This is a genomic window from Geodermatophilus sp. SYSU D00879, from assembly GCF_054050375.1.
In genome coordinates this window covers 167,623-223,898 of the sequence record NZ_JBJGZF010000004.1, presented here as the reverse complement: position 1 = coordinate 223,898, position 56,276 = coordinate 167,623, and the positions used below count along the sequence as shown (strand labels likewise).

Annotated in this window: 54 protein-coding genes (2 of these 54 only partly in view); 30 read left to right on the top strand and 24 right to left on the bottom strand. The window is 75.5% G+C overall.

What is annotated here, in order from left to right:
* Window positions 1–156: the 5' portion of an alpha/beta hydrolase family protein gene (locus tag ACI79B_RS08320; protein ID WP_456927572.1), read on the bottom strand. Its footprint begins 642 nt before the window's first position; only the first 156 of its 798 coding nucleotides appear in the window; the start codon lies at window positions 154–156; the stop codon falls past the left edge of the window.
* 99 nt (window positions 157–255) lie between these two features.
* On the opposite strand from ACI79B_RS08320, the gene ACI79B_RS08315 reads away from it, so the two are divergent.
* The 6 genes from ACI79B_RS08315 to pstB all read left to right on the top strand — a co-directional run bounded on the left by ACI79B_RS08315 (window position 256) and on the right by pstB (window position 6,273).
* Window positions 256–1,026, top strand: a complete 771-nt coding sequence (locus ACI79B_RS08315; protein ID WP_456927571.1) for a winged helix-turn-helix transcriptional regulator — start codon at window positions 256–258, stop codon at window positions 1,024–1,026.
* Window positions 1,023–1,961, top strand: a complete 939-nt coding sequence (gene mshD, locus ACI79B_RS08310; RefSeq protein WP_456927596.1) for a mycothiol synthase — start codon at window positions 1,023–1,025, stop codon at window positions 1,959–1,961. The genes ACI79B_RS08315 and mshD overlap by 4 nt, the downstream gene beginning before the upstream one ends.
* Window positions 1,962–2,204: 243 nt before the next feature.
* Window positions 2,205–3,329, top strand: a complete 1,125-nt coding sequence (pstS, locus tag ACI79B_RS08305) for a phosphate ABC transporter substrate-binding protein PstS (protein ID WP_456927570.1) — start codon at window positions 2,205–2,207, stop codon at window positions 3,327–3,329.
* 103 nt (window positions 3,330–3,432) lie between these two features.
* The gene (pstC, locus tag ACI79B_RS08300; RefSeq protein WP_456927569.1) at window positions 3,433–4,386 is read left to right on the top strand and encodes a phosphate ABC transporter permease subunit PstC; all 954 of its coding nucleotides are present in this window, start codon (window positions 3,433–3,435) and stop codon (window positions 4,384–4,386) included.
* A complete protein-coding gene (gene pstA, locus ACI79B_RS08295) occupies window positions 4,386–5,465 on the top strand; it encodes a phosphate ABC transporter permease PstA (protein ID WP_456927568.1) in 1,080 nt (359 codons plus the stop codon). Before pstC ends, pstA begins: the two co-directional genes overlap by 1 nt.
* A gap of 28 nt (window positions 5,466–5,493) precedes the next feature.
* Window positions 5,494–6,273 (top strand): phosphate ABC transporter ATP-binding protein PstB, encoded by a 780-nt coding sequence (pstB, locus tag ACI79B_RS08290; protein WP_456927567.1) that lies wholly within the window; start codon window positions 5,494–5,496, stop codon window positions 6,271–6,273.
* Between the two features lie 211 nt (window positions 6,274–6,484).
* Here the strand turns inward: pstB and ACI79B_RS08285 are convergent, their stop codons facing one another.
* Window positions 6,485–8,599, bottom strand: a complete 2,115-nt coding sequence (locus ACI79B_RS08285; protein ID WP_456927566.1) for an LCP family protein — start codon at window positions 8,597–8,599, stop codon at window positions 6,485–6,487.
* 183 nt (window positions 8,600–8,782) lie between these two features.
* Here ACI79B_RS08285 and ACI79B_RS08280 point away from each other — a divergent pair, with 183 nt between their 5' ends.
* The gene (locus ACI79B_RS08280) at window positions 8,783–9,742 is read left to right on the top strand and encodes a hypothetical protein (protein ID WP_456927565.1); all 960 of its coding nucleotides are present in this window, start codon (window positions 8,783–8,785) and stop codon (window positions 9,740–9,742) included.
* Between the two features lie 29 nt (window positions 9,743–9,771).
* Here the strand turns inward: ACI79B_RS08280 and ACI79B_RS08275 are convergent, their stop codons facing one another.
* Window positions 9,772–10,194, bottom strand: coding sequence for a DUF2795 domain-containing protein (locus tag ACI79B_RS08275; protein WP_456927595.1), 423 nt, complete (start codon window positions 10,192–10,194; stop codon window positions 9,772–9,774).
* 31 nt (window positions 10,195–10,225) lie between these two features.
* Window positions 10,226–10,435, bottom strand: a complete 210-nt coding sequence (locus ACI79B_RS08270; RefSeq protein WP_456927564.1) for a DUF2945 domain-containing protein — start codon at window positions 10,433–10,435, stop codon at window positions 10,226–10,228.
* 311 nt (window positions 10,436–10,746) lie between these two features.
* On the opposite strand from ACI79B_RS08270, the gene ACI79B_RS08265 reads away from it, so the two are divergent.
* The 6 genes from ACI79B_RS08265 to cysD all read left to right on the top strand — a co-directional run bounded on the left by ACI79B_RS08265 (window position 10,747) and on the right by cysD (window position 16,432).
* On the top strand, window positions 10,747–11,562 hold the full coding sequence (locus ACI79B_RS08265; protein WP_456927563.1) for a siderophore-interacting protein: 816 nt from the start codon (window positions 10,747–10,749) through the stop codon (window positions 11,560–11,562).
* Window positions 11,563–11,668: 106 nt separating this feature from the next.
* Window positions 11,669–12,397: a response regulator transcription factor gene (locus tag ACI79B_RS08260; protein ID WP_456927562.1), complete on the top strand. Its 729-nt coding sequence runs from the start codon at window positions 11,669–11,671 to the stop codon at window positions 12,395–12,397.
* 59 nt (window positions 12,398–12,456) lie between these two features.
* Complete coding sequence (locus ACI79B_RS08255; RefSeq protein WP_456927561.1) at window positions 12,457–14,043, top strand: sensor histidine kinase; 1,587 nt, start codon at window positions 12,457–12,459, stop codon at window positions 14,041–14,043.
* The gene (locus ACI79B_RS08250) at window positions 14,033–14,746 is read left to right on the top strand and encodes a PaaI family thioesterase (protein WP_456927560.1); all 714 of its coding nucleotides are present in this window, start codon (window positions 14,033–14,035) and stop codon (window positions 14,744–14,746) included. Before ACI79B_RS08255 ends, ACI79B_RS08250 begins: the two co-directional genes overlap by 11 nt.
* Entirely contained in the window at window positions 14,743–15,468 is a 726-nt protein-coding gene (locus ACI79B_RS08245; RefSeq protein WP_456927559.1) for an inositol monophosphatase family protein, read from the top strand. Before ACI79B_RS08250 ends, ACI79B_RS08245 begins: the two co-directional genes overlap by 4 nt.
* Before the next feature lie 55 nt (window positions 15,469–15,523).
* Window positions 15,524–16,432: a sulfate adenylyltransferase subunit CysD gene (gene cysD, locus ACI79B_RS08240; protein WP_456927558.1), complete on the top strand. Its 909-nt coding sequence runs from the start codon at window positions 15,524–15,526 to the stop codon at window positions 16,430–16,432.
* Here the strand turns inward: cysD and ACI79B_RS08235 are convergent.
* Window positions 16,386–16,613, bottom strand: a complete 228-nt coding sequence (locus tag ACI79B_RS08235) for a hypothetical protein (protein ID WP_456927557.1) — start codon at window positions 16,611–16,613, stop codon at window positions 16,386–16,388. The genes cysD and ACI79B_RS08235 overlap by 47 nt on opposite strands.
* Before the next feature lie 91 nt (window positions 16,614–16,704).
* Here ACI79B_RS08235 and ACI79B_RS08230 point away from each other — a divergent pair, with 91 nt between their 5' ends.
* A complete protein-coding gene (locus ACI79B_RS08230; RefSeq protein ID WP_456927556.1) occupies window positions 16,705–18,018 on the top strand; it encodes a sulfate adenylyltransferase subunit 1 in 1,314 nt (437 codons plus the stop codon).
* A gap of 10 nt (window positions 18,019–18,028) precedes the next feature.
* Here the strand turns inward: ACI79B_RS08230 and ACI79B_RS08225 are convergent, their stop codons facing one another.
* Complete coding sequence (locus tag ACI79B_RS08225; RefSeq protein ID WP_456927555.1) at window positions 18,029–19,393, bottom strand: cytochrome P450; 1,365 nt, start codon at window positions 19,391–19,393, stop codon at window positions 18,029–18,031.
* A 45-nt stretch (window positions 19,394–19,438) separates the two neighbouring features.
* Window positions 19,439–19,612: a hypothetical protein gene (locus tag ACI79B_RS08220; RefSeq protein ID WP_456927554.1), complete on the bottom strand. Its 174-nt coding sequence runs from the start codon at window positions 19,610–19,612 to the stop codon at window positions 19,439–19,441.
* 204 nt (window positions 19,613–19,816) lie between these two features.
* Between ACI79B_RS08220 and ACI79B_RS08215 the strand changes: the two genes are divergently transcribed.
* Entirely contained in the window at window positions 19,817–20,215 is a 399-nt protein-coding gene (locus tag ACI79B_RS08215; RefSeq protein ID WP_456927553.1) for a hypothetical protein, read from the top strand.
* Here the strand turns inward: ACI79B_RS08215 and hrpA are convergent.
* Window positions 20,212–24,159 carry an ATP-dependent RNA helicase HrpA gene (hrpA, locus tag ACI79B_RS08210; protein ID WP_456927552.1) on the bottom strand — a complete coding sequence of 1,316 codons (3,948 nt, stop codon included), beginning with the start codon at window positions 24,157–24,159 and terminating at the stop codon, window positions 20,212–20,214. The two genes, ACI79B_RS08215 and hrpA, sit on opposite strands and share 4 nt — an antisense overlap.
* 295 nt (window positions 24,160–24,454) lie before the next feature.
* Between hrpA and ACI79B_RS08205 the strand changes: the two genes are divergently transcribed.
* The 3 genes from ACI79B_RS08205 (at window position 24,455) to ACI79B_RS08195 (ending at window position 28,843) form a co-directional block, all read left to right on the top strand.
* Window positions 24,455–24,991 carry a MarR family winged helix-turn-helix transcriptional regulator gene (locus tag ACI79B_RS08205; RefSeq protein ID WP_456927551.1) on the top strand — a complete coding sequence of 179 codons (537 nt, stop codon included), beginning with the start codon at window positions 24,455–24,457 and terminating at the stop codon, window positions 24,989–24,991.
* Entirely contained in the window at window positions 24,988–26,772 is a 1,785-nt protein-coding gene (locus tag ACI79B_RS08200; RefSeq protein ID WP_456927550.1) for an MDR family MFS transporter, read from the top strand. Before ACI79B_RS08205 ends, ACI79B_RS08200 begins: the two co-directional genes overlap by 4 nt.
* Before the next feature lie 277 nt (window positions 26,773–27,049).
* On the top strand, window positions 27,050–28,843 hold the full coding sequence (locus ACI79B_RS08195; RefSeq protein WP_456927549.1) for an acyl-CoA dehydrogenase: 1,794 nt from the start codon (window positions 27,050–27,052) through the stop codon (window positions 28,841–28,843).
* A gap of 114 nt (window positions 28,844–28,957) precedes the next feature.
* Here the strand turns inward: ACI79B_RS08195 and ACI79B_RS08190 are convergent, their stop codons facing one another.
* Window positions 28,958–29,134, bottom strand: coding sequence for a hypothetical protein (locus ACI79B_RS08190; RefSeq protein WP_456927548.1), 177 nt, complete (start codon window positions 29,132–29,134; stop codon window positions 28,958–28,960).
* Window positions 29,135–29,334: 200 nt separating this feature from the next.
* Here ACI79B_RS08190 and ACI79B_RS08185 point away from each other — a divergent pair, with 200 nt between their 5' ends.
* Complete coding sequence (locus ACI79B_RS08185; RefSeq protein WP_456927547.1) at window positions 29,335–30,852, top strand: MFS transporter; 1,518 nt, start codon at window positions 29,335–29,337, stop codon at window positions 30,850–30,852.
* 99 nt (window positions 30,853–30,951) lie between these two features.
* Window positions 30,952–31,998, top strand: a complete 1,047-nt coding sequence (locus ACI79B_RS08180; protein WP_456927546.1) for a YihY/virulence factor BrkB family protein — start codon at window positions 30,952–30,954, stop codon at window positions 31,996–31,998.
* Between the two features lie 76 nt (window positions 31,999–32,074).
* Here ACI79B_RS08180 and ACI79B_RS08175 read toward each other — a convergent pair whose 3' ends face one another.
* Window positions 32,075–32,782 (bottom strand): hemerythrin domain-containing protein, encoded by a 708-nt coding sequence (locus ACI79B_RS08175; protein ID WP_456927545.1) that lies wholly within the window; start codon window positions 32,780–32,782, stop codon window positions 32,075–32,077.
* Between the two features lie 151 nt (window positions 32,783–32,933).
* Between ACI79B_RS08175 and ACI79B_RS08170 the strand changes: the two genes are divergently transcribed.
* Window positions 32,934–34,115, top strand: a complete 1,182-nt coding sequence (locus tag ACI79B_RS08170) for an acyl-CoA dehydrogenase family protein (protein ID WP_456927544.1) — start codon at window positions 32,934–32,936, stop codon at window positions 34,113–34,115.
* A 16-nt stretch (window positions 34,116–34,131) separates the two neighbouring features.
* Here the strand turns inward: ACI79B_RS08170 and ACI79B_RS08165 are convergent, their stop codons facing one another.
* Complete coding sequence (locus tag ACI79B_RS08165) at window positions 34,132–35,031, bottom strand: ABC transporter substrate-binding protein (RefSeq protein WP_456927543.1); 900 nt, start codon at window positions 35,029–35,031, stop codon at window positions 34,132–34,134.
* A gap of 125 nt (window positions 35,032–35,156) precedes the next feature.
* Between ACI79B_RS08165 and ACI79B_RS08160 the strand changes: the two genes are divergently transcribed.
* The 6 genes from ACI79B_RS08160 to phaZ all read left to right on the top strand — a co-directional run bounded on the left by ACI79B_RS08160 (window position 35,157) and on the right by phaZ (window position 41,929).
* Complete coding sequence (locus tag ACI79B_RS08160) at window positions 35,157–36,935, top strand: phosphatase PAP2 family protein (RefSeq protein ID WP_456927542.1); 1,779 nt, start codon at window positions 35,157–35,159, stop codon at window positions 36,933–36,935.
* Window positions 36,932–37,555 carry a hypothetical protein gene (locus ACI79B_RS08155; protein WP_456927541.1) on the top strand — a complete coding sequence of 208 codons (624 nt, stop codon included), beginning with the start codon at window positions 36,932–36,934 and terminating at the stop codon, window positions 37,553–37,555. The genes ACI79B_RS08160 and ACI79B_RS08155 overlap by 4 nt, the downstream gene beginning before the upstream one ends.
* Window positions 37,552–38,658 (top strand): lysylphosphatidylglycerol synthase transmembrane domain-containing protein, encoded by a 1,107-nt coding sequence (locus tag ACI79B_RS08150; protein ID WP_456927540.1) that lies wholly within the window; start codon window positions 37,552–37,554, stop codon window positions 38,656–38,658. The genes ACI79B_RS08155 and ACI79B_RS08150 overlap by 4 nt, the downstream gene beginning before the upstream one ends.
* Window positions 38,655–39,281 (top strand): phosphatase PAP2 family protein, encoded by a 627-nt coding sequence (locus ACI79B_RS08145; RefSeq protein ID WP_456927539.1) that lies wholly within the window; start codon window positions 38,655–38,657, stop codon window positions 39,279–39,281. The genes ACI79B_RS08150 and ACI79B_RS08145 overlap by 4 nt, the downstream gene beginning before the upstream one ends.
* A gap of 73 nt (window positions 39,282–39,354) precedes the next feature.
* Entirely contained in the window at window positions 39,355–41,112 is a 1,758-nt protein-coding gene (locus ACI79B_RS08140; RefSeq protein WP_456927538.1) for a PHA/PHB synthase family protein, read from the top strand.
* Entirely contained in the window at window positions 41,096–41,929 is an 834-nt protein-coding gene (phaZ, locus tag ACI79B_RS08135; protein WP_456927537.1) for a poly(3-hydroxyalkanoate) depolymerase, read from the top strand. Before ACI79B_RS08140 ends, phaZ begins: the two co-directional genes overlap by 17 nt.
* On the opposite strand, the gene ACI79B_RS08130 is transcribed toward phaZ, so the two are convergent.
* The 6 genes from ACI79B_RS08130 to ACI79B_RS08105 form a co-directional block, all read right to left on the bottom strand.
* Window positions 41,926–43,317 carry a neutral zinc metallopeptidase gene (locus ACI79B_RS08130; protein ID WP_456927536.1) on the bottom strand — a complete coding sequence of 464 codons (1,392 nt, stop codon included), beginning with the start codon at window positions 43,315–43,317 and terminating at the stop codon, window positions 41,926–41,928. The genes phaZ and ACI79B_RS08130 overlap by 4 nt on opposite strands.
* A gap of 56 nt (window positions 43,318–43,373) precedes the next feature.
* Window positions 43,374–46,076, bottom strand: coding sequence for a putative bifunctional diguanylate cyclase/phosphodiesterase (locus ACI79B_RS08125; RefSeq protein WP_456927535.1), 2,703 nt, complete (start codon window positions 46,074–46,076; stop codon window positions 43,374–43,376).
* 50 nt (window positions 46,077–46,126) lie between these two features.
* On the bottom strand, window positions 46,127–47,059 hold the full coding sequence (locus ACI79B_RS08120) for a hypothetical protein (protein WP_456927534.1): 933 nt from the start codon (window positions 47,057–47,059) through the stop codon (window positions 46,127–46,129).
* Window positions 47,056–47,307, bottom strand: coding sequence for a hypothetical protein (locus tag ACI79B_RS08115; protein ID WP_456927533.1), 252 nt, complete (start codon window positions 47,305–47,307; stop codon window positions 47,056–47,058). The genes ACI79B_RS08120 and ACI79B_RS08115 overlap by 4 nt, the downstream gene beginning before the upstream one ends.
* A gap of 250 nt (window positions 47,308–47,557) precedes the next feature.
* The gene (locus ACI79B_RS08110) at window positions 47,558–47,785 is read right to left on the bottom strand and encodes a hypothetical protein (protein WP_456927532.1); all 228 of its coding nucleotides are present in this window, start codon (window positions 47,783–47,785) and stop codon (window positions 47,558–47,560) included.
* Between the two features lie 140 nt (window positions 47,786–47,925).
* Entirely contained in the window at window positions 47,926–48,537 is a 612-nt protein-coding gene (locus tag ACI79B_RS08105; RefSeq protein WP_456927531.1) for a hypothetical protein, read from the bottom strand.
* A gap of 242 nt (window positions 48,538–48,779) precedes the next feature.
* On the opposite strand from ACI79B_RS08105, the gene ACI79B_RS08100 reads away from it, so the two are divergent.
* Window positions 48,780–49,277, top strand: coding sequence for a GNAT family N-acetyltransferase (locus ACI79B_RS08100; RefSeq protein ID WP_456927594.1), 498 nt, complete (start codon window positions 48,780–48,782; stop codon window positions 49,275–49,277).
* Window positions 49,278–49,285: 8 nt separating this feature from the next.
* Window positions 49,286–49,786: a VOC family protein gene (locus ACI79B_RS08095; protein ID WP_456927530.1), complete on the top strand. Its 501-nt coding sequence runs from the start codon at window positions 49,286–49,288 to the stop codon at window positions 49,784–49,786.
* 12 nt (window positions 49,787–49,798) lie between these two features.
* Here the strand turns inward: ACI79B_RS08095 and ACI79B_RS08090 are convergent, their stop codons facing one another.
* From ACI79B_RS08090 to ACI79B_RS08060, 7 genes are all read right to left on the bottom strand, one after another.
* Complete coding sequence (locus tag ACI79B_RS08090; protein WP_456927529.1) at window positions 49,799–51,259, bottom strand: serine/threonine protein kinase; 1,461 nt, start codon at window positions 51,257–51,259, stop codon at window positions 49,799–49,801.
* Window positions 51,260–51,330: 71 nt separating this feature from the next.
* Window positions 51,331–52,467: an FAD-dependent oxidoreductase gene (locus tag ACI79B_RS08085; protein WP_456927528.1), complete on the bottom strand. Its 1,137-nt coding sequence runs from the start codon at window positions 52,465–52,467 to the stop codon at window positions 51,331–51,333.
* A 49-nt stretch (window positions 52,468–52,516) separates the two neighbouring features.
* A complete protein-coding gene (locus ACI79B_RS08080) occupies window positions 52,517–52,762 on the bottom strand; it encodes a helix-turn-helix domain-containing protein (protein ID WP_456927527.1) in 246 nt (81 codons plus the stop codon).
* Window positions 52,762–53,256, bottom strand: coding sequence for a DUF2975 domain-containing protein (locus ACI79B_RS08075; RefSeq protein ID WP_456927526.1), 495 nt, complete (start codon window positions 53,254–53,256; stop codon window positions 52,762–52,764). The genes ACI79B_RS08080 and ACI79B_RS08075 overlap by 1 nt, the downstream gene beginning before the upstream one ends.
* A gap of 173 nt (window positions 53,257–53,429) precedes the next feature.
* On the bottom strand, window positions 53,430–53,861 hold the full coding sequence (locus ACI79B_RS08070; protein ID WP_456927525.1) for a heavy metal-responsive transcriptional regulator: 432 nt from the start codon (window positions 53,859–53,861) through the stop codon (window positions 53,430–53,432).
* A gap of 35 nt (window positions 53,862–53,896) precedes the next feature.
* Entirely contained in the window at window positions 53,897–54,238 is a 342-nt protein-coding gene (locus tag ACI79B_RS08065; protein WP_456927524.1) for a 2-oxo acid dehydrogenase subunit E2, read from the bottom strand.
* 40 nt (window positions 54,239–54,278) lie between these two features.
* A complete protein-coding gene (locus ACI79B_RS08060) occupies window positions 54,279–55,304 on the bottom strand; it encodes a response regulator transcription factor (RefSeq protein WP_456927523.1) in 1,026 nt (341 codons plus the stop codon).
* 928 nt (window positions 55,305–56,232) lie between these two features.
* On the opposite strand from ACI79B_RS08060, the gene ACI79B_RS08055 reads away from it, so the two are divergent.
* Window positions 56,233–56,276, top strand: the start of a protein-coding gene (locus tag ACI79B_RS08055) for a DUF2332 domain-containing protein (RefSeq protein ID WP_456927522.1). Its footprint extends 1,051 nt past the window's final position; the window shows 44 of its 1,095 coding nt (coding positions 1–44); its start codon is at window positions 56,233–56,235; the stop codon falls past the right edge of the window.

Below are 56,276 nucleotides of genomic sequence, written 5' to 3'. Positions count from 1 at the left end.
GAACCGGGACAGCCAGCCGGCCATCCGCCGGAACGGCGGGTAGGCGGTCGAGTTGGTGAACCCGTGCGCCACGACGAAGACGAGGCGCGTGGCCGGCGTCGAGGCCGGGACGACGACGCCCGCGAGCCGCACGCCGTCCTCGGTGCGGACCGTCACCGGACGCGCTCGGGTGACCTCGGAGGGAACGGGACGCACGTCGGCTATCCTGCGGTCTCGGTTCGACAGCGCCGTCGATGCCCTCCCCGAGGAGACGACATGCGACTCGTGCTCATGACCGCGGCGCGTCAGGCGACCACCGAGGTGCTGCCCGCCCTGGGGCTGCTCGGCCACCAGGTCCGCGTGGTGGCCCCCGAGCTGTCGAGCCTGCTCGACGGCGACTCCGGCGACGTCGTGCTCGTCGACGCCCGCCACGACCTCATCCAGGCCCGCACGCTGTGCAGCCTGCTGTCCTCGACCGGGGTGGCCTCCGCCCTGGTCGCGGTCCTCTCCGAGGGCGGGCTGGTCGCGCTGTCGGCCGACTGGGGCGTCGACGACGTCCTGCTCGACACCGCCGGCCCGGCCGAGGTCGACGCCCGGCTCAAGTGGGCCACCGCCCGCCGGCTCGCCGCGACCACGCCCGCCGACGGCGCCGACGGCGGCGTCACCCAGGCCGGCGAGCTGGTCATCGACGAGCACAGCTACTCGGCGAAGCTGCGCGGCCGCCCGCTCGACCTCACCTACAAGGAGTTCGAGCTCCTCAAGTACCTCGCCCAGCACCCGGGCCGGGTGTTCTCCCGCGCCCAGCTGCTGCAGGAGATCTGGGGCTACGACTACTTCGGCGGCACCCGCACCGTCGACGTCCACGTGCGGCGGCTGCGCGCCAAGCTCGGCACCGAGCACGAGGCGCTGATCGGCACCGTCCGCAACGTCGGCTACAAGCTCGACCAGCAGGTGGCCGACGCGACCGCCGCGGCCGCCCGCGCCGAGGCCGAGCGGTCGGCCAACACGGTGGCCGACGCCTCCCCCACCACCGCCCCGCTGCTCTGAGCGCCGCCGCCGTCTCCGACTCCGCCGGGCTCGACCCCGCGCGGACCGCTGCCGTCCTCGCGCTGCTGCGGGCGGCCGCGGCGGCCGACGGCGTGCGGCCGCTGTCGGAGGAGGCCGAGCTGCGGCTGCAGCACGGCGGACCGCCCGGCGGCCGCGACGTCGTCGTCACCGACGACGACGGCGGGCTGACCGGCTACGCCCGGCTCGAGCTCGGCGACGGCACCGGGGACGCCGAGGCCGAGCTGGTCGTCGCACCCGCGGCCCGGGAGCGCGGGGTGGGCGGCGCGCTGCTGACCCGGCTCGAGGGGCTCGCCGCCGGCCGGCCGCTGCGGGTCTGGGCGCACGGCGACCTGGCGGCCGCCACCGCGCTGGCCGGCGCCCGCGGCTACACCCGGGCGCGCGTGCTGCTGCAGATGCGCCGCCCGCTCACCGACGCCGACCTCGACGCGCCCGCCCCGCTGCCGCCGCACGTGTCCGTGGCCGCCTTCCGCCCCGGCCGGGACGAGGCCGCCTGGCTGCGGCTCAACGCGCGGGCTTTCGCCGCCCACCCCGAGCAGGGCGCCTGGACGCCGGAGGACCTGCGGCTGCGCGAGGCCGAGCCCTGGTTCGACCCGGCCGGCTTCCTGCTGGCCTGGCGCGGCGACCCCGACGCCGGCGGCACGCTGCTCGGCGCGCACTGGACGAAGGTGCACCCGCCCGGCGACGCCGGCCCGGACGCCGTCGGTGAGGTGTACGTGCTGGGCATCGACCCCGACGCCCAGGGGCTCGGGCTCGGCCGGGCGCTGACCGGGCGCGGCCTGGCGCACCTGCGCGCCCGCGGCCTGGACGAGGTGCTCCTCTACACCGAGGAGGACAACACCGCGGCGGTCACCCTCTACGAGCGGACCGGCTTCACGCGGTACGCCGTCGACGTCTCCTGGCGCCGCGTCCCCTGACTCCGGATCCCCGGCACAAACGCCCATTTCTGCCGCACCGGGACGGCCCGCCGCCACCTGAAACGCGCGGGTTCACCTGCCGGACGTGATGCTGTTCTCACCCGGTCGACAAAGGCTCGGTTCGCGTTCACCGGGCGTTCATCGAGCGACCCGGGACCGGCCACCTGGGCTGCCTACCGTCCCCTTCCGTTGGTCCTCCCCTGCCCGGCATCGAGGTCCGGGCACCTCCGGAAAGGCACTGGCTTGAAGCTCAGCACCCGGTCGCGCGCCGTCGTCCTCAGCACGGCACTGGCCAGCACCCTCACGCTCGCCGCGTGTGGCGCCGCGAACGAGTCCGAAGGCTCCTCGGGCGGCAGCGGCGGCGGTAGCGGCGCGGGCGCCGCCGAGCTCAGCGGCGACCTGGTCGGCGCCGGCGCCAGCAGCCAGCAGGCGGCCATGGAGGCCTGGCAGGCGGGCTTCGAGGGCGAGTACCCCGACGTCCAGTTCAGCTACGACCCGGCCGGCTCCGGCGCGGGCCGCGAGCAGTTCATCGAGGGCCGGGCCGACTTCGCCGGCTCCGACGCCGCGCTGGACGACGAGGAGCTCGCCTCCGCGCAGGAGCGCTGCGGTGGCGGCGAGGTCTTCGAGCTGCCGAACTACATCTCGCCGATCGCGGTGGTCTTCAACCTCGAGGACGTCGACTCCCTCGACCTCACGCCCGACGTGATCGCCCGCATCTTCACCGGCCAGATCACCACCTGGAACGACCCGGCGATCGCCGAGGCCAACCCGGACGCCCAGTTGCCCGACACGGCGATCACCCCCGTGCACCGCGCCGACGACTCCGGCACCACGGACAACTTCACCGACTACCTGTTCCAGACCGCCGGTGACGTGTGGACCTCGGAGCCCGACGGCGTGTGGCCGCTGCCCGGTGGCGAGGCCGCCAACGGCACCTCCGGCGTCGTGGGCGTCGTCGAGAGCACGGCCGGTGCCGTGACCTACGCCGACGCCAGCCGCGCCGGTGACCTCGGTGTCGCCAACGTGGGCGTAGGCGAGGACTTCGTCGCCCCGTCGGCCGAGGCCGCCGCGGCCGTCGTCGAGAACTCCCCCGCGGTCGAGGGCCGTGGCCAGTACGACTTCGCCATCGAGGTCAACCGGCAGACCGAGGGATCGGGCGAGTACCCGATCGTCCTGGTCAGCTACCACATCGGCTGTGTCGAGTACGAGGAGCAGGCGACCGCCGACAACGTCAAGGCCTTCATGTCCTACGTGATCAGCGAGGACGGCCAGCAGGCCGCCGCCGACAACGCCGGCAGCGCGCCGATCTCCGACACCCTGCGCGAGCAGGCCCAGCCCGCGGTCGACGCCATCGTGGCCGCCGGCTGACACAGCACCCACACCCGGTGGCCCGGGGGGTCGACCGACGCCCCGGGCCGCCGCCCCGCCCGGAGACGGGCTCCCCGCACCACCGATCGACCCCGGAGCAACGGTGACCGCCACGAAGGCCCCGACCCCACCCCCGTCGCAGCAGCGCGCCGTGCGCCGGGCGGGGGACCGCATCTTCGCCGGCAGCGCCAAGGGCTCCGGCATCTTCATCCTGCTGGTGCTCGCGGGCGTGGCCGCCTTCCTCATCAGCGAGGCCGTCCCCGCTCTCACGGCGCCGGCGGAGGACATCCCCGGCGGCGAGGGGCTGGGCAGCTACATCGCCCCGCTGGTCCTGGGCACGCTCCTCGGCGCCGTCCTCGCCCTGGTCGTGGCCACGCCGCTCGCGGTGGGCATCGCGCTCTTCGTCACCTACTACGCGCCCCGCCGCATCGCGGCCGGCCTCGGCTACGTGATCGACCTGCTCGCGGCCATCCCGAGCGTCGTCTACGGCTTCTGGGGGCTCGCGGTCCTCGCGCCGGCGCTGGTCCCGTTCCACGTCTGGGCCGCCGACAACCTGGGCTGGATCCCCCTGTTCGCGGGTCCCGCCTCCACCAGCGGCCGCACGATGCTCACCGTCGGCCTGGTGCTCGCGGTCATGATCCTGCCGATCATCTCGGCCATCTCCCGCGAGGTCTTCAGCCAGGCCCCGGCGCTGCACCGCGAGGCCGCGCTCGCCCTCGGCGCGACGCGCTGGGAGATGATCAAGATGGCGGTGCTGCCCTACGGCAAGTCCGGCGTCATCGCCGGCGCGATGCTGGGCCTGGGCCGCGCGCTCGGCGAGACGATGGCGGTGGCCATCGTGCTGTCGGGCGGCGCCGCAGCCACGCTCAACCTGATCAGCAGCTCGAACCCCTCGACGATCGCGTCGAACATCGCCCTGCGCTTCCCCGAGGCCACCGGGCTGGGGATCAACACCCTGATCGCCAGCGGCCTGGTGCTGTTCGTCATCACCCTCGCGGTCAACATGCTCGCCCGCTGGATCGTCAACCGGCGCGCCGACTTCTCCGGAGCCAACTGATGAGCACCTCCACGCAGTCGACGCTGCAGGTCGCCCCCGACCCGTCCGGCCCGGTCCCCCGCCGCTCCCGCCTCCCCCGGTTCGCCCCGCTGGGGCTCTACGCCGCCGGCATCGCCGTCGGGGCGCTCCTGTCGGCGCTCACCGGCTTCAGCGTGGCGCTGACGGTGATCTACGGCGCCGTCCTGGGCACCCTGGCCGTGTACGTCGGGTCCCGGGTCGTCGAGGGGTCGCGCAAGGCCGCCGACCGCCTGGTCACCGCGCTGGTGACCACCGCCTTCGCGATCGCGATGATCCCGCTGGTGTCGCTGGTCTACACGGTGCTCGAGAAGGGCCTGGCCCGCTTCGACGCCGTGTTCTTCACCAACTCGATGTTCCGGGTCGTGGGTGAGGGCGGCGGCGCCTACCACGCGATCCTCGGCACGCTGATCATCACCGCGGTGACCGCGGTGATCTCGGTGCCGATCGGCCTGCTGACCGCGATCTACCTCGTCGAGTACGGCACCGGCCGGCTGAAGAAGGCGATCACCTTCTTCGTCGACGTCATGACCGGCATCCCGTCGATCGTCGCCGGCCTGTTCGCCTTCGCGCTGTTCACGCTGCTGTTCGGCAACGACGTCCGGCTCGGCCTCATGGGGTCCGCGGCCCTCTCGGTGCTCATGATCCCGGTCGTCGTCCGCTCCTGCGAGGAGGTCCTCAAGCTCGTCCCCAACGAGCTGCGCGAGGCGAGCTACGCCCTGGGCGTGCCCAAGTGGCGGACGATCGTCAAGGTCGTCCTGCCGACCGCCGTCGCCGGCCTCGGCACCGGCATCACCCTCGCCGTGGCCCGCGTCGTCGGCGAGACCGCGCCCCTGCTCATCACCGTCGGCCTGATCACCGGCACGAACCTCAACCCGTTCGACGGACGGATGGCGACGCTCCCGGTGTTCGCCTACTACCAGCTCACGCAGCCGGGTACCGACACCCAGGCGTTCCTCGACCGGGCCTGGACGGCGGCACTCGTCCTCATCATCCTGGTGATGGTCCTCAACGTCGTGGCCCGCCTGATCAGCCGTTTCTTCGCCCCCAAGACCGGTCGCTGACCGACCCCCCGACCCGGAGGATCCCCCCGTGGCCAAGCGCATCGAGGTCTCCGACCTCAACATCTACTACGGCAACTTCCTCGCCGTGGAGGGCGTGAACGTCTCCATCGAGCCGCGCAGCATCACCGCGCTGATCGGGCCGTCGGGCTGCGGGAAGTCGACCTTCCTGCGCTCGCTCAACCGCATGCACGAGGTCATCCCCGGCGCCCGCGTCGAGGGCAAGGTCGTCATGGACGGCCAGGACCTCTACGGCGCCGACACCGACCCGGTCGACGTCCGCCGGCAGATCGGCATGGTCTTCCAGCGGCCCAACCCGTTCCCGACGATGTCGATCTACGACAACGTCATCGCCGGCAACCGGCTCAACAACAAGCGGATGAAGAAGTCCGAGACCGACGAGCTGGTCGAGCGCTCGCTGCGCGGCGCCAACCTGTGGGACGAGGTCAAGGACCGGCTGGGCCGCCCCGGCTCGGGCCTGTCGGGCGGTCAGCAGCAGCGACTGTGCATCGCCCGCGCGATCGCCGTCGAGCCCGACGTGCTGCTCATGGACGAGCCCTGCTCGGCCCTGGACCCGATCTCCACGCTGGCCATCGAGGACCTGATGACCGAGCTCAAGGAGCGGTTCACCATCGTCATCGTCACGCACAACATGCAGCAGGCGGCGCGGGTGAGCCAGTCCACCGGGTTCTTCAACCTCAACGGCGTGGGCCAGCCCGGCCGGCTCATCGAGTTCAACCCGACCGAGAAGATCTTCAGCAACCCCGACCAGAAGGCGACCGAGGACTACATCTCCGGCCGCTTCGGGTGAGGGAAGGACCCCCTCGCCACCCGCCGCACGCGAGCTCGCGGCGGGACCCTGCGAGGGGGCCTCGACCGTCCGCGGGCCCGGTCGGCTGCTGCTGACCGGGCCCGCGTCCGTCCGGCGTCCGGATCCGGCCCTGCGCCCGCTCGTGCGCTGCCCCCGATGCGGACCAGAGCACGAGCGGCTGCACGGAGCCCCACCCGGCGGGGCACCCCGGTCAGCAGCTGACGGGCGCGGCGGGGGCGGGCGTCGTGGAAGGCGCCGCCGGGGTCTCGGGAGCCGGAGGCGCGGCGGCCACGGCCGGGGCGGGGGGCACCTGCACCGGGACGACGCCGGTGTAGCCGGGGCCGAGGACCAGCTGGACGGTGTCGCCGATGGCGTCGCTGGGCTGCAGGACGGCGCCGGGGACGGCGGCGGCCACGGTGCGCGCCTGCTCGACCACCCCCGGGCCGTGCCGGACGACGGTCTGGTTGACCGTGCCGCGCTCGTTGCCGACCTCGCCCACGGTGAAGCCCTGCTGGCGCAGCAGGTCGCCGACGGTCGAGGCCAGCCCGGTGGTGGCGGTGCCGTTGAGGACGTCGACGGTGACGGCGGCCGGCGCCACGGTGAGCGGCTGGGCGGCCGGGCTGGCGGGCGGCTGCTCGGGCGCGGTGGCGGCGGGGTCGGCTGCCGGGGTCTCCACCGGGGTCCCCGCCGCGGCTGGGTCCGCCGGTGCGGTGGCCGCCGCGGCGACCGGGGTGGCCAGCTCGGCGGGCACGGTGCTGTCCTCGATGACGTCGTCGAACAGCGTGCGGGTGGCCGGGCCGTCGAGCAGCACGTACGCCTGGTCGCTGCCGGCCGGCACGTAGCCGACCTGCGCCACCGGCAGGCTCGCCCGCTGCACCGCGTCGCCCTCGAGGTCGCCGAGCGCCGAGGCCAGCGTGCGGAGATCGCCGAGCGTCGTCTGCTCGTCGACGGTGAGCGCGTCGGCGGACCGCGTGAGGAAGCGGGTGAGGTCGTAGGTGTTGGCCAGCGTCCCGACGGTCAGCGCCGAGCGCAGCGTGGCCGACAGCAGCAGCTGGGTGCGCTCGGCGGCGGCGACCCCGGTGACGTCGGAGCCGGCGTCGCCGGGCGCGAGGTAGCGGCCGACCTGCGCCCCGGTCAGCTCCGACGTGCCGGCCGGCAGCGGCGCGGCCGAGGCGGCGTCGGCGGGACCGGCGGTGGGCAGGCAGACGCTGACCCCGCCGACGGCGTCGACCATCGCCGGGAGGCGGCCGAGGTCGACGGCGAGGTAGTGGTCGACGCGCAGCCCGGACAGCTGCTGCACCGCGCGGACCATGCACGAGGGCCCGCCGACCAGCAGCGACGCGGCGAACGCCTCGGAGACGGGCTCGCGCGCGGCGCCGTCGTCGGTCCGGCAGGCGGGGGTGTCGACCCACGCCGTCGGCGGGACGCTGACCAGGACGGCGCGCTCCTCGTCCGCGGCGACGTGCACGAGCAGCGTGGTGACCGAGGCCGGCCCGTCGGTGCCGGGGAGGTCGGTGCCGACGACGAGGTAGGTGGTCGACCCGTCCTGCAGCTGCGGGGCGATCACCTCCGGCCCCTCGGGGGCGAGGGCGGCGACGCGGGCGATGCTGCGGTCGACGTAGGCGTACAGGCCGGCGTGGTAGCCGACCACGAGGCCGAACAGCACGCCGAGGACCACGGCGGCGCGGACCAGCCGGCGGCGGCCGGGGCTGCGCGGCGGGCGGGGGGCCACGGGCCGGCGGCTGCTGCCGGCGCCGGACATCGCCGGGCCGTCGAGGCCGGGGATCGGCGGGTGCGCGGGGCGGCCGGGCAGCGGCGGGACCGGGCGGGAGTACTGGACGACCACGGGGGGCGTGCCGGGCAGCGGCGGGACCGGGCGGGAGTGCTGCACGCCGGCCGGCGGCGGGACCGCGACGGGGCGGGGGACGCCCGCCGGTGGCGTGCCGGGCAGCGGCGGGACCGCGACGGGGCGCGGGACGCCCGCCGGTGGCGTGCCGGGCAGCGGCGGAACCGGGCGGGAGTGCTGCACGCCGGCCGGCGCGGCGGGGACCGGCGGCAGCCCGCGGCGGGGCTCCTCGGCGGCCGGGGACGCGGCGGCCGGTGGCGCGGCGGCAGTGCCGGGCACGGGCGGCTTCGGCCCGCGGTGCGGGGGCAGCGACTCGCCGGGCTCCAGCGGGATGGGCACCTCACCGGTGCGGCGCGCGGCGCGGCGGCCGGTGGCGCCGCCCTGGCGGGCGAGCAACTGCTCGACGGTCACCGGACCGGGCGCGTCGCCGCCCTCGGCCCGGTCGTCCCCCCGCTCGTCCCGCACCGCTGTCGATCCCATCGTCGTGGTCCGTGCCGTTGCACACCGCACGCGCGGCAGTACTCAACGATACGGGCGGAGAGCACCCGCGACCGGTTGCGCGCGATGTGACCCGCCGGGCGGGTCGCGTATCCGCAGGCCACGGACGAGGGAGGGGACCTCGACAGACGAGCGGGGTCCGGCGCGCGGACGTAGCGTCGGCGCGTGCGGCTGCCCTCGATCCCCGGTCCCTCCGACGTCTTCACCGCCGTCGAGAGCCTGCGCGACGGCGTCGCCGAGGCGCTCGCGCTCGTGCCCCGGGTCGCCGCGGCGGTCGGGCGGCTCGAGGGGCTGCTGGACCGCGTCGACGCCGTCGTGGACCGCGCGGAGGGCCTGGTCGACCGGGCCGACGGCGCGGTGACCGCCCTGGACTCGACGCGGCAGCGCGCCGACGAGCTGGTCGCCGGCGCCGGGTCGACGCTGCAGGCCGCCGACGCCGCGATCACCGCGGTCGGCGGGACGCAGCAGAAGGCCGACGCCGCCATCAGCGCCGTCGAGGGCACCCAGCGCCGCGCGGACGCCGCGATCGGCGCGGTCGAGCAGACCCAGTCCCGGGCCGACGTCGCGATCGGCGCCGTCGAGGGCACGCAGTCCCGGGCCGACCGCGCGATCGAGGCCGTCGAGGGCACCCAGAGGCGGGCCGACGACGCCATCGCGGCGGTGGGCAGCACCATCGAGCGGGCGCAGGGCGCCGTCGGGCGGGCCGAGGGCGCGGTCGACCGGGCCGAGGGCACGCTGGGGCGGGCGGACGGCGCGGTCACCGCCGCCGAGGGGCTGGTCGGGCGGATCGACCCGCTGCTGGCCGGCTACGAGGAGCCGCTGACGCAGCTGGCGCCGTCGGTGCGGCGGCTGGCCGAGACGCTCGACCCGCACGAGGTGGAGGCGCTGGTCCGGCTGGTCGACCGGCTGCCGGACCTGGTCACGCACCTCGACGAGACGATGCTGCCGGTGCTGGAGTCGCTGGGTGACGTCGGCACCGACGTCCACGACCTCGTCGACACCATGCAGGACATCCGCGAGGTGGTGAAGGGCTTCCCCGGCTCCCGGCTGTTCCGCCGGCGCGGCCGCGACGAGATCGCCGAGGACGAGAGCGCCGAAGGGGCCCAGGAGCGCACCGGCTCCTGAGCCCCCTCGGGTCCCGCTCGTCCCGCCGGTCAGGTCTCGGTCGGGTACCCCAGCGCGCGGGCGACGTCGCCGATCCGCTCGTAGGTCTCACCCTCGGGCAGCCGGCGCAGCTCGTCGACCACCGCGTCGGTCGCCCGGTGGTCGAGCGCGGCCTCGACCAGTCCCGGGCCGTCGTTCGGGAAGTCGGCCCGCACGAGCCAGCGCGCCAGCTCCGCACGGGCGACCACGGCGTCCTCGGTCATCCCGACGGGGACGCCGCCGACCAGGGTGCCCGCGGGGTCCGCGGCGATGTCCGGCTCGCCCTCGGCGACCGGCTCGACCTCCCGGAACTCCTCGGCCCGGGTGGCCCGCTCGGCCTTCAGCATCCCCTGGATCTCGTGCTCGAGCTCCTCGTCGAGCCGCGGGTTGTGCTTGTTGCTGCGCGACGACACACCAGCGAACCCGTCGTCCATCTCGCTCACGATCGTCTCCCTGTCCCTGTGACTACTTCTCGTCGAGCGCGGAGGGCCTGTGCACCGCCGTCTTGCCGCTCTTGTCGCTCTCCACCTCGTACTGGGGGTCGTCCGAGCTGGCCTTCACCTCCCGGCCGCCGGCCTCCGTCTCGTCCGTGATCTTCCGGGTGACGGTCCCCTCGACCGTGCTGCCGTGGCTGTTCCAGGTGACGTGGTCACCCTTCTCGAAGTCGTCGGTCATCGTCGGACCTCCACGTCGTCGGGTCGTCCCTCCCCCGTGCCCGGCGTCCGGAGCGCACACACATCGACACCGGCAGCGACGCAGATCACCCTCCGGAGCGCCGGCGTCACCCGCTCGTGCGGTGGCAGGACCGCCGCGCTCACGTAGCGTGTCCGGTGACGGGGACCGGACGAGCGAACCTCCTGCTGAGAGTCGAGCAGCGGTGACGCTCGGTGAGGCGCCCCGTCCTCGATCGCCGGCCCGGTCGACCCCATTCCCCCGGGGTCGGCCGGGTCGGCCCCGTTCCGGGGCCGGTCCCTACGCTCGCCGGCGTGACCGATCCCGCCGGCCCGCCCGCTCCCGCTGACGGGGACCACCTGCCGGGCAGCCCCCGCCCCGTCGACGTCCTCAGCGTCGTCTCCGTCACCGACGTCACCCCGTCGGTGCGCCGGGTCGTGCTCTCGGGGACCCCGGACGCCGTCGCCGCGGCCGGGCCCACGGTCAACCTGCTGGTGCCCCGCGTGGGGGACCCGGAGCCGCGGTGGCCGGCGGTCGCGCGGGACGGCCGGGTCGTGTGGCCGGCCGGGGCGCACGGCATCAGCCTGCGCAGCTACACCGCCCGCCGCCAGGACACCGCCCGTGGCGAGGTGGAGATCGACTTCGTGCTGCACGGTGACGGCCCGGCCGCCGCCTGGGCCGGCGCGGCGGCCCCCGGCGCCCTGCTGGGCGTGGCCGGCAGCGGCCCGCTGGGCGACCGGCCGGCCGGCACGCTGCTCCTCGCCGGCGACGAGACGGCGCTGCCGGCCATCAGCCGCATCCTGGGCGCGGCCGGCCCGGACACCGTCGGGACGGCGCTGCTCGAGGTCGCCGGGCCGGAGGAGGAGCAGCCGCTCGCCGCGCCGGCCGGCGTCGAGGTCCGCTGGCTGCACCGCGGCGGCACGCCGCCCGGGGAGAGCACCCTGCTCGCCGACGCCGTGGCCGCGACGGAGCGCCCGGCCGGCGACGACGTCTTCGCGTGGGTGGCCGCCGAGTCGGCCGCCGTCCGGGCGGTGCGCGCCGACCTGCGCGGCCGGTGGGGGCTCACCCGCGCCCAGCACCACGCGATCGGCTACTGGCGGCGCGGCCGCGCGATGGCGCCCGCCGGCTAGCGGGGTCACCCCCAGGGAACTCACAGGTAGCGTCCAGGGGGACGGCAGTTCCGCGGCACAGCCTCGGGGCATGACGACAGCAGCCAGGCGTCCGACGGGAGTTGTCGTGACGGGAGCCCGCACCGCTCGACCCGCCGCCCCGGAGGCGCGCCTCCTGGTGGTCGACGACGAGCCCAACATCCGCGAGCTGCTCTCGGCCAGCCTGCGCTACGCCGGGTTCGAGGTGGCGACGGCGTCCGACGGCCAGCAGGCGCTCGCCCTGGCCTCGACGTTCCGCCCCGACCTGCTGGTCCTCGACGTGATGATGCCCGGCCTGGACGGCTTCGGCGTCGTCCGCCGGCTGCGGGAGACCGGGCGGCACACGCCGGTGCTGTTCCTCACCGCGCGGGACGCGGCCGAGGACAAGGTCTCCGGGCTGACCCTCGGCGGCGACGACTACGTGACCAAGCCGTTCAGCCTCGACGAGGTGCTCGCCCGCATCCGGGCGGTGCTGCGCCGCAGCACCGGCCAGCAGCGCGCCGTCGAGACCGGCCGGCTCACCTTCGCCGACATCGAGCTCGACGAGGAGTCGCACGAGGTCGTCAAGGCCGGCCAGGTGGTGAGCCTCTCGCCCACCGAGTTCAAGCTGCTGCGCTACCTCATGGCCAACGCCGGGCGGGTGCTGTCGAAGGCGCAGATCCTGGACCACGTGTGGAACTACGACTTCAACGGCGAGGCCAACGTCGTCGAGTCCTACATCTCGTACCTGCGGCGCAAGGTGGACACCACCGAGCCGCGCCTGCTGCACACCATCCGCGGGGTGGGCTACACCCTGCGCCTGCCCCGCGGCGCGTGAGCACCCCCCCGGGTCCTCCTCCCGGAGCGGCGCTCCGCAGCGGCCCCCGCCTCCCGCGGGTGCCGCTGCGGATCACGCTCGTCGCCATGCTGCTGGTCCTGGTGACCCTCGCGCTGGTCGCCACCGGGGTGGCGGCGACGTCGCTGCTCAAGCGCTACCTGGTCGACCAGCTGGACCAGCAGCTGGAGAGCACGCTGCGCGAGACGGCCGGCTCGCAGGACTACCTCACCGACTGCCTGTTCGGCAGCCGCCAGCGCTACCTGGCCCCGGGCAACTACCTGGGGTGCGTGGTGCCCGGGGACGAGGAGCCGGTGGTGCTCTCCGGCCCGGACGACGAGGACGACCTGCCCGCCCTCGACTCCGACGACGTCGCCGCGATCGCGGCCCGGGCCGCGGCACCCGGCGGACCGCCCCAGGACGGCGGCCCGGGCCGGTCGCTGGCGGAGACGGTGGCCTCCGGCGACGGCGACACCTACTGGCGGGTCACGGCCGCGGAGCTGCCCGGCGGGCTGGTGCTCGTCGTCGGCGGGGACCTCGACCGCGACGACCGGGTGATCGCGCGGCTGGTGGCCATCGAGGTCGTCGTCGGCCTGGTGGTGCTGGGCGCCCTGGGCGTGGCCGGGTACTGGCTGGTGCGCAGCAGCCTGCGCCCGCTCGCCGAGGTGGAGCGCACCGCGCAGGCGATCGCCGCCGGGGACCTCTCGCAGCGGGTGGCGCCGGGCGACAGCCGCACCGAAGTCGGCCGGCTGTCCCAGGCGCTCAACGGCATGCTCGCGCGGATCGAGGACTCGTTCCGCGCCCAGCGGGCCTCCGAGGAGCAGGCCCGGGCGTCGGAGGAGCGGATGCGCCGGTTCGTCGCCGACGCCAGCCACGAGCTGCGGACGCCGCTGACCTCCATCCGCGGCTTCGCCGAGCTCTACCGGCAGGGCGCCGTCACCGACCCGGAGGAGACCGCCCGGCTGATGCAGCGCATCGAGAGCGAGGGCGGCCGGATGGGCGTCCTGGTCGAGGACCTGCTGCAGCTGGCCCGGCTGGACATGCAGCGGCCGCTGTCGATCGCGCCGGTCGACCTGGCCGAGGTCGCCGGCGACGCCGTGCACGACGCGCGGGTCCTGCAGCCGGACCGGCCGGTCAGCCTGCTCCTGGACGACTCCCTCACCGAGGTGCCGGTGGTCCTCGGCGACGAGGCGCGGCTGCGCCAGGTGGTCGGGAACCTGGTGACCAACGCGCTGGTGCACACGCCGGAGACCGCCCGGGTGACCGTCTCGATCGGCGAGGACACCAGCGGCGGCGGGGACGTGGTGGTGCTGCGGGTGGCCGACGAGGGCCCGGGCATGGCGCCCGAGGACGCCGCCCGCGTGTTCGAGCGCTTCTACCGGGCCGACGCCTCGCGCAGCCGCGCCGCCGGCGGCACGGGGCTCGGCCTGTCGATCGTGGCCTCGCTGGTCGCCGCGCACGGCGGGGAGGTCTCCCTGGACAGCGCCCCCGGCCGTGGCGCGGCCTTCACCGTGCGGCTCCCCCGCTCCGGCCCCGAGGTGCCCGGCGTCCCGGGCGGCGCTCCCGGCGCGGCGCCCGGGCCCGCGCCCACCGGTCCCCCCGGGCAGCCCGCCGAGCCCGCGGGGCTACCGTCCGCCGGTGACCACTGACAGCGGAGGAGCTCCCTACGACGCCGCGCTGATGGCCGCGGTCGCCGACCTGGGCGACGCCCTGCGCGGCCTGGTCGACGCCTCGGTGCGCACCGCCGTCCCCGCCGCGGACCTGCAGGAGGTCGCCGCGGGGGTGCGGGCCGCCACCGGCCGGCTCACCGCCGCGGTCCGCCCGCCGGGGCAGCTGCCGGCGCTGGACGACCCGGTGCGGTTCCGGCGCGTCTACAACCCGGTGGCCGGGGTCGGCAGCGCCTTCGCCCCGCCGCTGCGGCTGCGCGAGGAGCCCGGCGGCGTCGTCGGCGAGGTGTCCTTCGGCCTGGCCTACGAGGGGCCGCCCGGCTTCCTGCACGGCGGGATGAGCGGCCTGGTGATGGACCAGGTGCTGGGCGCGGCCACGATCCGCGCGGGCCTGTGGGGCATGACCGCCCGGCTGGAGCTGGACTACCGGCGGCCGGTGCCGCTGGACACGCCCGTCGTCTGCCGCGGCCGGGTGACCGAGGCCGGCGGCCGCAAGTCGGTCGTCACCGGCACGATCGCGCTCGCCGAGGCACCCGACCGGCCGCTGGTCGAGGCGCGGGCGGTGTTCGTGCTGCCGCGCGAGGACCTGCGCGCCGAGTACTTCGCGCGGGTCACCGACGCCTCCGGCCGGCACGCCCCGCCCTCGCGCCCCACCGACGCCACCGCCCCCGGAGGTGCCGAGTGAGGGACGTCGAGGTCGCCGCGGCCGCCGCGCGGGCGGCCGCGGAGGCGCTGACCGGCCTGCGCGCCGGCGGGCTGAGCGGCCGGGCCCTCGGCGACGCCGGCGACGCCGCGGCCCAGCGGGCGATCACCGCCGTTCTCGCCGCCGAGCGCCCCGACGACGTCGTCTTCAGCGAGGAGGCGGCCGACGACCGCAGCCGGCTGGAGGCCGGGCGGGTGTGGATCGTCGACCCGCTGGACGGCACCCGCGAGTACGGCGAGACGGAACGGTCCGACTTCGCCGTCCACGTGGCGCTGTGGGTCCGGGGGACGCTGGCCGCCGGCGCCGTCGCGCTGCCCGCCGTCGGGGAGGTGCTGGTGACCGACCCGGCGCCGGCCCTGCCGCCGCCGGTGGCCCGCCCGCCGCGGATCGCGGTGAGCCGGACCCGGCCGCCGGCGCAGGCCGACGCGGCCGCCGCGGCCGTCGGCGGCGAGCTGGTGCCGCTGGGCTCGGCGGGGTTCAAGGTGTCCTCGGTGGTCCGCGGCGAGGTCGACGCCTACGTGCACGCCGGTGGGATGTACCAGTGGGACTCGGCGGCGCCGGTCGCCGTCGCGCTGGCCGCGGGGCTGACCGCGGTCCGGCTGGACGGGTCGCCGCTGCGCTACAACCAGCCCGACCCCTCGCTGCCCGACCTGCTGGTGTGCCGCCCCGAGCTGGCCGCGGACCTCCTGGCCGCCGTGCGCTGAGCGCCGGGCGAGGGGCCGGCCCGGGTGGCTCGACCCGGTGACGGACACTGGTGGGGTGACGACCCCCGACTACCGGCTCACACAGCTGGAGACGCTCGAGGCCGAGTCGATCCACGTCATCCGGGAGGTGGCCGCCGAGCTCGAGCGGCCGGTGCTGCTGTTCTCCGGCGGCAAGGACTCCATCGTCATGCTGGAGCTGGCCCGCAAGGCGTTCGCGCCGGCGCGCATCCCGTTCCCCGTGATGCACGTCGACACCGGCCTGAACTTCCCCGACGTCCTCGAGTTCCGGGACAAGCGGGTGGCCGAGCTGGGCGTGGAGCTCGTCGTCGCCTCGGTGCCCGACGCGATGGCCCGCGGCCTGGTCCGCGAGGAGCCCAACGGCTCGCGCAACCGGATCCAGACGCCGGTGCTGCTCGAGGCGGTGGAGGAGCACGGCTTCACCGCGCTGTTCGGCGGCGCCCGGCGCGACGAGGACAAGGCGCGGGCCAAGGAGCGGGTGTTCTCCTTCCGCGACGAGTTCGGCCAGTGGGACCCGAAGAACCAGCGGCCGGAGCTGTGGGACCTCTACAACGGGCGCATCCACCTGGGCGAGTCGATCCGGGTGTTCCCGCTGTCGAACTGGACCGAGCTCGACATCTGGCAGTACATCGCCCGCGAGGGCATCGAGATCCCGCCGCTGTACCTCGCGCAGGAGCGGGAGGTCGTCGAGCGGCAGGGGATGCTCTACGCGGTCAACGAGTTCGTCCGCCCGCGCGAGGGCGAGCCGGTGTCCCGCGAGACGGTGCGCTACCGGACCGTCGGCGACGCCAACCTGACCGCGGCGGTGCGCTCGGAGGCGCGCACGGTGGAGGAGGTCATCGCCGAGATCGCGGTGACCCGCATGACCGAGCGCGGCGCCACCCGCGGCGACGACAAGGTCAGCGACGCGGCGATGGAGGACCGGAAGAAGGAGGGCTACTTCTAGCGCGACGCCGGCGGCGGTAGCGGAGCAGGGCGGCGGCGGTGACGGCGAGCAGCAGCAGACCCGCCGGCCAGGCCACCGCCTCGGGCGCCGCGACCCCCAGCGCCTCGGCGACGACGTAGCCGAGCGCGTACCCCGCGACGACGACCAGCAGCACCGGGACGAGGAACACGAAGCCGCCCACGCGACGCACCTCCCCGCGGGCCCGGGTGGTCCCGCTCACACCAGCGTCCCCGATCGCGGGCCCCGGTGCCGCGGCTGGGACGATGGGGGTCATGTCCGAGCAGTCCGCGGTCGACGTCCACTCCCCCGCCGCCGAGCAGGCGGCCGAGATCGCGACGGCGCGCAAGGACATCCTCCGCATCGCCACCGCCGGCTCGGTCGACGACGGCAAGAGCACCCTGATCGGCCGGCTGCTCTACGACAGCAAGGCCGTGTTCGAGGACCAGTACGCGGCGATCGAGCGGGCCAGCAAGGGCGACTACGTCGACCTCGCGCTGCTCACCGACGGCCTGCGCGCCGAGCGCGAGCAGGGCATCACCATCGACGTCGCCTACCGGTACTTCGCCACCCCGCGGCGGACGTTCATCCTGGCCGACACCCCCGGGCACGTGCAGTACACGCGGAACATGGTCACCGGCGCCTCGACGGCGGACCTGGCGATCGTGCTGGTCGACGCGCGCAAGGGCCTGGTCGAGCAGAGCCGCCGCCACGCCTTCCTCGCCTCGCTGCTGCGGGTGCCGCACCTGGTCGTCGCGGTCAACAAGATGGACCTCGTCGACTGGTCCGAGGACGTCTACGAGGGCATCCGCGACGAGTTCACCGCGTTCGCGACGAAGCTGTCGATCCACGACCTCACCGTCGTCCCGATCTCGGCGCTGCACGGCGACAACGTGGTGACCCGGTCGGAGAACACGCCCTGGTACGGCGGGCCCTCGCTGCTGCACCACCTCGAGCACGTGCACGTCGCCGGCGACCGCAACCTCGTCGACACCCGCTTCCCGGTGCAGTACGTCGTCCGGCCGCAGTCCGACGCCTTCCACGACTACCGCGGCTACGCCGGCACCGTGGCCAGCGGCGTGCTCCGTCCCGGCGACGAGGTGCAGGTGCTGCCCAGCGGCCTGTCCACCACGATCGCGGGCATCGACGGCCCGCGCGGACCGGTCGCCGAGGCCTTCCCGCCCATGGCGGTGACCGTGCGCCTGACCGACGACGTCGACGTCTCCCGCGGCGACCTGATCTGCCGGCCGGGCAACGTGCCGCAGGTGACGCAGGACCTCGACGCGCTGGTGTGCTGGATGGCCGAGGAGCCGCTGCGGCCGCGGCAGCGGCTGGCGGTCAAGCACACGACCCGCTCGGTGCGCGCGGTGGTCAAGGAGCTGACCTACCGGCTCGACGTCAACACGCTGCACCGCGACCTCGAGGCCACCGAGCTCGGCCTCAACGACATCGGCCGGGTCAAGCTGCGCACCACCCAGCCGCTGTTCGTCGACGACTACAACAGCAACCGGGTCACCGGCCGGTTCATCCTGGTCGACGAGGCCACCAACGCCACCGTCGGCGCCGGGATGCTCCCGCCGCACCGCTGACGGCGGGTCCTCACCCCAGGCGGACGGGGAGGACCTCGAAGCCGCGCAGCGTCTGCAGGTCGCGGCGGACGGGGCGGCCGGCCACCCGCAGCCGCGGGAAGCGCTCGGTGAGCGTCCGCAGCCCGACGACGCCCTCCAGCCGGGCCAGGCCCGCGCCCAGGCAGTAGTGGACGCCGCCGGAGAAGGCCAGGTGCTCGCGGGCGTTGGGCCGGGTGACGTCGAAGCGCGCGGGGTCGGCGAACACCGCCGGGTCCCGGTTGGCCGCGCCGAGCAGCAGAGTCACCCGCGTGCCGGCCGGCAGGGGCACCCCGGCGACCTCGGTGTCGCGGACGACACTGCGGCCGGTGAGCTGGACCGGGCTGTCGTGGCGCAGCACCTCCTCCACCGCGCCGTCCCAGCCCGCCGGGTCCTCCCGGAGGGCGTCCCACTGGTCGCGGTGGGCGTCGAGCAGCACGACGGCGTTGCCGAGCAGGTTGACCGTGGTCTCGAACCCGGCGCCGAGCAGCAGCATCACCGTGGCGTGCAGCTCCCGCTCGGAGAGCGCCTCGTCGTCGGGGAGGGTGACCAGCCGGCTGACCAGGTCCTCGCCCGGGTGGGCCCGGAGCCGCGCGAAGTGCCCGCGGAGGAAGGCGTGCATGGCGCGCAGCGCGCGCTCGGCGGCCAGGTAGCGGCGCAGCGGCAGGCCGGGGTCGAGGGTGGCGGCCGCGGCGGCGCCCCAGCGCAGGAAGTCCTCGCGGTGGTCGGCGGGGACGGCGAGCAGGTCGGCGATGACCAGCACCGGCAGCTGCGCGGCGTAGGCGTCGACCAGGTCGACGACGTCGTGGCGGCCGGCCAGCCGGTCCAGCAGCGCCTCGGCGGTGCGCCGCACCATCGGCTCGGAGGCCAGCGTGGCGCGCGGGGTGAAGGCGCGGCTGACCAGCCGGCGGAAGCGGGTGTGGTCGGGCGGGTCGGTGACCAGCATGGACGGCGGCTCGGCCACGCCGGTGGCGTCGAGCTCGTCGCCGAAGCGCAGCGCCCACCGGACGAGGGCCGGCGCCCGGGACCGGTCCCAGCCCACGCCGGCGGCGTCCGAGCGCAGCACCGCGGTGGTGACGGCGTGCGAGGCGGTGACCGGGCCCAGCGCGCCGCCGGACAGCGGGCCGCGGGCGCGCAGCTGGTCGTAGAGGGCGTAGGGGTCCTCGCGGGCCGCCGGGTCGCGCAGCAGCCGGCCGACCGGGTCGCCCCGGCGGGCGGCGCGCGCGAGGTACAGGGCCGGGAGGCCGTGGCCCAGCGCGTAGCGGGTGGCCGTGCGGGCCGGGCGCAGCAGGCGCGCCGTCGCGGGCGGGGTCGCGGGGTCGGCGGCGGTCCGGTCCGGCCGCGGGGACGTCGTCGTCACAGCACCTCCCGCCCGGCGGGCGCCGGGCGGGAGGAGTGTGTCAGCTCAGGACTCGGTGTCCGGGGGCGCGGGCGCCTGGCTGGCGTCGCCGTCCCAGTCCTTGCCGGCCTTGTAGGCGTGCCCCGAGGCGCTGTCGGTCTGGTCGGCGACGGTCTGCGCCATCTCCTCGTCGGACAGGCCCTCGCCCGCGGCCTCGGTGTGGCTGGTGGGCTCGCTCATGCCATCTCCTCCGTCGAACGGCTTCGGTCCCTCCAGCCCTCCCCGGCGCGCCCCGTGGTCAAACTCGGGCCAAGGTCACCCGCCGAGACGGACCGGACGCGCCTGCCGCCGTCGGAGCGCGACTGCCCGTGCGTGCAACGCCCGTTCCCTACGATCGGGCACGACCGGTCGCGGGCGTGGCCCGCCGGACTGCGAGGAGGCCCCGTGGCCACAGGACCGTCGGTGAGCGCCCCGCCGGCACCCGGGGACGACGCGGTCGCGGCCCTGGAGCAGCTGGTGCGGGAGATCGACCGGTGCGCGGCCCAGCTGCAGGACGCCCGGACCTGCGCCGAGCAGCTGCTGTCCCAGCGCCGCTCGGGGGACAGCTGGCTCGACATCGTCACCGAGGAGTCCCGCCCGCTGGTCGTCGAGCGGATCACCACCGTCCTCGGCGCCCTGGCCGGCGCCGGGTCGACGTGGCGCCGCGCCCAGGCCCGCGCGCTGCAGGCCGAGCAGGTGAGCATCAACCGGATCGCCGCGATGTTCGGCGTCACCCGCCAGCGCATCTCGGCCCTGCTGCGGGACCAGCCCGGCCCCGCCGACCGGGACGGCGCGACGGCCTAGGCGCTCAGGGCGTCGATGGCCTTGTAGACGCGCTGCTCGGAGATCGGCCGGGGCGTGCCGAGCTGCTGGGCGAACAGGCCCACGCGCAGCTCCTCGACCATCCACCGGATGCGGGTGACCGGGTCGTCGGGGGCGCCGGTGGGCGGCACCTCGCGGCGCAGCTGCTCGTACTCGGCGGTGACCGCGGCGACCTGTTCCGTCCAGAGCGCGTCGCGCACCGCGTTGGCCGGGAGCTTCTCCAGCCGCAGCGCCATGCCCTTGAGGTAGCGGACCAGGTCGGGCAGCCGCCGCCGGCCGGCGTCGGCCACGAAGCCGCGGTGCAGCAGCCCGGTCATCTGCCGGCGCAGGTCGGCGACCGCGGCCTCGGGCACCCGGCGCCCCGGCGCCGCGCCGATCGCGACGGCGACCTCGCGGGCCTGGGTCAGCACCGCCTCGACCCGCCGCACGGCATCCTGGGTGAGCGGCAGCAGCTGCTGCCTCGCCGTCGTCACCAGGGCGGCGAAGGCGGCCTCGTCGCGGGGTGGCCCGCCGGCGGCGGCGACCAGCTCGTCGGCCGCGGCGTCCACGCAGTCGTCGACGAGCGCGGGGATCTCGCCGTCGGGGTTGAACTGCAGCGCCAGCCGGCTCTTCGGGGAGAGCCCCCTGACCACCTGCCGGGCGGGCGAGCCGGCCACGAGCACGAGCAGCCGCCGGGCGCCGCGCCAGGTCAGCCGCGTCGCCTCGGCCTCGGTGGCCACCACTCGGACGCCGACCGTCGTCCCCTCGTCGACCAGCGCCGGGTACGCGGTGACCACGTGCCCGCCGCGGCGGACCTCGACGGTGCGCGGCAGCTCGCCGAGCGTCCAGGCGGTCAGCCCGGTGCGCTCCAGGTCCGAGGCGGCGCGGGCCAGGCTCGCCCGGCTGGCCGGGGCCACCTCGCGGCGCAGCGCCTGCAGGTCCTTGCCGGTCGCCAGCGGCCGCTGCCTGTCGTCGAGCACGCGGAAGGTGGCGCGCAGGTGCGCCGGCACCTCGGCCGGGCGCCAGGCGTCCGGCGGAACGACGACGGCCGCGGCCCGGCGCAGCTCGCGCTCCAGGGCCGGCAGCAGCGGCTCGGTGGGACCGATGTGCGGCAGCACCTCGCGGACCCGGTCGGGGATCGGCACCAGCGCCCGGCGCAGCTGCTTGGGCAACGTCCGCAGCAGCGCCGTCACCAGCTCCTCGCGCAGGCCGGGCACGGTGAAGGCCAGCGACTCCCCCGACGTCCGCTCGGCGACGGTGTCGAGCACCGCGAGCGGCACGTCGACGGTGACGCCGTCCTCCGGTGCGCCGGGGGCGAAGGCGTAGGACAGCGGCAGGGTCAGCCCCTGCGTCAGCGGCACCTCGTCGGGGAAGTCCGCGGGGTCCACCTGCCCGGCCGCGGCCGCGTCGGTGAGCATCTCCGGCGTGAGGGTGAGCAGGTCCGGGGTGTCGCGGCGGGCCTGCTTCCACCAGCGGTCGAAGTGCCGGGTGGAGACGACGTCGGCGGGGATGCGGGCGTCGTAGAGCTCGAACAGCGTCTCGTCGTCGACCCGGATGTCCCGGCGGCGGGCCCGCTCCTCCAGCTCGGCGACCCGCTCGATCGCGCGCTGGTTGTCGGCCCAGAAGCGGTGGTGCGTCGTCCACTCGCCCTGGACGAGGGCGTGCCGGATGAACAGCTCGCGGGAGACGACCGGGTCGATCGAGCCGTACTGCACCCGCCGGCCGACGACGAGCGGGATGCCGTGGAGGGTGACCCGCTCGGTGGCGACGACGGAGCCGCGCCTGGCGTCCCACCGGGGCTCGGAGTACTCGCGCCGGACCAGGTGGCCGGCCAGCCGCTCGACGTCGTCGGGGTCGACGCGGGCCACGGTGCGGGCGAACAGCCGGCTGGTCTCCACCAGCTCGGCGGCCACGACCCAGCGCGGCGGCTTCTTCGCCAGCGGGGTGCCGGGGGCGATGACGAACCGGGCGCCGCGGGCGCCGAGGTACTCCCGGCCGCCGCGGCGCCGGTCGCCGTCCTTCCTGCGGGTGTCCTCGACCTGGAGCCCGACCTGCGACAGCAGGCCGGCGAGCAGGGAGGTGGTGATGCCGCGCTCGTCGGGCTCGGCGGCGAGCGCGCCGGGGGTCATGCCGAGGCGGCGGGCGGTGCTGCGCAGCTGGCCGTGCAGGTCCTGCCACTCGCGGATGCGCAGGTAGTGGAGGAACTCGCGCTTGACCGTGCGGCGGAACGCGCTGCCCGACAGCGCCTCCTGCTGCTCGGTCAGGTGGCGCCAGAGGTTGAGCAGGGTGAGGAAGTCGGAGTGCTCGTCGGCGAACCGGGCGTGCATCTGGTCGGCGGCCTGCTGGTGCTCGGTGGGCCGCTCCCGTGGGTCCTGGATGGTCAGGCCCGCGGCGACGACGAGCACCTCCTCGAGCACGCCGCGCCGGTCGGCCTCGACCACCATGCGGCCCAGCCGCGGGTCCAGCGGGAGCTGGGCGAGCGCCCGCCCGGTGTCGGTGAGCCGGCCGGCGTCGTCGAGGGCGCCGAGCTCCTCGAGCAGCGCCCGGCCGTCGGCGACGGCGCGCCGGTCCGGCGGGTCGACGAACGGGAAGTCCTCGACGGCGCCGAGGTCGAGCGCGGCCATCTGCAGCAGCACCGAGGCGAGGCTGGTGCGGAGGATCTCCGGGTCGGTGTACTCCGGCCGGGCGTCGAAGTCGTCCTCGGTGTAGAGCCGGATCGCGACGCCCTCGGCGACGCGGCCGCAGCGGCCCGAGCGCTGCCGCGCCGAGGCCTGGCTGATCGGCTCGATCGGCAGCCGCTGGACCTTGGTGCGCGCGCTGTAGCGGGAGATGCGCGCGGTGCCGGGGTCGACGACGTACCGGATGCCGGGCACGGTCAGCGACGTCTCGGCGACGTTGGTGGCCAGCACGACCCGGCGGCCGGTGTGCGGCTGGAAGACCCGGTGCTGGTCGGCGGCCGACAGCCGGGAGTAGAGCGGCAGCACCTCCACGCCGGGGAAGCGCTCGGTCAGGGCGTCGGCGGTGTCGCGGATCTCGCGCTCACCGGCGAGGAAGACGAGGACGTCGCCCGGGCCCTCGTGCGCCAGCTCCTCGACCGCGTCGCCGATGGCGGTGACCTGGTCGCGGTCGGGATCGGCGTCCGGGTCGTCGGGGTCCACCACCGGCCGGTAGCGGACCTCCACCGGGTACGTGCGGCCGCTGACCTCGACGACGGGGACCTCGGCGCCGTCGACGGAGAAGTGCTTCGCGATCCGGTCGACGTCGATGGTCGCCGAGGTGATGACGACCTTGAGGTCGGGCCGGCGCGGCAGCAGCTGGGCGAGGTAGCCCAGCAGGAAGTCGATGTTGAGGCTCCGCTCGTGCGCCTCGTCGACGATGATCGTGTCGTACTGGCGCAGCAGCCGGTCGTGCGCGATCTCGGCCAGCAGCACGCCGTCGGTCATGAGCTTGACCAGCGTGCCGTCGCCGACCTGGTCGGTGAACCGCACCTTCCAGCCGACCGCCCCGCCCAGCGGCGTGCCGAGCTCCTCGGCGATCCGCTCGGCCACCGTGCGCGCGGCGATCCGCCGCGGCTGGGTGTGCCCGATCCGCCCGCGCACGCCCCGGCCGAGCTCGAGGGCGATCTTGGGCAGCTGGGTGGTCTTGCCCGAGCCGGTCTCCCCGGCGACGACGACCACCTGGTGCTCGCGCAGCGCGGCGGCGATGTCCTCGCGGCGGGCGCTGACCGGCAGCTGCTCGGGATAGGTGATCGCGGGGACGGCGGCCCGGCGGCGGGCGATGCGCTCCTCCGCGGCGGCGACGTCGGCGGCGATCTTCCCGAGAGCCCGCTCGCGCGCGGCCTCGTCGCGGGTGCGGCGCAGGCCCTCGAGCCGGCGGCCGAGCCGGTGCTCGTCGTCGAGGGTCAGCGCGGCCAGCCGGGACCGGAGGTCCGCGAGGGTCGCGGTCACGGGCGCGCTCGACTCCCTTCCGGGGTGGGGGACGGGTGGCGACCGGGGCCACCGCCCCCAGGATCGCAGGTCCGGCCCGCGCCGCCGGACGTCCGGAGCTGCTGGGCCAGGGGGTGCAACGCGCGGGGGCGCCGGACCCTTCCCGCGAGAGGTGCACCCAGCGGCACCCGCGGGTACCGGAGGTGGACCCGTTGTCGCTCACGTCACGATGCGTGCACGGTGCAACTGGTTGCGTGTACCGCGCATGGACTTGTACCGTGCACTCATCAACTCCCCACCGCCTCCGGAGTCCCCGATGTCCCCGTCCGGATCCCGCGACGCCGGCCCTCCGGCCGCGCCGTCGCCGCAGCGGGTGGCGGAGGTCCGCCGGCTCTCCGAGCAGATGCCGCGCTTCATGCGGCTGGTGCACGCGTTCAAGAGCCTCCCGTCCACCACCGACGGCCGGGAGCGCGCGGCCCTGGTGCTGCTCTTCCCGCTGACCCGGCTCGGGCCGCTGCGGCAGAGCGCGCTGGCCGAGCTGGTGCACGCCGACCCGTCGACGGTCAGCCGGCACGTGGCCTGGCTGGTCGAGCGCGACCTGGTGCAGCGCGTGGCCGACGAGACCGACGGCCGCGCCACGCGGCTCGTCGTCACCGACGCCGGCCGGGCCGCCGTCGAGCGGCTGGCCGCGGAGCGCACCACCCAGCTCGCCGCGATGCTCACCGGCTGGTCCGACGCCGACCTCGCCACGCTCACCGGGCTCTTCGGGCGCCTGCTCGACGACCTGACGGCAGCGCTGCCGTCCGACCCCCGGTCCCCCTCTGCCCTCCCCGTCCCGAGAGAGAAGCCATGACCCAGACCACCCGCGCCGGCGCGAACGGCCGACGGGACGCCCGTGCGGCGGCCGCCGCGCCCGACGCCAGCGGCGTGTTCACCCACCGGCAGATCATCACGATCCTGTCCGGCCTCATGCTCGGCATGTTCCTGGCCGCGCTCGACCAGACGGTCGTCTCGACCGCCATCCGCACCATCGCCGACGACCTGCAGGGCTACGACCTGCAGGCGTGGGCGACCACGGCCTTCCTGATCACCTCGACGATCGCCACGCCGCTCTACGGCAAGCTCTCCGACATCTACGGCCGGCGGCCGTTCTACCTGTTCGCCATCGCGGTCTTCGCGATCGGCTCGGCGCTGTGCGGCATCGCCGACTCGATGTACGAGCTGGCCGCCTTCCGCGCCGTCCAGGGCATCGGCGCCGGTGGCCTCATGTCGCTGGCCCTGGCCATCATCGCCGACGTCGTCCCGCCCCGGGAGCGCTCGAAGTACCAGGGGTACTTCATGGCCGTCTGGGGCACGTCCAGTGTGCTCGGCCCGGTCATCGGCGGCTTCCTCGCCGGTCAGGCGTCGATCCTCGGCCTCGACGGGTGGCGGTGGATCTTCTGGATCAACGTGCCGCTGGCCGTCTTCGCCTTCGCCGTCGTGGTGCGGGTGCTGCACCTGCCCCACGAGCGGCGCGACCACCGCATCGACTGGCCCGGCGCGCTCGCGCTCGTCGTGGCCCTCGTCCCGCTGCTGATCGTCGCCGAGCAGGGCCGCACCTGGGGCTGGGGCTCGGGCCGGGCACTGGCCTGCTACGCCATCGGCGCCGTCGGGCTGATCGGCTTCGTGCTGGCCGAGCGGGCCTACCGGGACGACGCGATCCTGCCGCTGCGGATGTTCGCCAACCGGACCTTCTCGGTGAGCAGCGTCTCCAGCATCGTGCTCGGGGCCGGCATGTTCGGCGGCATCCTGCTGCTGCCGCAGTACCTGCAGGTCGTCCACGGGTCCAGCCCGACGATCGCCGGTCTGCAGATGCTGCCGCTGGTCCTCGGCATCATGACCGGTGCGATGACCTCGGGTCAGACGATCGCGCGGACGGGCAAGTACAAGGTGTTCCCGCTCGTGGGCGTCGTCCTCATGGTCGTGGCGCTCGCCTCGCTGTCCCTGGTGGTCGAGGCCGACACCTCGGTCTGGACGCTGGTGCCCTTCATGCTCCTGCTGGGTCTGGGCCTGGGCTTCAACATGCAGCCGGTCATCCTCGCGGTGCAGAACGCCGTGTCGCCGCGGGAGATCGGCGTCGCCACCTCCTCGGTGACGTTCTTCCGGCAGATGGGCGGCACGATCGGCACGGCGGCGTTCCTGTCGATCATGTTCTCGCGGCTGGGCACCGAGGTGCCGGAGCAGATCCGCCAGGCCGCGCAGTCCAGCCCGGAGGCCGCGCAGCAGGCCGGTGCGCTCCTGCAGGCGGGGCCGGAGAGCGTCCTGTCCGACACCAGCGCGATCGAGCAGTACCCGGCGCTGGTCCTGCCGTTCCGGACCGGTTTCTCCAACACCCTCGACCTGGTGTTCCTGGTGGCGGCGCTCGTCGTCGCGGTCGGCTTCTTCGTCCTGTGGTTCCTGCCGCAGCTCGAGCTGCGCAACCAGTCGGGCATCCAGGCGCAGCAGGCCGCGGCCGGCCAGACGGCCGGTGCCGCACCGGCCGCCGGGACCGCCGAGGACGCCGCCCAGGCGGCCGGTGCCGCGGCGCCGACGTCGACGGCTCCCCCGGCCGGGCGCCCCGGCGACGCCGAGCCGGCACCGCGCCTGACGCACTGAGCCTGACGCACTGAGCCGAGAGGCCCCTCCCCGCACCGCGCGGGGAGGGGCCTCCCGTCGTGGTGCGACAGGAATGGCCGTCTCCGCCGCTCAGCGGATGATCATCGGCCGCGTGCACGGCGCGGCGGCGCGTCGTCCCGTGTCGCGTGCACGCAGCCGATGATCGCCACGAGCGGGCCGGGCCGCGGCGCCCGCTGGCCCGGCGCGGACCCGGCCTATCGTGGGCCGGTCGGGCCGCGCGCCCGGCTCTCCCGCCGCCGTCGTCCGTGGAGGCCCCGTGTCCCCCAACCTCATCCTGTCGCCACGCGACCTGGACTTCCTGCTCCACGAGTGGCTCGAGGTCGAGACCCTCACCAAGCGGCCCCGGTTCGCCGAGCACTCGCGCGAGACGTTCGACGCGGTGATGGAGCTGGCGCAGCAGATCGCCACGGAGCACTTCGCGCCGCACAACCGGAAGGCCGACGAGAACGAGCCGCGGTTCGTCGACGGCCGGGTGGAGATGATCCCCGAGGTCGCGAAGGCCCTCGCGGTCTTCCGCGAGTCCGGGATCATGGCCGGGACCTTCGACGAGGAGTACGGCGGCATGCAGCTGCCGCAGACCGTCGGGCAGGCCGCGTTCGCCTGGTTCAAGGCGGCCAACGTCGGGACCTCGAGCTACCCGTTCCTGACCATGGGCAACGCCCGGCTGCTGCTCGCGCACGGCTCGCAGGAGCAGAAGGACCGCTTCGTCCGGCCGATGCTCGAGGGCCGCTGGTTCGGCACGATGGCGCTGTCCGAGCCGCAGGCCGGGTCCTCGCTGGCCGACATCACCACCCGCGCCGAGCCCCAGGACGACGGCACCTACCGGCTCACCGGCAACAAGATGTGGATCTCGGCCGGCGACCACGAGCTGACCGAGAACATCGTCCACCTGGTGCTGGCCAAGATCCCTGGCGGCCCGGCGGGCGTGAAGGGCATCTCGCTGTTCATCGTGCCGAAGGTGCTCGTCGCCGACGACGGGTCGCTCGGCGAGCGCAACGACGTCGTCCTGGCCGGCCTCAACCACAAGATGGGCTACCGCGGGACGACGAACACGCTGCTCAACTTCGGCGAGGGCGTGCACACCCCCGGCGGGCGGGCCGGCGCGGTCGGGTACCTCGTGGGCGAGCCGCACAAGGGGCTCTCCTACATGTTCCACATGATGAACGAGGCGCGGATCGGCGTCGGGATGGGCGCGACCGTCCTCGGCTACACCGGCTACCTGCACGCGCTGGAGTACGCCCGCACCCGCACCCAGGGCCGCTCCGCCAGCAGCAAGGACCCGTCGTCGCCGATGGTCCGGCTGGTCGACCACCCCGACGTCCGCCGGATGCTGCTGGCCGCCAAGAGCTACGCGCAGGGCGGCCTGGCGCTCGGCCTGTACTGCGCCCGCCTGGTCGACGAGGAGCGGACCGGCGAGACCGAGGACGACCGCGGCCGCGCCCACCTGCTGCTCGACACCCTGACGCCGATCGCCAAGGCGTGGCCCTCGCAGTGGGGGCCGGTCGCCGACGACCTGGCCATCCAGGTGCACGGCGGCTACGGCTACACCCGCGACTACCCGGTCGAGCAGTTCTACCGGGACAACCGGCTCAACCCGATCCACGAGGGCACCAACGGCATCCAGGCCCTGGACCTGCTCGGCCGCAAGGTCACCGTGCACGGCGGCGCCGGGCTGCGGCTGCTGGCCGAGACGATCGCGGCGACGACGGCGCGGGCGGCCGGGACGCCGTTCGCCGACCTGGCCGCGGACGTCGACGCCGCCGTCGCCCGGCTGGTCGCGGTGACCGGCACGCTGTGGGGCACCGGCGACCCGGCACTGGCCCTGGCCAACGCCAGCGCCTACCTCGACGCGGCCGGGCACACCGTCGTCGGTTGGCTGTGGCTGGAGCAGGCGCTGGCCACGCGCGACGAGACCAGCGACTTCCACGAGGGCAAGCGCGCCGCGGCGCGGTACTTCCAGCACTGGGAGCTGCCCCGGGTGCACACCTGGCTGGACCTGCTGGAGTCCCTGGACCGGACGGTGCTCGACACCCCCGACGCCCACCTCTGAACGCACTCGCGCCCCGCGGCTCCGGGAGGAGCGGCGGGGCGCGGGTCGTCCCGGGCGGCCCCCTGGGGTCCCGCCGCGAGCTCGCGAGCGGCGGGGGGCGAGGGGGTCCTCCTCCTACGCCGCCCGGGCCATCCCGACCGCCTCGACGGCGGCACCGGCCGGGGCGGTCTCGCGGCGGGCGGCCGCCCGCTGCTCGCGCTCGTACCGCGCCGTGGTCGACGTGCCCATCGCGATCACCAGGGCGGTCAGGACCAGGAACCCGACCAGGGTGACTGCAGGCCACAGAAGCATCTCGAACGTCCCCTTGCTCGTCTCGTGACGCCGGCCGGGCGGCGGGCCCGGCGGCTCGTCTCTGGAGACTGTGTCCCCAGCGAACCGCCCTCTCAATCGTCGCTGCGCAGTGTTCACCTGACAGGCTGTGACCGACTTCACCCGTCGGGGCCGTCGGAGGCCGGTGCGCCGCCGGGTCCGGCGCGTGGTGTCATCGAGGCGTGTCCGCAGGTGCCGAGGTCTTCCCCGCCGGCACCGGCACCCCGCCCGCCCGCACCCGGCCGGCGCTGCTGGTCCTGACCCTCTCACTCGGCGTCACCACCCTGTCGCTGCTGCAGAGCCTCGTGGTCCCGGTGCTCGGGCCGATCGGCGAGCAGCTCGGCGTCTCGCCGGCCGCGGCCGGCTGGGTGCTCACCGCCAACCTGCTGGCCGCCGCGGTGTTCACCCCGGTGCTCGGCCGGCTCGGGGACACCCGCGGCGAGCGGCCGGTGATCCTCGGCATCCTGGTCGCGGTCGCGCTCGGCACGCTGCTGGCGATCGTCACCCGCTCGCTGCCGCTGCTGCTGGTCGCGCGGGTCCTGCAGGGCTCCTCCTACGGGCTGTTCCCGCTGTCGATCAGCGTGCTGCGCCGCGAGCTCCCGCCGGAGCGCCTCAGCGTGGCGATGTCGGTCGTCAGCAGCACCCTCGGCGTCGGCGGCGTCGTCGGCCTGGTCGCCGCGGGCCTGCTCACCGGCGACGGCGGGGACTACCACCGGCCGTTCTGGATCGGGCTCGGCGTCACGCTGCTGTCCCTGGTGCTCGCCGCGGTCCTGCTGCCCCGCCGCACCGCGACGGCGAGCGGGCGGGTCGACTGGCTGGGCGCCGTCGTCCTCGGTGTCGGCCTGGTGCTGCTGCTCCTGCCGGTGTCGCAGGGCAACACCTGGGGGTGGACCTCCCCGCTGACGCTCGGCTGCGCGGCCGGCGCGCTGGCCGTCCTCACCGGCTGGGTGCTGCTGCAGCGCCGCCGCGCCCAGCCGCTGGTGCGCCCGGCGCTGCTCACCGACCCGCGGATGCTCGTGCCCAACATCGCCGGCTTCACCACCGGCATCGGGCTGTTCGTGTCCTTCCTCGCCGTCATGCAGTACGTGCAGACGCCGCCCGAGGTGGCCGGCTACGGGTTCGGCGCGCCGGTGCTCGAGGCCGCCGTCGTCTACCTGCTGCCCGGCGGCGTGGTCGGCATCCTGCTGGCGCCGCTGGCCGGCGAGGTCGTCGACCGCATCGGCGCGCTGCCCACGCTGCTCACCGGCGCGGTCGCCGGCGTCGCCGGGTTCGTCGTGTTCGCGCTGGGCCGGTCCGAGCCGGCGCTGGTGGTCGTCGCGGGGCTGCTGTCGCAGGCCTGGGTGACCGTGGCCTACGCGGCGCTGCCGACCCTCGTGGTGCAGGCGGTGCGGCGCAGCGAGACCGGTGTCGCCAACGCGGTCAACTCGATCGCCCGCGCGGTGGGCCAGGCGGTGGGCAGCACGCTCACCGTGGCGCTGCTCGGCGCCACCCTCGACCCGGCCACCGGCCTGCCGCGGGCCTCCGGGTTCACCGCGGTGGCCCTGCTCGGCGCGGGTGCCGCGGGCGCGGTGGCGCTGGTCAGCCTGGTCGGGATGGTGCAGGCGCGGCGCAGCGGGCCGGCCGGCCCCGACGACCTGCACGACGTCGAGCGGGCCACCGCCGGCGCCGGCGAGTGGTCCCCGGTGTCCGGCATCCGCTGACGCCCGCGACGCGCCGGGATGATCACCGGGCGCATGGAAGCGGTCCGTCCGGGGAACCCAGGGTCCGATCGACCCGCCCCCAGACCCGGAGGACGACCCATGGCCCGCCCGCACGGCTCCCGCGCCGCGAGCACCGACACGGCGAAGCCGGCACGCTTCTCCGGCAACACCGCCGGGGACCCCGCGCCGCACGACGACAAGGTCAACTCCACCCGCTTCGACAACGCGCCGCGCGGCGCGGACACCACGCCGACCTTCTTCGGCACGGTCAAGCGGACCGTCAAGGAGTTCCAGGAGGACAACCTCACCGACTGGGCGGCGTCGCTGACCTACTACGGCGTCCTCGCGCTCTTCCCGGCGCTGATCGCGCTGACGTCGATCGTCGGCCTGCTGACGACCCCCCAGCAGCTCACCGACGCGCTGACCACCGTCGTCCCCGCCAGCGCCGCGAGCACGATGGGCCCGGTCATCGAGCAGGTCGCCGGCAACCAGAGCACCGCCGGCGTCGGGCTCGTCATCGGTCTCGCCCTCGCCATCTGGTCGGCGTCGGGCTACGTCGGCGCCTTCACCCGCGCGTCCAACGTCGTCTACGAGACGCCCGAGGGCCGCAAGATCTGGAAGCTCAAGCCGCTGCAGCTGCTGATCACCCTGGTCGGCATCCTGTTCGCCGCCGTCATCGTGGCGATGCTGGTCCTCAGCGGCCCGGTCGTCGAGGCCGTCGGCTCGGCCATCGGCCTGGGCGAGACCGCGCTCACCGTGTGGAACGTCGTCAAGTGGCCCGTGATCCTGGTGGTCCTGGCCCTGATGATCGCCGTCCTCTACTACTCCACGCCGAACGTCAAGCTGCGCGGCTTCCGGTTCATCAGCCCCGGTGCCGGCGTGGCCATCCTCGTCGCGGTCGTGGCCTCGGCCGCCTTCGCCTTCTACGTGGCCAACTTCGGCAGCTACAACAAGACCTACGGCGCGCTGGCCGGCGTCATCGTCTTCCTGATCTGGTTCTGGCTGATCAACCTGGCCCTGCTGTTCGGCATCGAGTTCGACGCCGAGAAGGAGCGGACGACCGAGCTCAAGGAGGGCGTCCCGGGGGCGGAGAAGGAGATCCAGCTCGACGCCCGCGCCGAGCCCAAGCCCCGCCACACCCACTGACAGGACCTCCCTGCTGCCCCCGCAGGGAGGCGTACGAGGGCCCCTCCCGGGATCGGGAGGGGCCCTCGCCGTGTGCTCAGCGGGCGGTGGGCGGGCCGTCGCCGCGGCGGGCCGGCGGGGTGCGCTCGATGACGGCGGCCACCGCGGCCAGCCCCCGGCTGACCGCCTGACCGGCCGGGGCCAGTGGGGCGGGCGCCCGCCGGACGAGGGTGTCGACGACGTCGCGGCTGCGGTCCAGCAGCGACAGCGGCAGGCCCGAGAGCGCGTTGCCCGGCGGGCGGCGGGACACCGTGGGGTGCGCGCGGGTGGGCGAGATCCGCCGCATCAGCTCCCACCGGCGGCCCAGCCGGCGCAGCTCGGCGGGGTCGAGCCGCTCCTGCAGCCGCGGGAAGAGCAGGTCCTCCTCGTCCCGGACGTCCTCGCGCAGCACCTCGACCAGCCGGCCCAGCCGGGCGGGCCGCGCCGGGTCGTCGGGGCCGCTCTCCTCCAGCGCCGCGACCAGCTCGTTGACCTCCTGGTGCTCGGTCTCGATCCGCCGGGTCAGCGCGTCGCCGTCGGGCAGCACCCGGCGGATCACCGGCCAGAGCACGGTCTCCTCGGCGAACGCGTGGCTGAACACCAGCCGGTCGATGCGCGTCAGCACCTCCTCCTGCGCGCGGCCGGTGGTGCCGTCGAGCTCGTGCAGCAGCCGGTCGAGCTCGACGTGGTCCTCCCGCTGGCGGACCAGGACGCTGCCGGGACCTCCCAGCTCGTCGTCGGTCTGGTCGGCGATGGAACGGGGCACGGGGCCCTCCTCGGAACAGGTGCGGTCGGACCTGCCCGTCCGTGCCCCGATCGCCCCGCCCCCATGCCGCCGGCACGGGTTGCCGCCCCGGGGCGGGGGTAGGCCGGACCCACGGGACAGCGGGGTCCCGGCACCCGGAGGAGGCAGTGCCATGGCCGACCGGCCCACCGTCACGTCGGACTTCTACGAGCTCGAGGCCCTCCTCGACGAGGAGGACCGGGCGACGCTGATGCGCGTCCGGGCGTTCATGGACGAGCAGGTCGAGCCGGTGATCAACCAGTACTGGACCCGGGCCCAGTTCCCCCGCGAGCTCATCCCGGGCCTGGCCGAGCTCGGCATCGCGGGGGCGCAGTACTCCGGCCACGGCTCCCCCGGCCGCTCGTCGCTGTTCGACGGCATGGTCTCGATGGAGCTCGGCCGCGGGGACCCGTCGGTGGCCACCTTCATGGGCGTCCACGGCGGGCTGGCCATGGGCACCCTGCACCTGTGCGCCTCCGAGGAGCAGAAGGAGCGCTGGCTGCCGGGGATGGCGCGGATGGAGACCATCGGCGCCTTCGGCCTGACCGAGCCCGAGCACGGCTCCGACGTCGCCCGCGGCATCCAGACCACCGCCCGCCGGGACGGCGACGAGTGGGTCCTCGACGGGCAGAAGAAGTGGATCGGCAACGGCAGCTTCGCCGACCTGGTCGTCATCTGGGCGCGCGACGTCGAGACCGACCGGGTGCTCGGCTTCGTCGTCGAGACGCCGACGCCGGGCTTCAGCGCCGTCGACCTCGAGGACAAGATCGCGCTGCGGGCGGTGCAGAACGCGCACATCACCCTCGACGGCGTCCGCGTGCCGGAGGAGAACCGGCTGCAGAACGCGAACTCCTTCCGCGACACCGCGAACGTCCTGCGGGCCACCCGGGTGAGCGTGGCGTGGTCGGCGGTCGGGTGCTCGCGCGGCGCGTACGAGCACGCGCTGCGCTACGCGCTGGGCCGCGAGCAGTTCGGCCGGCCGATCACCTCGTTCCAGCTGGTGCAGGACCTGCTGTTCCGGATGCTCGGCAACATCACCGCCTCGGCGGCGCTGTGCGCGCGGGCGTCCCAGCTGCAGGACTGCGGGATGCTGCGCGACGAGCACGCCTCCATGGCCAAGGGCTACAGCACCATGCGCATGCGGGAGACCGTCGGCTGGGCGCGGGAGCTCATGGGCGGCAACGGGATCCTGCTGGAGAACCACGTCGGCCGGTTCGTGGCCGACGCCGAGGCGATCTACTCCTACGAGGGCACCCGCGAGGTCAACAGCCTCATCGTCGGCCGCGCGATCACCGGCACCAGCGCCATCACCTGAGTGGCAGGCCCCCTCGTCACCGGCCGTCCCACCAGCGGGCCGCGGCCTCGGCGGGGGTGAGCCCGTCGACGGCGACGGAGCGGTTGAGCCGGATCAGGTCGATCGTCGTCAGCTGGGCGCTGACCGCGTCCAGCGCGGCGCTCAGCCGCTCGCCGCCCTCGGCGGCCACCTCGGTCCGCACGAGCGGCACCACGTTCTCCCGCGGCTGCAGCGCCAGGTCGTCGCGCAGCAGGTGCAGCGAGGCGTCGGTCAGCCGGGCGTCGGTCGTCTCCAGCATCCCGACGTCGACCTGCCCGGTGAGCAGCGCCTCCACCGTGGCCGCCCGCGACGGCATGCTGCGCACCTCGGCGAACTCGATGCCGTACACCTCGCGCAGCCCGGGCAGGCAGAACCGCCGCTCGCTGCACTCGGGCGGGCCGCCGAACACCAGCTCCGGGGCGATCGCGGCGAGGTCGCTGAGCGTCGTCACCTCCCGCCGGGCGGCGAGGTCGGTGAGCACGACGAACCCGTTCTGGTCCTCCGCCTCGGCCGGGGCCAGGACGGTCAGCCCGCGCGGCGCGAGGGCGGCGGCCAGCCACTCCCGCAGGACGGCGGGGTCGTGGGACGCCGTCCCCGCACCGGCCTCCAGGAACTCCGACGCGGTGCCCAGGTACTCCACGACGAGGTCGACGACGCCCTGCTCGAGCGCCGGGAAGACCACCTCGCGGGTGCCGATGCCGTGCTGCACCGCAACCTCGAAGCCGGCCCGCCGGACCGCCTCGGCGTACACCTCGGCGAGGGTCTGGTTCTCCGGGAAGTCGTAGGACGCCACCCGGACGACGCCGTCGGCGGGCGGGCCGGCGTCCGCGGCCGGGGAGCCGCAGGCGCCCAGCACGGCGACGGCGAGGAGCAGCGCGGCGAGCGGTCGACGACGCATCGCGGACCCTCCCGGGACAGGAGGCGACGCCCCGCGGGCGGACTGGCGCGGGGACGGCCACGCTAGCCCTGCTCGGGACCAAGGTCGATGGTCCCGCGAGCGCAACCGGAGCAGCATCGGGCGGCATGGCGGCCACGGCGCGACCCCCGGCGCCCCGGGCACCCGGCCGCGCTCCGACGCCGCAGGCACCGGCGACGGCGCCTGCGGCGCAGCACCCCGCGGGAGGACAGGTCCGGCGGCCGGACCTCCCGCCGATCCAGCACGTCCACCGCAGGCGCCGCCCCTCCGGCGAGCCGCCGCCGCTGCCGCGGCACCTCAACGCCTCGGGCAAGTGGTGGCTGGCGCTCAGCGGCGGCGTCGTCGTCACCTGGGGCGTCGTGCTCCTCACCGGCAGCGCGGCGTTCTTCGACCTGGTCGACACCCGGGTGCTGCAGGCGATCGCCGCGATCCGCTCCCCCGGCCTCACCGACGTCGCCGAGGTGGCCGGCGTCCTCGGCACCAGCCGGGCGATCCACCTGCTGTGGCTGGCCAACCTCGTCGTGCTGGCGGTCTTCCGCCGCTGGCGGCACCTGTTCGTGTGGATCGGGGTCGGCCTGCTGGTGGTGAACACCGCCGCGACCCTGGCCGCCACGCTGCAGCGCCCCCGGCCCTACGAGGTGGAGATCCTCGGCAGCTGGTCGGGCTTCTCGATGCCGTCGGTGCCGATGACCGTGCTGGCCACCTTCCTCGTCAGCACCCTCTACTCGCTGGTGCCCGCGGGCCACCTCCGGGACGTCGGCAAGTGGGTGGTGTGGGGCCTGCTGCTGGTCACCGCGGCCTCCCGGCTCTACCTGGCCCAGGACCACCCCACCGACGTCCTCGCCGGGGTCGTCCTCGGCGTCGCCGCTCCGCTGGCCGCCTTCCGGCTGCTGACGCCCAACGAGGTGTACCCGGTCCGCTACCGGCGCGGCAGCCCGGCGCACCTCGACGTCACCGGCGCCCGCGGGGAGGCCATCGTCCGGGCGCTGCAGGACCAGCTCGGGCTGGTCGTCACCTCGGTGAAGCCGTTCGGCCTGGCGGGGTCGGGCGGGTCGACGCCGCTGAAGATCACCGTCAAGGCCACCGACGCCGCCGAGCAGGAGGAGAGCTGCGTCTTCGGCAAGCTCTACGCCGCCACGCACGTGCGGTCCGACCGCTGGTTCAAGCTGGGGCGCACGCTGCTCTACGGGCGGCTCGAGGACGAGAAGCCGTACCACAGCGTGCGGCGGCTGGTGCAGTACGAGGACTACGTGCTGCGGCTGCTCTCCGACGCCGGCCTGCCGGTGCCGCACCCGCTGGGGATCGTGGAGATCACCCCGGAGCGGGAGTACCTCCTGGTCGCCGAGTTCCTCCAGGGCGCGCGGGAGATCGGCGACCCCGAGGTCGTCGTGGACGACGCGGTGATCGACCAGGGGCTGGCCGTGGTGCGGCGGATGTGGGAGATCGGCATGGCCCACCGCGACATCAAGCCGGCCAACGTGATGGTGCGCGACGGCACGCTGTTCCTCATCGACTCGGCGTTCGCCGAGGTGCGCCCCAGCCCGTGGCGGCAGGCGGTGGACCTGGCCAACATGCTGCTGGTCCTCGCGCTGCGCACCGACGCCCGGACCGTCTACGAGCGGGCGCGCCTGCAGTTCTCCGACGAGGAGCTGGCGGAGGCCTTCGCCGCCACCCGCGGGCTCACCATGCCCTCGCAGCTGCGCCGGATGCTGCGCGCGCAGGGCCGCGACCTGCACCGGGACTTCCTCGAGCTGCTGCCCTACCGGCTCCCGCCGGTGCGCATCCAGCGGTGGACCTGGCGCCGGGCCGGGCTGTGCGTGGTCACCGCGCTCGCCCTCGTCCTCACCCTCGCCGTCGCCGTCGACCTGCTCGGGTCCCCGCTGTGAGCGCCGCCCGGCGCCCGGCCGCCGCAGCGGTGCTGGCGGCCGCCCTGCTGACCGCGGGCTGCGCGCCGGGCACCCCGACCGTCAGCGGCGAGCTGCCCGCCTGCCGCACCGGCGACGACGACCGGGCCGCCCACGGCGTCGTGCTCATGGCCCAGGCGGTGCCGACGGCGACCTGGGTGCCGTGCGTGGAGAGCGTCCCGGTGGGCTGGACCTTCGCCGGCCTCGACGCCCACTCGGGCTCGGCGCGGTTCTGGCTGAACTCCGACCGCGACGGCTACCACGCCATCGAGGTGCGGCTGACCGCCGGCTGCGACACCGCGGGCGCCACCGAGATCCCCAGCGACCGGGACGGGCTCAAGCGCTTCGAGCGGGTCGTCCGGGTGACCCCGGAGTACCTGGGCCGCCGCTACTACGTCTTCCCCGGCGGCTGCCTGACCGTCGTGTTCACGCTCTCCGGCGACAACCGCGGGGAGCCCCTGGTCCTCGCCACGCAGAGCCTCGGCGTGGTGAGCCGCGAGGTGCTCGCCGGCGAGGTGCACGAGGAGAGCGGCGGCCGGCTGACCCTCGACCCGCCGCCCGCCGACGCCGCCGGCCCCGAGGACGAGGGGGACCCGCCATGACCGCCGTGACCCCGCAGGCGCCCCTCGAACGGCCGTCCCGGCGCAAGCCCCTGTGGCGTCGGGTGCTCGCCCCGCTGTTCTCGCTCGCGCTGGTCGCCGCCGTCTTCCTGTGGTTCCTGCCGCGCTTCGCCGACATGACGCAGGTCTGGGACGCGGTGGTCGACCTGTCGTGGGCGTCGCTGCTGCTGCTCCTGGTCGTGGCCGCCTGGAACCTGGCCACCTACCAGTTCGTGATGGTCGTGACCATGCCCGGCCTGCGGCTGCGGGAGGCGACGGTCTCGACCCTCACCACCACCGCGGTGTCGAACACCGTCATCGGCGGGGCGGCGATCTCGCTGGGGCTGACCTACGCGATGAACTCGTCGTGGGGGTTCTCGCGGTCCCGGACGTCGGTGTCGCTGCTGCTGTCGGGACTGTGGAACAACTTCGCCAAGCTCGCCCTGCCGGTGGTCGCCCTCGTGTTGATGGCCTTCACCTCCTCCACTCCCGGTCCCGGCCGGGTGGCCGCGGGGATCGCCGGGGTGGCCGGGCTGGTCGCGGCCGTGGTCGTGCTCGGCCTGCTGCTGCACAGCCGGGAGGGCGCCGCCCGGATCGGCCGGGGCAGCGGGCGGGTCGCCTCCGCGCTGATCCGGCCGTTCGGCCGCCCGCCCGTGCAGGGCTGGGACAAGGCGACGACGAAGTTCCGCGACCGGACCGCGCTGCTGCTGCGCGCCCGCTGGCACTGGCTCACCCTCGCCACGCTGGTCAGCCACCTGTCGCTGTTCCTCGTGCTGCTCATCGCGCTGCGCGCGGTGGGCGTGACCGCCGAGCAGGTCAGCGTCGTCGAGGCGCTCATGGTGTTCGCCTTCGCCCGCCTGCTCACCGCCATCCCGTTCACCCCGGGCGGGCTCGGGGTCATCGAACTGGCGCTCATCACCGGCATGTCGGCCTACGGCGGGGACCGGTCGCTGGTGGCCGCGGCCGTGCTCGTCTTCCGGGGCCTCACCTACCTGCTGCCCATCCCCCTCGGCATCGGCACCTACCTGTTCTGGCGGCACAACCGCTCGTGGCGGCGCGAGCCCAACTCCGCACCGCGCACGGAGCTGGTACCGGAGACGGCGTGACCGGGCGGACGGCGACCCGCCCGCGCCCGCCGGTCGCCCGGGGCGGTCGGGAGGTGGTCCTGGCCGCCGTCGGCGCGGCGCTGCTGGTGCTGGCCGCGCTGCCGGTCGAGCGGACGTCGGTGCCCCCGGCCGAGGCGGCGGTGTTCCGGGCGGTCAACGGGGTCGACGTCGTGCCGTTCGTGGTGGTCTGGCCGGTCATGCAGCTGGGGAACTTCCTCGTCGTGCCGGCGGCCGCCGTGGTCGCGGCCGCGCTGCGGCGGTGGCGGCTCGCGCTGGGGCTGCTGCTCGCCGGCGTCGGGACCTATCTGGCGGCGAAGGGCATCAAGGACGTCGTCGTGCGCGGCCGGCCCGACGGGCTGCTCGACGACGTCGTGATCCGGGGGGCGGCCGCGCGGGGCCGCGGGTTCCTGTCCGGGCACGCGGCCGTCGTGGTCGCCGTGCTCACCGTGGCCTGGCCGTGGCTGCGCCGCCGCGGGCGGATCGCCGGGGTGGTGCTGGCGGCGCTGGTGTGCCTGGCGCGGGTGTGGACCGCGGCGCACCTGCCGCTGGACGTCGTCGGCGGCGTCGGGCTGGGCCTGCTCGTCGGGGCGGTGGTGCTGCTGGTGGTGGGCCGTCCGCGGTGAGGTCTGCCGCCGGACGCCGCCTGTGGTTGAGTGACTGGGGTCACAGGAGGCCTCAAGACCCGAGGAGCCCGGGATGACCACCACCGCCCCGCGCCCGTCCGCCCCGCCCCGTCCGCGTCCCGCCGCGGCCCCCGACGGGGGCCAGCCCTCCTCCCCGGAGGCGTCCGAGGCGGTCACCGGCCTGGACATGGTGCTGGTCGACGGCGCCCGCGGGCCGCTGCGGCGGATGGTCCCGCCGGCCCGCACGGTCGCCCGGTTCGGCGCGTCGCTGGCGCGCCGGCCCGAGACCGTCGTCCGGACCGGCGGGGACCTGGTGCGCGAGCTGGGGCGGATCGCGGTGGGCCGCTCGGAGGTCGCCCCCTCGCCGAAGGACCGCCGCTTCGCCGACCCCGCCTGGACCGGCAACCCGTTCCTCCGGCGGACCATGCAGGCGCACATCGCCGCCGCGCAGGCCGCCGCGCGCCTGGTCGAGGACGCCGACCTCGACTGGCAGGACGACGAGCGGATCCGGTTCACGATGACCAACGTCGTCGACGCGCTGGCGCCGTCCAACGTCCCGTTCCTCAACCCGCTGGCGCTCAAGGCGGTCATCGACACCGGCGGCCGCAACGCGGTCAGCGGGCTGCGCCGGATGGTCTCGGACCTGGTGTCCCCGCCGCGGGTGCCCTCGATGGTCGAGCCCGACGCCTTCACCGTGGGCGAGGACCTCGCGGTCACCCCGGGCGCCGTCGTCCTGCGGACCGACGTGTTCGAGCTGATCCAGTACCGGCCGACGACGGAGACCGTCCGCACCGTCCCGCTGCTGATGGTGCCGCCGACGATCAACAAGTACTACATCACCGACCTCGCGCCCGGCCGCAGCATCGTGGAGCACTACGTGGCCGCCGGCCAGCAGGTCTTCATGATCAGCTGGCGCAACCCCGACGAGCGGCACGCCGACTGGGGGCTGGACACGTACGGCCAGGCCGTCCTGGACGCGATGGACGCCGCGCAGCGCATCACCGGGAGCGAGCGGGTCGCCCTCCAGGCGTTCTGCTCCGGCGGGATCATCACCGCGATGGTGCTGGCCCACCTCGCCGCCACCGGGCGGCTGGACCGGGTGGCCGCCGCCAGCTTCGCCGTCACCGTCCTCGACTGGGCGCGGGCCGGCACGGTGTCGGCGCTGATGGACCCCGAGGCGGTGCGGGAGGCGACCGAGAAGTCCCGGCGGAAGGGCTACCTCGACGGCGCGATGCTCGCCGAGGTGTTCGCCTGGCTGCGCCCCAACGACCTGGTGTGGAACTACTGGGTCAACAACTACCTGCAGGGCAAGCCGCCGGCCGCCTTCGACATCCTCTTCTGGAACGCCGACACCACCCGGATGAGCGCGGCGCTGCACCGGGACTTCATCGAGGTCGCGGTCGGCAACTCCCTCACCCGGCCGGGCGCGGCCACGATGCTCGGCACGCCGGTGGACCTGTCCGCCGTCGACGTCGACGCCTACGTCACCGCCGGGATCGCCGACCACCTCTGCCCCTGGCAGGCCTGCTACCGCACCACCCAGCTGCTCGGCGGGGAGAGCCGGTTCGTGCTGTCCACCAACGGCCACATCGCCTCGCTGGTCAACCCGCCGGGCAACCCGAAGTCGACGTTCCAGGTGGCGCCGGACACCCCGGCCGACCCGGAGGAGTGGCTGTCCCGGGCGACGAAGGAGAAGGGCTCCTGGTGGCCGGACTTCATGGCCTGGCTGGGCGAGCGGTCGGGGGACGAGGTGCCCGCGCCGGAGTCGCTCGGGAGTGCGGAACTGCCGGTCCTGGGGGACGCTCCTGGGACCCATGTCCTCGAGAAGTGAGTCCGTCCGCACGCTGACCGTGCTCGGCCGCACCCTGCGGGTGGCCGAGCGGCGCGGCGACGGCACGACGCCGCCGCTGCTGCTCATGAACGGCATCGGCGCGAGCCTGGAGGTGCTGCAGCCCTTCGTCGACGCGCTGGACCCGCGGCGCACCGTCGTCCGGTTCGACGTCCCGGGCGTGGGCGGGTCCCCGCGGCCGGTCGTCCCCTACGTGCTGGGCACGCTGACGCCGGTGGTGGCGGGGGTGCTGCGCCGGCTGGGCCACGACGGGCCGGTCGACGTCCTGGGCCTGTCCTGGGGCGGCGGCCTGGCGCAGCACTTCGCCGTCCAGCACCGCCGCCGCTGCCGCCGGCTGGTGCTCGCGGCCACCGGCACCGGCGCGCTGATGGTGCCCGGCTCGCCGCGGGTGCTCTCGCACATGCTCACCCCGCGGCGGCACCGCGACGCCGAGTACGCCCGGCGGATCGCGCCGGTCATCTACGGCGGCTCGGTGCGCACCGACCCGGAGCGGGCCGCGCGGGCGCTGCACGCGCACGAGCGCACGGGGCCGGGGCGCGGCTACTACTACCAGCTGGCGGCGAGCTCGGGCTGGAGCAGCCTGCCGTTCCTCTCCCTGGTCCGGCAGCCGACGCTGGTGGTGGCCGGCGACGACGACCCGATCGTCCCGCTGGTCAACGCCCGGATCATGGCCCGGCTCATCCCCGACGCCCGGCTGCACGTGTACCGCGGCGGCCACCTGGCGCTGGTCACCGAGGCCCACGAGCTCGCGCCGGTGGTCGAGGACTTCCTCGACGCCGACCCGGAGGACGCGGCCTAGAGCCCGCAGGCGTCGCCGCCGTCGACGAAGCCCTGCCGGAAGGAGTCGACCAGCTCGAAGCCGGACAGCTCCGGCTCCGGGACGACGGTCGGCTCGGTGGCGTACTGCAGCAGCACCACCGCGGCCTCGTCGACGTCCCCGGGCGAGAGGTCCACCGGCGCGCCGTCGAGCGCGCCGAGGTACGCCTCGCGGGCCAGCCAGCCGGTGGCGCACGCCGCGCTGGCCACCGCCTCGGGGTCGTCCACCGACAGCCCGCGCTGCTCGCGGACCGCCATCGCGTAGGGCAGGCCGAGCAGCGTCGTGACGGCGAAGTCGCCGACGTCGTCGTAGGCCGGCTCCAGCAGGTCGGCCGCGTCGTAGCGGACCGACCCGTCCTCGGGGCAGAACTGCAGGTCGAGCTCGGCGCCCTCGCCGGTGCACACCGCGCCCGCGCCGTCGGCCGCCCGGACCTCGGGCGCGGCGAACGGGCCGCCGAGCGGGTCGGTGCCCGGGAAGCCGCGGGTCAGGGCCTGCTGCCAGAAGCCGGCCAGCACGTCGTCGGCGCCGTCGACCACGGCGCGGTAGGACCGGTCGCGCCCGCCCGGGCGCGGGGAGACCTCCTGCTGGGTGTACAGCCGGGACCCGTCGAAGGTGGCGCAGGCCTCCGGGCCCTCGGCGTAGCCCTCCTGGAAGGCCGACAGCTGGTCGAACAGCGACCCGTGCGCGTCCTCCGCGTCGGGCGGGGTGCCGACGGCGTCGCCGAAGTACAGGTAGCCGAGCAGGTAGGGGTCGAGCTCCTTGGGCCGCACCGCGAAGTGCTCGGACCGGCCGGTGACCACCCACTTGGTCCACGCGCCGGCGAAGCACTCGGCCTGGGTCTCGGCGACGATCGAGGGGTCGTCCAGCCCGGCCTGCGCCTGGACGGCGTGGCTGATCTCGTGCGCCATGATCTCGGCGACGATGAAGGGGCCGTAGTCCCCGACCAGGTCGGCCAGCCAGGCCCGGTCGTACACGACGACGTCGTCGTCGCCGCAGTAGAAGGCGTTGTCGGCGAGGCCGTCGACGTCGTCGGGGAAGCAGGCGCCGTCGGGCAGGGCGGCGGGGTCGGTCTCGGCCGGGTCGACCGACCAGAAGCCGCCCTCGACCGCCCCGAACCGCCCGCCGAACACCTCCGGGTAGGTCCGCTCCCACCAGGTGAGGACGTCGGCCACCGCGTTGCGCGCCACCCGGTCGGCCGGGTCGCCCTCCTCGGCCAGGTGCAGCCGCACCTCGACGTCGGTGGCGTCGGTGGTCGCCGTCCCCGTCGGGGACGCCGTGCCGGGGACGACGGCGGTGCAGCCGCCCGCCAGCACGCCCGCCACCAGCAGCACGCCGGCGGCCGGGCGGCGCGGGCGGGCGGCGGCAGGCATCGTGACAGGGAGGCTCCCCGGCGGCGACCCCGCGGTCAACGGGGCCGCGCGCCCGGTCAGGAGGCCGGCACCGCCCGCGGCGCGCCGTCGCCGCGCGGGGCGGGCACGCGGACCGGCGCCGACCGGAGCAGCGCCCCGGCGGCCTCCGGCGGCAGCGGGCGGTGGATGAGGTAGCCCTGCGCGTGGTCGCAGTCCTGCTCCCGCAGCCGCTCGAGCTGCCCCGGCTCCTCCACGCCCTCGGCGACGACGTCGAGGCCGAAGGTGTGCGCGGCCCGGATGACCAGCGCCACGAGCTCCCGCTGCCCCGGGTCGGGCGAGGTGACGAAACTCCGGTCGATCTTGAGCGTGTCGACCGGCATGTGCCGCAGCTGCCCGATCGAGGTGTAGCCGGTGCCGAAGTCGTCGATGGCGATGGCCACGCCCATCTCCCGCAGTCGTGCGAGGTGGGTCATGGCGACCGGGTCATCGACCAGGACGGTCTCGGTGACCTCGAGGACCAGCAGGTGCGCCGGCAGCCCGGAGGTGGCCAGCGCGTCGGTGACGTCGGTGACCACGCGCGGGTCGGTGAGGTGCCGCCCCGAGACGTTGACCGCGACCGTCGGTTCCGGCGCGCCCGGCACCGGCGGCACCTCGGCCCGCCAGGCGGCCAGCTGCCGGGTGGCCTCGTGCAGCACCCACCGGTCCAGCTCGCAGACCAGGCCGGAGCTCTCCGCGACCGGCACGAACTCGTCCGGCGGGACGAACGCGCCGTCGCGCTGCCAGCGCACCAGCGCCTCGAAGCCGTGCAGCCGCTGCCCGTCGACGTCGACCACCGGCTGGTAGTGCAGCCGCATGTCGCCGTTCGCCAGCGCGGCGGTGATGGCCGCCTCGGTCTCGGCGCGGACGGCGAGCTGCCGCCGCAGCGCCTCGTCGAAGACCTCGGCCCGGCCGCGGCCGCGCTGCTTGGCGCGGTAGGCGGCGGTGTCGGCCTCGGCGAACAGGACGTCGGCGTCGGCGCCGCCGTCCCGGCTGACCGCGATGCCCACGCTGGCGCCGACCCGCACGGCGACACCGCCCACCGCGATCGGCTCGCTCACGCCCGCGATCAGCCGCTCGGCGAGGTCCTGCAGGTCGCGCTCGACCGCGACCGGCTCGACGAGGACGACGAACTCGTCCCCGCCGAGGCGGCAGACGACGTCGCCGGCGCGGACCAGCGCGCGCATCCGGGCGGCGACCTCGCGCAGCACCGTGTCGCCGGCGGCGTGGCCGTGGGCGTCGTTGACCGCCTTGAACCCGTCGAGGTCGACGAACAGCAGGCCGGTCATCTCGCCGGAGCGGCGGGCGCGGTGCAGCGCCGAGGTGACCAGGGTCAGCGCCTGGGCCCGGTTGGGCAGCTCGGTGAGCGGGTCGTGGGTGGCGCGGTGGGCGAGGGCGAACTGCAGCTCCTCCCGCTGGCGCACCGACGAGACGATCTGCTGGATCGAGGCGTGCACGACCTCGCCCAGCGGGCCGGGCAGGGGCCGGTCGAGCAGCGCGTCGTCGAGGTCGCCGCGGGCCACCGCCTGGGCCTGGTCCTGGATGCGGCGCAGCCCGGCGACGGCGTCCCCGAGGGCGGCGGACACGGTGCGGACCTCGCGCGGGCCGGCGACCTCGACCTCCACGAGCTCGCCCTCGCTGATCCGGGTGGCCTGGCCGGCCAGCACGCCCAGCTCGCGCGACACGGTGCGGCCGGTCCACACCGCGCCCAGCAAGGACAGCAGCAGCAACCCGACCCCGACCTGCAGCGTGGTGCGCAGGTCGGCGGCGGCCTCCTCGCGGTCGGCCGCGGCCAGGCGCAGCACCGTGCCGACCGCGGTGTCGACCAGCCCGGCGAGCCGGGCGTCGCGGTCCCCGCTGCTGAACAGCAGCTCGGCCATGCCGGTGACGTCGGCCGCGTGGGCGGCGTTCGGGGTGTCGGACGGGGTGAGCAGCCGGTCGAGGCCGGTGACGGGGTCGGAGTCGCGGACCTCCTCCCACGCCCGCCGCAGCGAGTCCTGGGACAGCTCGTCCATCTGCCGCTTGGCGTCGGTGTAGGACAGCCAGCCGGTCTCCCACGCCAGGCGGGAGCCGATGAGCGCGGTGTCGGCCGCGAACAGCGAGCCGAGGTAGAGCGGCATCTGCCGGCTGGCGTCCTGCGCGAGCCGGGCGACGGTCTGGACGTCCTGGACCGCGCGCACGGTGGCCGCCGGCACCCCCTCGGAGACGGCGGCCGAGGCGGCGGCGCGCTCGGCGGTCATGATCTCGTTGGAGAGGTCGAGGTAGCCCAGGTAGACCTGCTCGAGGCGCACGCCGCCGCTGTCGGTGCGGGCCCGCCACCAGGCCAGGGCCTCGGCCGCCCGGCCGGCGACCTCCGACCAGAGGGAGCCCTCGGGGACCGCGGCCAGCGCCCGGTCGGTGACCGCGCGGCGCTCGGTGAGGGCCTGCTCGGCGGTGCCGCGCATCCCGGTCAGCAGCCACGGCTGCACGCCGAGCTGAGCGGCCGCCGCCGGGTCGTCGATGACCGTCAGGGCCAGCGCCGGCAGGACCTCCTGTTCGGCGGCCGTCCGCAGCGCGTCGAGCTGGGCGAACGCCCGGATCCCGTCCTCCGCGCGGGTGGCGCTGGCCACCTCGGCCGAGCGCGCGCCCGCGATGAGCGCGGTGAGCACGCCGACCCCGACGAGCGGGACGGTCACCAGCGCCGTGAGGTGGCACCACAGCGGGACCCCGCGGCGGCGGGAGCGGGTCGTCGTCGACTCGGCCATGCCCCGGGGGTCGGCACGGTTCCGGACGAACTCGACCCGCTACCCGCCGGTCACCCCCCGAGAGGGTGGGTGCGGATCGCGGTGACCAGGGAGCAGCCGTCGGGCCCGAACGGGTCGACGACGAAGCCGAACTGCACGAGCACGTCGGCGAGCAGCGCGTTCATGGTCCGCTGCACGGCCGTGTCCAGCGCGGCGCCGCGGACCTGCTGCAGGCTCATCCGGTCGTGCTGGCGCCAGCTCACCAGGACCCCGCCGTGGGTGGTCTCCGGGGTCAGGCACACCCCGCCGGCCGCGGCGGTCGCCGGGTCGGTGGCCGAGCAGTCGTGCAGCGACAGGCCGGCCTCGACCAGCGCGGCGGCGACCTCCACGACCAGCGTGGTCAGCGCGTCCTCGTCGGTGAGCAGCTCGTCCCAGTCCTCGGGCAGCCGGTCGAGCTGGGTGCCGAGCTCGGTCAGCCACGCCCGGTCCTGCGGCGAGGGCCGCCGGGCGACGGTGCCGTCCTCGCGGAGCACGCCGTGGACGGTGCGGACCCCGCCGTCGAGCTCGCAGGCCACGGCCGCCCAGTCGGCCTCCACCCGGTCGTCGAACGGCCCGGCGAGCGCGACGGGCCGGTCCCCGGTCCCGTCGGCCAGCCACCACGCCGTCGGCGCGCCGGCCGAGCCGCTGCGCCGCCCGGCGGGGTGGGTCGCCAGCCCGACGGCGGTGCGGGCCGGGGTGGCCGTGGCGACGGCGCGGCCCGCGGCGGCCTCGCCGCCGCCGGTCGGCAGGGCCGGCACCGGGGTCTTCAGCAGGACGGGGACGGTGTCGTCGGCGCCCGCCGCGGCCGCCGCGGGCGGGTCGGCGGGCGGCTGCCGCCGGCCCGCGGCGTTGCGCTCGAACTCGTAGCGGGCCGTCGAGCTGCGGCCGAGCGCGACGACCAGCCCGGCCATCGCGAGGAACCCGAGGACGGCGACCGCCGGCCAGACCAGGACGGCGGTGATCACCAGGCGCACCAGGACCGCTGCGGGCCGGCGCCCCAGTCGGCCGCCCGTCGCACCCAGCCACGCACGACCGCCACCGGGTCCACCGGCACGCGGTCGGCGGCGTCGCCGGGGAGGGACGGGTCGAGGGTGGTCAGGGTGTCGGACTCGAGGCCGAGCAGGTCGAGCAGGTCGGCGATGCCGAGCCCGTCCCCGGGCGGGACCGGGGACGAGGAGGTCCGGCGGGGTGCCGGCAGGGTGGGCGCGCTCACGGTGTTCCTCCAGGACGTCGTCCCGGCCGGGGAAGTGCCGGGGACACCGAGAGCATCGGGCCCGCGCACCCCGCGGAGCCCCTGCTGGACACGGCTCCCCGGCGGCGTCACGTGATCGTTGTGTGCGCCCGTCCGCGGGGGTGGTGACCGTGTGCAACCGACGACGGCTTGTCGACTCGCGGTGCGTCCCCCCGCGTGGACGGCGCCCGCGGCCGGTCGGTGACCCCGGACGGCGGCGTGTCGGCGCGGGTCAGCCCCGGGTGGTCGTCCTGTGGGGCGCGCCGCTGCCGTCGTGGGTGGTCCACTCGCCGGTCGGGCGGCCGCGGTCGGACCACCCGGAGCGCAGCTCCGTCCCGTCGAGGCGGAACCACTCCCCGTAGCCGTCGGGCTGCCCGCCGGCGACGTGCCCGCGGGCGCGCAGGGACCCGTCGCGGTGCCGCTCCTCGTGCGGTCCCTCGGTGGACTCGGCCCGGGGCACGTCCGCCTCCGTCCTCGGGTCCCCCGGTGGCCCGGAGCCTGCCACGGGGGTCCGACGGGCGGCGGGAGCCGGGAACGACACCGGGACGCCGTCGGTGTCGACGGCGTCCCGGGAGGGCGTGCTGTGTGTCGCGTGCGGGGTTACTCGGGGTGGCGGACGACGTGCCCGCCGGCCTCCTCGCCGAGCGGCGTGACGTCGAGGCCGCGCAGCCACAGCACGTCGGCGAGCGCGCGGTTCATGACGGCCTGCACCGAGATGTCGGCGACCAGCCCGTGCACCTGCTCGACGCTCATCCGGTCGTGCTGCCGCCAGCCGACGACGACGCCGTCGAGGGCCGGCTCGGCGCTGACGCAGGCCCCGCCGAGCGCGGCGCCGTCACCGGCGGCGTCCCACAGCGGCAGGCCGGCCTCGGTGAGCGCGGCGGTGACCTCGACGACCAGGGTGGCCAGCGGGTCCTCGTCGGACAGCTCGGCGTCCCAGTCCGCGGGCAGCCGGTCGAGCTGGTCGCCGAGGTGGCCCAGCCAGGCCAGCTCCTGCGGGGAGGGCCGGCGGTGCAGGCCGCCGTCGGGTCGGAGGACGCCGTAGACCGGCCGGGCGTCGCCGGCGTGCATCGAGGCGGCCCAGGCCGCCTCCGACCGGTCGGGGAAGGGACCGTCGACGAGGCGGTCGCGTCCCTGCCCGTCGTCGACGACGAGCCACCAGCCCAGGCGTGCCTGGCCGTCGACCCGGATCTCACTGCTGCGGAGTGCCACTGGTTCCACCGTTCATCCCGTCCATGGGGCCGCCGCTGGGGAAGCGCGACGGCGCCCGCGCCCGCCGGGTGAGGGCGGAGCGGGTGGCAGAAACGTAGGGGCGCGGGGCCCGCCACGGCGCCCCGCGGAACGCCTGCGTGACACGGCGTAAGCGGATCGTTGCGAAGGCCTCCGACACGGACGGTGACCGGCTCCTCCAACCGCCCACATGTCGACCGTTCCACGCTCGCGCGGGCGTGGGGATGTGCCGAAACCGCACGACGACGCCGTTTCGGCTCAACCCCGCGGCGCGTCCCGGCGGCGGCGCGGGCGCATCGGGACCGCGCCCGGCCCGGATGCGCGATCATCCCCGGGACGAACGGAGGAGACCCGTGACCGACAGGCCCGTGACCGACAGTGCACCGGTGGTCGTCGACGACACGGCGGCCAGCCGCTTCGAGGTCCTCGTGGACGGCGCGGTGGCCGGCTACGCCGAGTACCGGCGGACGGCGTCGGCGCTGTCGTTCACCCACACCGTCGTCGACCCCGCCTTCGAGGGCCGGGGGCTGGGCTCCGTGCTCGCCCGCGGCGCCCTCGACGCCGCCCGGGAGGCGGGTGCGCGGGTCCTGCCGTTCTGCCCGTTCATCCGGGGATACATCCGGCGGCACCCTGACTACGTGGACCTCGTCCCCGCCGACCGCAGGGCACAGTTCGGGCTGGCGCCGGCCGCCGACCACCCGACCCCCGACGACCCGAGGTGAGACCCGAGATGACCGAGACCCGCGACCTGACGGCACTGGAGGCCGAGCGTGCCCGCATCCGCGCCGCGCACCTGAGGCCGGCCGGGGAGCGCCCGCCGTCGACCGCCCGCGGCCTGCACCACACCGCGCTGATCAGCAGCGACGTCGAGCGCACCGTGCGCTTCTACCAGGACGTCCTCGGCTTCCCGCTGACCGAGCTGGTCGAGAACCGCGACTACCCCGGCTCCTCGCACTTCTTCTTCGACATCGGCAACGGCAACCTGCTCGCGTTCTTCGACTTCCCCGGCCTCGACGTCGGCCCCTACGCCGAGGTGCTCGGCGGGCTGCACCACATGGCCATCAGCGTCGAGCCCGAGCGCTGGCACGAGCTGGTGCGGCGGCTCGCCGACGCCGGGGTGCCGCACGAGGTGCACAGCGGCGTCTCGGTCTACTTCCGCGACCCCGACGGCGCCCGCATCGAGCTCATCGCCGACCCGCTCGGGGAGATGTACGGCCTGTCCGTGCTCTGAGGACCGGGGCGGTCAGTCGTCGCCGCCGCCGTTGCCGTTCCCGCGGCCGTTCCCGCGACCGTTGCCGTTTCCGCTGTCGTCGTCCCCGCCCTCGTCCTCGCCGCCGCCCTCCCCGCTGTCGCCGCCGCCCTGGTCCTGCGGCGGGGGCGGGGTGGCGTAGGTGACGGTGACCGTCGACCCCACGACGACCGGGCCGGCCGGGTCGACGGCGACCACCTGCCCCTCCGGGACGTCGCCGGTGACGACCGTGCCCGGCTGCACCTGGAGCCCGAGCGCGGCCAGCTCCGCATGGACGTCGGGGAACGGGCGCCCGACCAGGGCCGCGGCCACGACGTCGACGGTGGGCGGCGGAGCGGGCTCGGTGGTGGTCGGCGCGGAGGACGACGGCGCGGCGGACGCGGACGGCGGCGGGGTCGAGGACGGCGCCGCGGACGGGGACGGGTCCCCGCGGGTGCCGAGGACGACCGCCACCCCGGCGAGGGCGAGGACGAGCAGCGCGAGGGCGCCGGCGAGCAGCCGGCGGCGCCGCGGCGCCTCCTCGGGGACGTCGACGGGCCCCGAGGCGCCGGCCGGGAGGACGGTCGTCTGCTGCGCGGCCGCGACGGGGAGGACGAGGGTGGCCGACGACGCGCTCGGGGCCGACCGGCCGGCCAGCACCGCGTCGGCGGCGTCGCGCAGGGCGGCGCCGTCGGGGAAGCGGGCGGCCGGGTCCTTGGCCATCGCCCGCGCCACCAGCGCGCGGACGTCCGGCGGCACGTCGGCCGGCAGCGGCGGCGGCTGCTGCTGGACGTGCATGAGGAGCACCTGCACCGGGCTCTCGGCGTCGAAGGGCACCCGCCCCGTGAGGCACTGGTGGGCGACGACGCCGAGGCCGTAGACGTCGCTGGCGGGCGAGGCCTTCGCGCCCTGCACCTGCTCCGGGGAGATGTACTGGGCGGTGCCCATCACCTGCCCGGTCTGGGTCATGGGCACCGACGACGCCGAGAAGGCGATCCCGAAGTCGGTGATCTTCACCCCGCCGTCCGGCGTGACGAGCAGGTTGCCCGGCTTGACGTCGCGGTGGACGACGCCGGCGGCGTGCGCCGTCGCCAGCCCCGCGGCGGCCTGCCGCACGATCCGCAGCGTCTCCGTCGCGCCCAGCCCGCCGGTGCGCGCGACGACCGCCGACAGCGGCTCCCCGGCCACCAGCTCCATGACCAGGTAGGCCAGCGGCTCGCCGTCGGGGCTCACCGTCTCGCCGTAGTCGTGCACCGCGGCGATGTGCGGGTCGGTCAGCAGCGCGGCGTGCCGCGCCTCCGCGCGGAAGCGCTGCAGGAAGGACGGGTCGCCGGTGTACTCGCTGCGCAGGACCTTCACCGCGACCGGCCGGTCGAGCAGCGTGTCGTGCCCCCGCCAGACCCGTCCCATCCCGCCGCTGGCGAGCACGGAGTCCAGCCGGTAGCGGCCGCCCAGCAGGTCGCCCGTCGGGCGCATCGGTCCTCTCCCCCTCGTCGTCCGGTGGCCGTTCCCCGGCCGCCGGACGCCCGCGGCGGGGACGACCGGCCTCAGGAGACGGTACGTCGCGCGGGGTCGGGGAACGAGCGGTCCCCGAAGAGCACGCGGCGTGCCGCGGCGCGTCCCGGCGCCGTGCGCAGCACTGCGAAGGCGGCTGCCGCCGTCGCGGGGGTGCGCACCGCGGCCAGTCCCCGGCGCAGCAGCAGCCGGCCGCGGAACGCGGCGCGCAGCGCGGCGCCGTCGTAGTGCCGCAGCGCGTCGGCCCGGCCGGTCCGCAGCGCGCCGTCGAGGACGTCGGCGGCGTGGCGGGACAGCCGCAGGCACGGGTCGAGACCGCCGGCGGTGAGCGGGGACACCGCGCCCGCGGCGTCCCCCACGAGCAGCCCGTCCGCGCAGCAGATCCGGCGCAGCAGGCCGCCGACGGGGATCGGGCCGCCGCGCCGCTCCACCTCGCCCGGCCGGTCCGCGGGCAGACCCGGCGCCGCTGTCGCGAACCGCCGCAGCGCCGCGCGCATGCCGTCCGGGAAGCGGGCGGCGTACCCGGCGACGCCGACGTGGGCGTGCCGGCCGTCGTCGACCACCCAGGCCAGGTAGCCGGGGGCCAGCGAGGGGTCGAGCACGCAGTGGAAGGTCGGCGGTCCCCCGCCGTCCGCGACCGGGAACACCTCCTCGGCGCCGACCAGCAGGTGGGCGTTGCGGTCCAGGCCGAGGTCGCGGGCGACGGCGGACCGGGCGCCGTCCGCGCCGACGACGAACCGCGCCCGCACGCGCGCGGCCCCGTCCGGGCCGGCCAGCAGGGACACGCCGTCCGCGCGCCCGGCGTAGCGGGTGCCGAGGGCGAGCCGGACGCCGGCGTCGGCCGCCTCGCGGGCGGCGGCCCGGTAGAGCGCGCCCATGTCGCCCACGCGGTACTCGTCGCGGTCGCTGTCCAGGACCACCGGCCGGCGCCGGTCCGGCGGGTACAGGACCACGCGCCGGATCGGCGGGCCGAGGCAGTCCGGTGGCAGCGCGAAGTCGTCCAGCGTCTTGCGGACGAAGATGCCCGTGGTGCGGATCGCGCCGTCCAGGCGCCGCCGCCGGTCGGCCAGCAGCACGTCGTGGCCGCGGCGGGCGAGCAGCGTGGCGGTGTGCAGGCCGGCCAGCCCGGCGCCGACGACGAGGACGTCGGCGGTGTCGGGGCCGCTCACCGGTCGGCGAGGACGTCGCCGTAGCGCCTGGCCAGGCCGCGGACCTCGATCACCGCGAGGCCTCGTGCGCCGGCTGCGACGCCTCCTGCCCGTCGGGCACCCACTCGAGGATGTCGCCGGGCTGGCAGTCGAGCACCCGGCACATCGCCTCGAGGGTGCTGAAGCGGACCGCCTTGGCCCGGCCGTTCTTGAGCACCGCGACGTTCGCCGGGGTGAGCCCGACCCGCTCGGCGAACTCGCCCACGCTCATCTTCCGCCGGGCCAGCTCGACGTCCAGACGCACGACGATGGGCATCAGATGACCGCTTCCATGTCGCTGCGCAGCACGGTGGCCTGCCGCAGCAGCGCCCGCATGACGACCATGAGCAGCCCGACCACGGCGCCGACCAGCAGCAGCACGACCAGCAGCGCGGGGAGCACGGGGTCGTCGCTGACCTCGTCGACGACGAAGTAGTAGGCGCAGACGAAGGCGCCGAGCAGCATCAGCCACCCGGCGGCCATGGCACCGACGATCGCGTCCACCCACGGCTGCGAGCTCGCGCTGAAGATGCGGTCGGCCGTGACCAGCGTCAGCAGCTGCCAGGTGCAGACGATGACGACCTGGACGCACCCGAGCGCGAGCACCAGGACCGTCCACATGACCCAGCCCATCGCCGTCTGCTCCCGCGACGGGTCGGCGACGTCGGGCACCAGCTCCGGCACGGCCCAGACCTGGGCGGCGGCGAGCGCGGCGAACACGACGACCAGCAGGACCCGCAGGGGCACGACCACCCGGTGCACACGTGACATGCATCGACTGTCGCTCATCATCCATCGAATGTCGATAGACAGTTGTCGCCGAACGAGAGATCACCTCGCTGTGGAGAGCGCACCGGTCCCGGGCCCGGCGGCCCTCGCGTCAGGCGCGCGGCGTCAGCAGCAGTCGCACGTCTCGTCGCAGCAGTCGTCCTCGATCGGGTCGCTCACGGTTCGTCACCTCCCCTCGAGGGCGGGCACCAGGTGCCGGGGGTGGGTGGCGGGCACTGCGCCGAGGGCAGGGCGTCGGCCATCGCCCGCATCTCGGCGCGGAGGGCCACGAGGCGGGCGATCTCGGCGTCGACCTCGTCCAGGCGCCGGCGCAGCAGCTGCTCGGCCGGCTCGCAGGGACACGTCCCGGTGTCGCGCACGGCCAGCAGGTCGCGGATGTCGGACAGCCGCAGGCCCAGGCGCTGGGCGCCGCGGATGAAGTGCAGCCGGTCGACGGCGCCGGCGTCGTAGCTGCGGTAGCCCGCCGCGGTTCGCTCCGGCTGGGGCAGCAGGCCCACGCGCTCGTAGTAGCGGACGGTGTCCGTCGGGACCCCCGCCGCGGACGCCAGCTCCGCGACGCGGAGCCCGCGGACGGCTGTCGCTGTCATGCCCGCGACGCTAGGCCTGTGACCCGGGTCCAGGGTCAAGCCCGACGCGCGGCGGGACCGTCCCCGGCCGGCGCCGGCGCGACGACCTCGTCGGTGCGCGGCCAGGGGCAGCGCGGCGCCTGTCGGTCCGTGTCCACAGGAGGCGGACCCGGTGGCGCGCCGGGCGGGCCCGCGCCGCTCTCGACGTGGTCCACCAGCCGCTCGACGAAGCGTGCGGCGGGGGCGCCGTCCACCACGTCGTGGTCGAAGGCGACCGTGAGGCCCAGGACCTCCCGCGCCTCGATCCGGTCCCCCACGACCACCGGCTTGGCGTGCGATGCCGCCCACGAGCAGGTCGAGGGGGTGGCCGTTCGGCGCCGGCGCCCAGCCGGTTCCACCGGGGGACACTCGCAGCGACAGGACGACGCTCCAGGCCGGTCACGTGCGCGACGCAGGCGGCTCCCGCCGAGGCGGCACGAACAGCCCCGCCCGCTCCGCGCGCACCGCGGCGAGGGTCCGCGACGGCGCCGCCAGCTTGACCAGGACGTGCTCCAGGTGCGCAGCGACGGTGCGCGGGGCGACGACCAGCACGCGGGCGATCGTCGCGTTCGACGCCCCCTCGACCAGCAGCCCCAGGACCTCGAGTTCGCGCGGTGTGAGCCCGCGCAGGTCCCCGGGCGGTGACACCAGCACCAGCCCGGTCAGGTGGAGCGGCAGGTCTGCGGGAGGAGCCATCGCGGTGATGCGCAGGTGTCCGTGCGGGGCGTGCCGGCCGCCCAGCGGCCACAGGAAGGTCGCGTAGGTCCGGCCGGAGGCGAGGTGCTCGCGGGCGGCGATCAGCGCCGGCGAGCCGGCGGCGAGCAGCGCGTGCCCGTCCAGCCCCGGTAGCAGCGCGATCTCGCCGTCGGCGTGGAGCACCACCCCGCCCCGCGCTCCCTGCACCAGGCCGACGGCCGCGGTCAGGGAGCGCAGCGGGTCGATCGCGGAGGCGAGCGCCGCGGTGACCCGGGCGAGAACCGGGCGCATCCGCGGCAACCGTGACCGCACCCCGTCCGTCAACAGCGCGAGATAGCCGACCTGGCGCCGGCCGGGCGCGAACAGGGACACGGCCATCGAGTCGCGGTAGCCCGCGGGGAGCAGCTGGTCGGCCCAGGTGGGCAGTTCCTCGACCGGGTAGGGCAGGTCCGACGGGCTGATCGGAGCGGAGGCGCGGTGGCTGCTGGTCACCTCGACGTCGCGGATGTGCGCGGGGCTCTCGAGGAACGCCACGATCGAGTCGGTGAGATCCGCGCTGGCCAGCGTGGTGTAGACCGGGTGCCGCAGGTCGGCGAGAGCCAGCCACGCGCCCTCGAACGGAACGACGCGGCGGAGCCCCGCCAGCAGCTGCTCGGCGCGGCGGGGCTGCGTGTCCGCGGAGGCGGCCACCTCGGTCATCTCCCGACCGACGACCGCGTCGTCACGCACGGTCACTCCCCTCGTCCGACGGGTGAGCTGCGCGGGAGTCGTCGGGGACCGCGCACTTCGGCCTGCACCGACGATGAACGGCGGTGTGCCGGCCCGCCCCGCGGCGGTCGACCGATGCCGCGCCCACCGCCGCACGGGGGGCGCGCCGAACGCTACGCCCCGCCAGATCCGCGGAGGTCCCCCGGCGTCGGTCTCGGCGCGACCAGACCACAGCGCCACGGCAGACGGCCACGGCAGACGGCAAGGAACGGCCGGCTCTCCCACGCAGCTGGCCGCTGCACAACACGCCGGCTCCACCGTGGGGAGCCGTCACGCGCCTCGGGTGCCCGCCTCAGCGAGGTCGCTCGGGAGTGTCCTTCGCAGCAGGCGGGTGTCTCTCAGCGCAAGGCCGCGGCGCGGAGTGTCCCTGCCGGGAGACGGGACGCTCTGGCCGGAATCCGCGAGAGGCCCACGGTCCCGCCCGTGCCGGACAGCCGCTCCGGGTCGCGTCGCGCGGCGAGCCGCAGCAGAGCGCCCACCGGCCTGGCGAGCGGGCCCGGGACCAGCACCAGCCGGTGGAGGAGCGGGGGCATCCCTTGATGCCGGAGGCCGACCGGGCTGTACGTCCCGGATCTCGCGGCTGATCTCCAGCAAGGGCCGGCGCGCCGACCCGCTCGGGTGTCGCCTCGCCGACGCGCAGGCACGCCACACGCGCGTCCGGCCGCGCCTCGGCCACGCCCTCGGCGACGGCGGCGGCGATGTCCCGCGTCATCCCGAACACGCTCTCGTAGCCCACCACCACGACCATGGCCCCCACCTCCGGCCGTCGTCCCGGCTGGCGTCGCTGCCACCGCCGTCCCGGGCCCGCCGCCGGACCAGGGACCAGGGCCCGCGGTCGCAGGGGCTCGGGTCGCCGGGGCAGGGCCGTCGTCCGGCTAGGGTCGCCGGGGTGCCGGAGCCGACGTCGGGAGGCGCCGCGCCCGGGACCAGGTC

Coding starts and splice junctions, on each gene's coding strand:
- ACI79B_RS08200 (WP_456927550.1), top strand. CDS start 24,988: ATGACCCAGACCACCCGCGCCGGCGCGAACGGCCGACGGGACGCCCGT.
- ACI79B_RS08285 (WP_456927566.1), bottom strand. CDS start 8,599: ATGGGATCGACAGCGGTGCGGGACGAGCGGGGGGACGACCGGGCCGAG.
- ACI79B_RS08100 (WP_456927594.1), top strand. CDS start 48,780: ATGTGCCGAAACCGCACGACGACGCCGTTTCGGCTCAACCCCGCGGCG.
- ACI79B_RS08140 (WP_456927538.1), top strand. CDS start 39,355: ATGACCACCACCGCCCCGCGCCCGTCCGCCCCGCCCCGTCCGCGTCCC.
- ACI79B_RS08275 (WP_456927595.1), bottom strand. CDS start 10,194: ATGGACGACGGGTTCGCTGGTGTGTCGTCGCGCAGCAACAAGCACAAC.
- ACI79B_RS08170 (WP_456927544.1), top strand. CDS start 32,934: ATGGCCGACCGGCCCACCGTCACGTCGGACTTCTACGAGCTCGAGGCC.
- ACI79B_RS08205 (WP_456927551.1), top strand. CDS start 24,455: ATGTCCCCGTCCGGATCCCGCGACGCCGGCCCTCCGGCCGCGCCGTCG.
- ACI79B_RS08080 (WP_456927527.1), bottom strand. CDS start 52,762: ATGCCCATCGTCGTGCGTCTGGACGTCGAGCTGGCCCGGCGGAAGATG.
- ACI79B_RS08070 (WP_456927525.1), bottom strand. CDS start 53,861: ATGACAGCGACAGCCGTCCGCGGGCTCCGCGTCGCGGAGCTGGCGTCC.
- ACI79B_RS08180 (WP_456927546.1), top strand. CDS start 30,952: ATGGCCCGCCCGCACGGCTCCCGCGCCGCGAGCACCGACACGGCGAAG.
- ACI79B_RS08095 (WP_456927530.1), top strand. CDS start 49,286: ATGACCGAGACCCGCGACCTGACGGCACTGGAGGCCGAGCGTGCCCGC.
- pstA (WP_456927568.1), top strand. CDS start 4,386: ATGAGCACCTCCACGCAGTCGACGCTGCAGGTCGCCCCCGACCCGTCC.
- ACI79B_RS08315 (WP_456927571.1), top strand. CDS start 256: ATGCGACTCGTGCTCATGACCGCGGCGCGTCAGGCGACCACCGAGGTG.
- ACI79B_RS08220 (WP_456927554.1), bottom strand. CDS start 19,612: ATGAGCGAGCCCACCAGCCACACCGAGGCCGCGGGCGAGGGCCTGTCC.
- ACI79B_RS08230 (WP_456927556.1), top strand. CDS start 16,705: ATGTCCGAGCAGTCCGCGGTCGACGTCCACTCCCCCGCCGCCGAGCAG.
- ACI79B_RS08270 (WP_456927564.1), bottom strand. CDS start 10,435: ATGACCGACGACTTCGAGAAGGGTGACCACGTCACCTGGAACAGCCAC.
- phaZ (WP_456927537.1), top strand. CDS start 41,096: ATGTCCTCGAGAAGTGAGTCCGTCCGCACGCTGACCGTGCTCGGCCGC.
- ACI79B_RS08150 (WP_456927540.1), top strand. CDS start 37,552: ATGACCGCCGTGACCCCGCAGGCGCCCCTCGAACGGCCGTCCCGGCGC.
- ACI79B_RS08125 (WP_456927535.1), bottom strand. CDS start 46,076: ATGGCCGAGTCGACGACGACCCGCTCCCGCCGCCGCGGGGTCCCGCTG.
- ACI79B_RS08090 (WP_456927529.1), bottom strand. CDS start 51,259: ATGCGCCCGACGGGCGACCTGCTGGGCGGCCGCTACCGGCTGGACTCC.
- ACI79B_RS08190 (WP_456927548.1), bottom strand. CDS start 29,134: ATGCTTCTGTGGCCTGCAGTCACCCTGGTCGGGTTCCTGGTCCTGACC.
- ACI79B_RS08160 (WP_456927542.1), top strand. CDS start 35,157: ATGGCGGCCACGGCGCGACCCCCGGCGCCCCGGGCACCCGGCCGCGCT.
- ACI79B_RS08165 (WP_456927543.1), bottom strand. CDS start 35,031: ATGCGTCGTCGACCGCTCGCCGCGCTGCTCCTCGCCGTCGCCGTGCTG.
- ACI79B_RS08130 (WP_456927536.1), bottom strand. CDS start 43,317: ATGCCTGCCGCCGCCCGCCCGCGCCGCCCGGCCGCCGGCGTGCTGCTG.
- ACI79B_RS08075 (WP_456927526.1), bottom strand. CDS start 53,256: ATGTCACGTGTGCACCGGGTGGTCGTGCCCCTGCGGGTCCTGCTGGTC.